The sequence below is a fragment of the Roseiflexus sp. genome (assembly GCF_057785375.1).
In genome coordinates this window covers 1-52,623 of record NZ_JBYNRX010000084.1, presented here as the reverse complement: position 1 = coordinate 52,623, position 52,623 = coordinate 1, and the positions used below count along the sequence as shown (strand labels likewise).

Below are 52,623 nucleotides of genomic sequence, written 5' to 3'. Positions count from 1 at the left end.
CACGTGGCCTGGGCCAGCGCCGGGGCGATGCAGACGCTGGCGGATATGCTGGTCGATAACGTCGAGGCCTGGGAAGCGGGACGGGCAATCAACGTCGTCGGCTGATCACTGCAGACGAATCGCCATGTCGAACACCCAGGTACGCCGGATTTCGACGACGTCGTACTGACGCGCCAGGGCCGGCGGGAAGCGGCCGTACGGCGCCTGGCTGTCCACCACCTTGCGGATCGCGTCGTCGATCGCCGGCACGCCGCTCGACACCACGAAGCTCACCTTCTCCACCGAGCCGTCGGCGCGCACCGCCACCGTCACCACCGGTTGCGCGTGCGGCTGCTTCACCGCCTCGCGCACCATGTCGAAGGTCATGTTCATCTCGATCTTGCGGCTCATGGCCTGCGCATACTCCACCAGATCGGCGTTGGCGTCGGCGCGGCCGAACAGCCAGCCACGGCGCAGGCTGCTGGTCGTGGGCCCGGCATCGCGCTGGGCGGCTTCCTGCTTCATCTGCTGGCCGATCGCACGCAGGCGCTCCTCGCGTTTCGCTTCCTGCTCGGCGCGCTCGCGCTGCGCCTGGTCCTGTTTTGCCTGCGCCTGCCGCGCCGCTTCCTGCCGCCCCGCTTCCTGATTCGCGGCGTCCTGGCGCGCGGCGGCTTGGCGGAGGGCGTCCTGGCGCGCGGCCTCCTGCCTGAGGGCGTCCTGGCGCGCGGTCTCTTGCCTGAGTGCGTCCTGACGTGCGGCTTCTTGCCTGGCTGCCTCCTGGCGCGCGGTCTCCTGCTGCGCTTGCGCCGTGCGCGCAGCCTCCAGCTGCGCCTGTTCCTTGCGCGCCGCTTCCTGCTGCGCCGTGGCCTCGGCTGCCTTGGCTGCTAACTGTTCCTGGCGCAGGGCCTCTTGCCGGGCAAGCTCCTGGCGTTCGGCAGCCAGGCGCGCCGCTTCGCGCTGCGCGCCCTGCTGCTGCTCGATCCGGGCCTGCTCGATCCGGGCCTGCTCGGCCGCGCGCGCCTTCGCCTCCTGGTCGGCCAGCTTTTGCGCCGTATCGTCCGCGACGGCAACCGGCGCCGGCGCCACGGTGTCGGCTGAGGCCCGGGTCGCAGGGGCATCGGGCGCCACCGGCAGGTTGACCTTGGGCCGTGCCGGCGCCGCCGTGACCGGCGCGGGCGGCGGCGCGGGCGGCGGCGCCGACGGCGGTGTGGGCGGCGGTGCGGGCGGCGGAACCGGTTCCACCGTGCGCACCGGCGGCGCAATCGTTGGCGTTGCCGTCGGCGGCGCAATCGTTGACGTTGCCATCGGTTGCAGCGTGGGCGACACTTCCCTGGTTAGTGTCGGCGACGCTGGCGCCGTGGGTGACGCCGTGACAGACGGCATTGGCGACACTGTCGGAACCAGTACAGTGGCAGGGGCAGTCACAGACGGATACGGAGGCGCGCCAGGCGGCGTTCTGTTGGCGCCACCCAACAGGGTGCTCAGGATCAGGAATAGACCGAACAGAATTGCCAATACCACGAGCGCAGCAACCACAAGCAGGAGTGCCGGATACCGATGGGGCAACGTCGGCGATACGGCTGCCTGACGCAGGACAGCGGCGCGCGCCAGAACCGACTGATTGATCGCATCGAGGTTCGGCGGCGGCGGCGCGGGCAGTGTGCGCAGCGATGTCGCAGCGCGCAACATCAGATCGAGTTCGCCACGCTCGGCTGGATAGTCGCGCAGGCAGGCATCGACCGATTCACCGCGCTCGATCCGATCCAGACAAGCATCCAGCGCTCTCAGGAGTTTCTCGTCATCATCGTCCATCACCGACCTCCGCCGCGCCCAACAGGCGTCCCAGGGCGCGTAACGCCCGAAGTTGAAGTTGTTTGACCGAACCTTCAGAACGCTGCAATTGCTGCGCCACTTCAGCAATCGACAGCCCGGCGACAAACCGCAACAGCACAACCTGTTGTTGTTCATCGGTCAGCATTTTCAACGACCGTCGAAGCGCTCCATGCAGCTCTTCGCGCTCGAAGGCTTCCGCCGGATTACCGGACACCGCCTCCGAATGAACAAGCGTCAGATCAACCGGAGCGGAACGGTCGCGCGTCACGACGTTGATCGCCAGGTTGTGAGCAATACGATAAAGCCAGGCGCGGAACGGCGCGCCGGTGATCTTGTAGTCGCCGATGCGCTCCAGCATACGCACATATGTTTCGGCGACAATATCTTCTGCCAGATGGGGACCGGCGACGATGGCTGTGACGTAGCGGTGCAACACTGTGCCATAGCGTTCCACGATCCAACTGACAGCCTGTGCGTCGAAGCGCCTTAACCGGGCGACTAACTCAGCATCGTCCATACACTGCCATGCACTGTTTTGTTTCCATCTGCATCCATAACACACTCATAAGGCAAACGTTACGCCCATCGCCAAAAATGGCGATTAATGATACGCTATAATGCATACTCGACCTGCACGCTGTGCGCCTCGTATAAAGCGATTACCCAAAACCCGGCAATCTAAGGATATGGAGCGGCTGACGTTGGCTTCGACCGGCTCAGCCAACGTCAGGTGCAAGACGGCGACACGAGCAATTTCGGGCAACATCTGGTTGATCGCTCTATTATGCGGCTTCTGGTATAATGACGTATGCGCACAAGGCATCACAATATGATTGGCGCAATGCCGCATACACCCGATGCTAAACAGCGGGGTTGCGCTCTGGAGACGCAAGGAAGAGGTACAAAGCGAAGATGTTGATCGGCATCGGCATGCCACCGCTCGATATGGCCGAATGCACCATCACGCTGATGCGTCTGGATGATGAACTGCTTCCGTTGCGGGACGCTTCAGTATACGCACCCGCCCTGCGCTGGGGTATGTGAGGCGGATGTGCTGATGCCATCAGCCAGCCGCTCTGACGCTCAATATAAGGAGATGCTTACCTGGAGGCTTCCCGGATGCAGATCACCGTCGACCATGTCATCCGCTTTCTCGAGCGCGCTGCCGCGCTTATCCGCGAACACGCGACTGAACTGACAGAACTCGATACCGTGATCGGCGATGCAGACCACGGGACGAATCTGAATCGCGGTTTCTCCGCCGTCGTTGTCAAACTCGACGCGCTGCAGGACGGCGATATCGGCACGATACTGGACGTAACCGGAAAAACGCTCCTGGCGACAGTCGGCGGTGCGGCTGGTCCGCTCTATGGCACGGCATTCCGGCGTGCTGGCGCATTGCTGGCAGGGCGCCACACCATTGAGGGCGCCGACGTTGCCGCCGCACTCGAGGTGGCGCTCGAAGGGATCGTTGAGCGCGGGCGCGTGCAGCGCGGCGAAAAAACGATGCTCGACGCGATTGCGCCAGGGGTCAAGACGTTTCGCAACGCGATCGCGCAGGGCCAATCCCTCGAAGAAGCGGCACGCTGTGCGCTCGCCGCTGTCGAGGAAGGGATGCGTGCAACGATTCCCATCCAGGCGACCAAAGGGCGCGCCGCATTTCTCGGACCGCGCAGCATCGGGCATCAGGACCCCGGTGCAACGTCAGCGTACTATATTGCCTGTGCCATGGTCGGTCTTGACGCCGACCCGACATCCGATCAGAACGCCGTATAGACAACACGATCCTGGAAAGAACCAGATATGCGCACTCTCATGACCGATGTTCTGGTAATCGGCGGCGGCGCAACCGGTACAGGCGCGCTGCGCGATCTTGCGCTGCGTGGCATCCGATGCGCGCTTGTCGAAAAGGGCGATCTGACGCACGGTACGACTGGTCGCTACCACGGGTTGCTGCACTCTGGCGGTCGCTACGTGGTGAAGGATCCGCAGTCGGCGGAGGAATGTGCGCGCGAAAATGAAATCCTGCGCAAGATTATGCCGCACTGCATCGAGGAAACTGGCGGATTGTTCGTAGTGACCCCGGCGGATGACGAGTCGTATGCCGAGCGGTTCGTCGCGGCATGCCATCGCACTGGCGTGTGGGTCGAGGAAATCCCGGTGCGTGAGGCGCTACGTCGCGAACCGTTGCTCAACCCGCGCATCAGGCGCGCGTTTGCCGTGCGCGATGGCGCAGCCGACTCGTTCCTCGCCACGCATGCCAATGCCGATGATGCACGACGCTACGGCGCTCAGGTGCTGACCTACCATCGCGTGATCGGGTTGGAACGTGTGGGCGACCGGATTGTCGGCGCGGTGTGCGAGGACCTGCGGAGCAGCGAAACGGTGCGGATTCATGCCAGTTTCATCATCAACGCAACCGGTGCGTGGGGCGGAAAGATCGTCGCAATGGCGGGGTTGCACATCAGTATTGTGCCTGGCAAGGGAACGATGATCGCCATGAACCACCGGATCGTCAATACGGTCGTCAATCGCTGCAAGATGCCTGCCGACGGCGATATCATCGTGCCCATCCATACCGTCGCAGTGCTCGGCACCACCGACATCGCTGTGCCTGATCCCGATGTGTACGATATTACCCCTGAAGAGGTTCGGCTGATCCTCGAAGAGGGCGAGTGTCTGGTTCCGGGGGTCAGTCGCATGCGCGCACTGCGGGCCTGGGCTGGCGTGCGACCGTTGTACAAGGAACAGGACGCGGGACACGACCGCGATATTCCCCGCACCTACAAACTGCTCGACCACGAAACGCGCGATGGCGTCGCCGGAATGGTCAGCATCGTCGGCGGGAAGTGGACGACGTACCGGCTGATGGCGGAGCATACGGTCGATCTGGTCGCGCAACGACTCGGCGTGACCACGCCATGCCGGACAGCGGATCTGAAGATCGAACCGTCGCACGAGGGCGCCGCCCCTGCGCCGTATTCTCCGGCGCGCTCACAGTTTGCCATTCTGGCGTCGCCCTTCTATCTGCTGGGACACCGGCTAGCGGAGGTCGAGGCGGACGATAGCTATGGCAATCTGATCTGCGAATGCGAACTGGTGACGCGGGCGCACCTCGAAGCGGCGATTCGCAGCGACGGAACCGCCAATCTCGATGATCTGCGCCGCGATACACGCCTGGGCATGGGTCCGTGTCAGGGAGGATTCTGCACCTATCGCGCTGCCGCGATCTGGCACGAACTCCGCGATGGAGCGAAGCTAGCGAATGGCGCTACCGGCGCATCGCCGGCAACAGCGCTGCTCAGGCACTTCCTGCAGGAGCGCTGGAAGGGGGTCACGCCAACGTTGTGGGGCGATCAACTTCGCCAGGAACGTCTCGACGAGCTGAACTACCTCGAAACGCTCGCTGTCGATCGCCTGCCGGAAACCGGCGATGACGCCATTGGGCGGAAACGTGATATTGTGGTCGAGGAAGTTGTGTGACCAGAGCAGAAGAGCCTGTCCGGAACAGATCGTCGGGGAGGGAAAGGCGGCGCCTTCGCTTGCACGGCGCGTAGCGATTTTCGGACAGGCGCCAGGCGCGTTGAGTCCGGTTATCGAGAGCCTGCTCGAAAACGTGGTGGTCAGATGTTATTCCAAGCGCAGTGAAGCCATCTCTCTGCTGGCGCACCGCGCAACGACGGCGGGGTATGGCTCTTCGAGACCATCCGGAAAAGCTCGTTGGATAGGCGAAGGCAATGCCTTCGCCTACCCGGTTGCACTTCAGTCAGCGATTATTCAGATAGACTCTTATGAGTTCACTGCGAAAAGGCTTAACCACCAAGGACACGAAGCGCACGAAGGTGAATACAAGTAAAGCGCATGTCCTTTGTGTCCCTTTGCGACCTTCGTGGTTGCTTTTTGCAGTGAAGTCCTCTTAATACTAATGCGTAGTCATTTGGACAACACTGCCGGGGCGTGCTGTGGGATGCCGGGGTGCTGCGGGCGAACGCCCGCGCTGAGGACGCAGTTCGACTTTGCTCACTGCAGGCGGTTCGACTGCGCTCACCGCAAGTGAAAGCCCCGCTGGGGCTGCTGATGCCAGGGCGCAGTCATGCGTCCACGACACGAACTGCTGGTGCGAGTTGACTGTTGCGCCTTGCGAACCGGGCGCTCGAATGTCTGACTGACCGCAAGTTAGTATGAGAGAGCGAACAACCAAAACCTGGACGATCAAGGACGTGAATCGGCTGACGTTGGCTTCGACTGACTCAGCCAACGTCAGCCGCAAGATGGTCAACACGGGCAATGATGGTGCAACATCTGGTTGATCGCTATCAGAGAGGTGCCGAGGACAATTGCGATGCGAACGACGATCGTCATTGGAGCGGGATTGAGTGGGTTGATGGGGGCGCTGGCGCTGGCGGAAGCGGGGTTGCGCCCGCTGTTGCTGGCGAAAGGGCAGGGAGCGACCCACTGGACCGCCGGCACGATTGATGTCTGGGGCGTTGATGAACATTCTCCACGCGAAGCGCTTCGCGCGATCCCCGAAGCCCACCCGCATCACCCGTATGCGCTGATTGGCGTGCACGCCGTGGAGGAAGCCATCGCACGTTTCCGCGCACTGACCGAGATGGCGCGGTATCCGTATGTTGGCGGGCTGGAATGCAACGTTCTTTTGCCGACGGCGGCGGGGGCCCTGCGACCTGCCACACTCCTGCCGGTCACGATGGCTGCCGGAGATGTGCGGCTCGGCGGGGAAGTGTTGGTCGCCGGGTTTCGTGAACTGCGCGATTTTTACCCGCCGTTCATCGCCGCCAACCTGGCTGCGCAGGGGATTGCAGCGCGCGGCGTGTACCTGACCATACCGCCAGCATTCCACCGGCGCGAATACACGACTGTGACCTTTGCGCGCATGTTCGATGACCCGGCGTTCCGCAGCGAGATTGGCAGGCAGTTGCGCGCACAGCGCGGCAGCGCAACACGGATCGGGCTGCCAGCCATACTCGGGTTGCGCGATCCGCTGGGCACGGTCGTCCACCTGCAGAACGAGAGCGGCGCGCAGGTATTCGAGATCCCGACATTGCCGCCGTCCGTTCCGGGCATGCGACTGTTTGCCCTCTTCCAGAACGCTATCGAACAGGCTGGCGGAAGGTTGCAGATCGGATCGGAAGTGCTCTACGGCGATGGGCGGGATCGACGGCTTACAACCCTCTGGAGCGAGGCGGCGGCGCGCAGGCAGGAACACCGCGTCGAGCGCGCGCTGCTGGCGACCGGCGGGATTGCCGGCGGCGGCATCCGGACCGACCACGCGGGCGTGGTGCGCGAAACTGCCCTCGATCTGCCGGTGTGTGCGCCAGCAAACCGCGCCGGCTGGTTCGCGCCACGTTTCCTGGACCCGCAGGGGCATGCCATTTACACAGCTGGCGTCGCAACCGACGCGCATCTTCGACCGCTCGGCGCAGACGGCGAGGTGGTTTATGAAAATGTCGCCGTCGCCGGCGCAACACTGGCTGGAACCGATACCGTCCGTGAACGCAGCCGGAGCGGCGTCTCCCTCGCCACCGGATGGGCGGCCGGACGCATACTGGCAGGATTGATATCATGACCATCATTCCAGAGGATCATATCGAGCAGTCGCTCGAGCAGTCGCTCGACCATTGCATCAAGTGCAACATCTGCACGGCGGCTTGTCCGGTCAGTGCGGTGACCGATCTCTTTCCCGGACCCAAGTACGTCGGTCCGCAGGCGCAGCGTTTTCGCCACGAGCGCCAGCCATCGCCCGATGAGTCGGTGGATTACTGTTCAGGATGCCGCGTGTGCAACGAAGTCTGCCCAACCGGCGTCAGGATCGCCGAGTTGAATGCGCGCGCGCGGGCGCGTATGGCGGCGGAGCGCGGCATCCCGCTCCGCAACCGCCTGATCAGCCGCTCTGGCCTGGTGGGTCGTCTGGGCGCGGGACCGCATGCGCCGCTGGCAAATGCGCTGCTCGGCTTCAAACCGCTGCGGACGGTCATCGAGCGCACGCTGGGTATTGCGCGCGAAGCGCCTTTGCCTTCGTTCAGCCGATATACGTTTCGGTCGTGGTTCCGGCGCCGGCGTGCTGCTCGAGCGATCAATGGAAAACCCAAACGCCAGGTGGTCTACTTTCACGGATGCTCGGCAAACTACTACGAGCCGTGGATCGGGAAGACGGTCGTGGCCGTGCTCGAACACAATGGCTTCGAGGTGCTGCTCCCGCGCCAGCGCTGCTGTGGCCTGCCGCTGCTCTCGAACGGCGACTTTACCGCTGCACGTCGCGCGCACGAGGACAATGTCGCGTCCCTGGCGCCGTATGCGCTGCGCAACATCCCGATTGTCGGCGCCAGCACCAGTTGCACGCTGACGCTCAAAGAAGAAGCGCCGGAACTGCTCGGCATGCAGAGCGACACGGTGCGCGCAGTCGCACACCAGACGTATGACATCTTCGAGTTTTTGCGCATGCTGCACGCGCGCGGCGAGTTGCGCACCGACTTTCGTCCAATCGAGCGCACTCTGCCCTATCATCCGCCATGCCAGTTGCGCGCACACCGGATTGGCCGTCCTGCACTCGACGTCCTGGAACTCGTTCCCGGACTGCGGTTGATCGAAACGCACGCCAGTTGCTGCGGCATCGCCGGAACGTATGGACTGAAGGTCGAGAAATATCAGATCAGCATGGATGTCGGCGCGCCGCTCTTCGAGACGATACGCCGTTCCGGCGCAGACGTGGCGCTCTGCGATTCCGAGACATGCCGGTGGCAGATCAGTCATGGCGCAAGGGTCACTGCGCGCCATCCGATCGAGATGCTTGCCGAAGCGTATGGACTTGTGACGTGATATGGTTGGCATTTTAATTGTTGCGCATAGTGAGCAGCTTGCCAGTGGCGTCAAGGAATTCGCCGATCAGGCGACGCACGGTCAGGTTCCGATTGTCGCAGTCGGCGGAGCGATTGATGGCTCGCTCGGGATCAGCGCGGAGGCTATTCGCGACGGACTGCACCGCATCGCCGGCGATGACGGTGTACTGGTGCTCGTCGATTTCACCAGTGCTGCGTTGAGTGTTGAAGCGGTGCTCGAAGATGAACCCGCCATGCGCGTTGTCATCAGCAATGCGCCGCTTGTGGAAGGCGCCTATCTCGCAGCGGTCGAAGCGTCGGTCGGCGCAACGCTGGAGGAAACCGCCGCTGCCGCGTTGCGTGCGCGCGATCTGATAAAAGTTCATCCCGCACATCGCCAGCGCCTCCGGTACGCGGGTCAACGTTTGCCAGAGACAGGTGAATAGCATACATGTGCTACGATCATGGAAGAGCGAGTGGTTAGAATCCGGCATCCTCTTGGGCTGCATGCGCGTCCGGCAGCCGATTTCTATCGCAAGACGCGCGAATTTCGCAGTCGTATCACTGTACGGAACATCACCCGGCGATCCTCGGTCGAATTGCCGGTCAGCCTGTTGAACCTGCTGCAACTTGGCGCATCGCAGGGGCATCAGGTGTTGATCCGCGCCGAGGGCGAAGACGAACGTGAGGCCGTAGCGGCGCTGGCCGCATTGCTCGACCAAGTCGCAGCCGAGGAATAAAAATGGCTATCTACCTTCGTGGCGCTGGCAGTTCACCAGGAGTGGCGCTCGGACGCGCAGTCCACTATCGGCCCAACAACCACGCCTGGCATACCGTCGATGCCGACATTGACGCCGCAATGGCGCGGTTCAAGGCAGCCCAGACGATGGCAGCCGGTCAGTTGCGCAAACTGGCCGAATTATTGCGTGAAGAAGGCCGCAGCGAAGAAGCGCGCATCTTCGACACTCATGCGCTCCTGGTCGAAGATGAAACCCTGACGCAGGACGTGGAACGGCGCATGCGCGAGGGGCGCATCAGCCTGGAACAGGCGCTCATCACAGCCATCGGCTCATTGCGTGACACCATCGCAGCGATTGACGACCCCTATCTCCGTGAACGTTCGAGTGACATCGACAGCGTGCGGCGCGCGATTCTGACGGCGCTGCACGGCGAAACCCGCCGCATCCACGATCTGCCGATCGGCGCCATTCTGGTGACGAATGACCTCACGCCTGCGGAAGCCGTCAGCCTGCGCGATGGACGGATCGCCGGATTTGCGACTGCCGAGGGGGGACCGACCAGCCACACAACGATCCTGGCGCGCGCCTTTGGCATCCCGGCGGTCGTCGGGTTGGGCGCGGCAACGCTGGCGGTTCCCGATGGCGCGCCGCTGGTGCTCGACGGATACACGGGCCTGCTGATCGTCGATCCCGACGCTTTCGAATGGTCGTCGTACGAACGCCGCGTATCAGGATCGATCGTCGCGCGGATCCGGCGCCAACCGCTACGGGATCAACCGGGTCGGATGGCGAGCGGCGAGCCGGTGACCATCTGGGCAAACATCAGCCATCCGCTCGAGGCGCGCGCCGCCCTCGAACAGGGGGCGGAAGGCATCGGGCTGTTCCGCACCGAGTTCCTCTTCCTGGGGCGCAGCGCTCCACCCGACGAGAACGAACAGTACGAAGCGTACCGCACGGTGGTCGAGACGATGGAAGGACGCCCGGTCATTATCCGCACCCTGGACATCGGCGGCGATAAGCGCGTGGATTACCTGGATCTGCCGCACGAACTCAATCCCTCGCTCGGCATCCGCGGGCTGCGCCTCTCGATGCGTCGCCCCGATCTGTTCCAGACCCAGATCCGCGCCATGCTCCGCGCTGCGGTGCACGGCGACCTGCGCATCCTGCTGCCAATGGTCACCACGCCGGACGAAGTGACATGGGCGCGTGAACAGATCCGCAGCGCCGCCGAGTCGCTGGCGCGGGAGAACATTCCCCACCGGGCGGACGTACCCGTCGGCGTCATGATCGAAACGCCCGCTGCAGCAATTACCGCCGATCTGCTGGCGCGGGAGGCGGCATTCTTCAGCATCGGCACGAACGACCTGGCGCAATACGCGCTTGCCGCCGACCGCACCAGCGCTGATGTGTCCGCGCGGTATGCGCAGAACTCTGCCGCAGTCCTGCGCCTGATTGCGCAGACCGTTGGCGCCGCCGCCCGCGCTCGTTTGCAGGTGTGCGTCTGCGGCGAGATCGCCAGTCTGCCGGATGTAGCGCCCCTCCTGATTGGATTGGGAGTGGTGCAGTTGAGCATGAACCCGGCGAGTATTTCCACCATCAAAGAGCGCCTGAGCGAGACAGTCATGACCCAAGCGCAGGCAGCGGCACGCTCGGTGTTGAATATTTACATATGAGCAACCTTCCTGAATGGATCGGCAATTATCGCCTGGAACGCCAGATTGGCAGAGGCGGTATGAGCCATGTGTGGCTGGCGCGCCATCGGACGTTGCGCACCCGTCAGGTGGCGATCAAGGTGCTCCTTTCGCAGGAAGCCGAATGGATCGAACGCTTCACCCGCGAAGCGGAGATTACCAGCCAGCTCCACCACGAGCACATCGTACCGATCTATGATCACGGATACCAGGCGCCGTTCTACTACACGGTTATGGAGTACGTCGAGGGCGGAGCGTTGTGCGATCGGCTCAGCGCGCATGGACGGTTGCCGCTCGACCAGGCGATGTACATCTTTCGTTGTGCGGCTGCTGCACTTGACTACGCCCATGCGCACGGTGTCATCCACCGCGATATTTCGACCGGGAATATCCTGGTTGACCAGGACGGCAAACGCGTGTTCCTGGCCGACTTCGGAATTGCCCGCGAGTCGGGGAAGAAATCGCTCACGACGGTCCACAAGGTCATGGGAACACACGGGTTCTTTTCACCGGAACACATCGCCTCGGCAACCACCGTGACTCATCTTTCCGACCTGTACAGCCTGGGGGTGGTGCTCTTCGTCATGCTCACAGGCGCATTGCCCTGGCCCCACATACCGGGACCTGGCGCAGATGGCGGACCGTTCGTGCCGCTGATGAGGCTGCGCGACCGCGGTGTGACAGGTATGCCGGCTGAATTCGATACTATTATCCACACCATGCTGGCGCCCGACCCGGCTAAACGGTATCCCAGCGCTCAGGCGGCGGTCGATGCCCTCGAACAGGCGCTACGCCGCCATGCCAGCACCACGCAGATTATTACCGGCGCGCCGGTTGGCGCGCCTCCGATTCCGGCAGCGCCGCCAGAAGAACCGCATCCGGTCGAACAGGCGCTGGCGCCCGATCTGATCAAAGCGCCGATGCAGGAAGCGCTGAAGCGCGCCCATGAACTCGACGACCCACGCGAAATTGCTCGATTACTGAACGCATGGAGCGATGCGCGACCGTGGCTGCGCCGTCCTGCGCTGGGGCGTATGGCGGCTATCAGGCAGATCCGGCACGACAACGTCTACTGGTATACCCTGCGCGTGTTGTACGAAACGCGCGAACCGGCGCAGACCGTAGAAGAGCCGGATCGCCAGAAGGCGAAGATCAAACTCGAGCGTGAACCCGGTCTATGGGAAGTGTCGCTGCCCGCGCCACAAGAGTTCGAGAGCGACGCAGGCGGCGCCGTGCGTATTCCCGGTTCGACGCGCGTGATCTCGTGTGATGATTGCAACGGGACGGGGCGCACGGTCTGCCCGCGCTGCAATGGCAATGGACGCATTCCGGCGCCAGCCGACCCTGTGCCGCGAAGCAATTCGCTGCCCGGTTCGCCTATCACTGCTGATTCGACCGCGCCAGCCCAGGTTGCCGCAGAACCGCGCATCATCCCGTGCCCCGATTGTGAAGGAAGAGGCGGATTGCAATGCAAACGCTGCGGTGGAGAGTCTCGCCTGATCACCCATAAGACCTTCCGCTGGCATCGCCGGGCGGAAAAGATGACCAGACACGATGATCTGCCGCATATCGATGAACGCTGGTTGCAGGAGCATTGCAAAAAGCACACAATCTACCGCGAGCGGGAGAGCAGTGGGTTTCGCCCTGAATGGCGCCTGGTGCCGGGTATTCAGGCGATGATCGAAGAAGCGGAAGAGCGCCTGAACCCCAATACGCGCATTGTGCTGAGCGAGGTGACGGTACGCTTTATCCCTGTCACCGAGATCGTGTTCGATCTTGGTGAATGGAAAACAGCAAAAACCGCCGGACATCAAGGTCAGTCGCTTGAACCGGTGCTCTATCGCTGGTATATCTATGGCTTCGAGAATATATTGCCCGATGATCGGCGTTTCCTGAACCGGGATCGGATTGTTGCGGCGACGGCGACCGGTGTCAGTTTTGTACTGATTGTTGCGCTGATCATCTTGCTGGCGTTCTGATGGGCGCCAGAAGACCCGATCGGTTTCATCCTCAATGACACCCCTCATTCAACATCCACTGCTTGAGACGCTGGCGCCGCTCTTCGATGCGCTTGCGCGCGCTGGCGGACGCCCGCTGCTCGTCGGTGGAGCGGTGCGCGATCTGCTGCTGCGTTTGCCGCCAACCGACATCGATGTGGAAGTCTACAGCATCGACGGGCAGACCCTTGCCGCCGCGCTTGCGCCGTTTGGCCGGGTCGATGCCGTTGGGCGCTCCTTCGGCGTGCTGAAATTGCGGCTCGACGGGTACGACGTGGACGTGACACTGCCGGTGCGCCGGCATCCGGCAGCCGATGACGAGCCTGGCACACTGCCCGAGTACGACCCGTCGTTGACGCCACGCGAGGCGCTGGCGCGCCGTGATTTTACGATCAACGCACTGGCGCTGACGCCATCTGGCGACCTGATCGACTACTTCGGCGGTCGTGCAGACCTGGAAGCACGGCTGTTGCGCCACACGTCCGAGGCGTTTGGCGATGATCCGCTGCGCGTGTTGCGCGCGATGCAGTTTGTTGCGCGCTTCGACATGCGCCTGGCGCCAGAGACGGCAGCCCTCTGTCGCACCCTGCTCCCCGCATCCGCCAGACTTCCGCTCGACCGCATCTGGCGCGAATGGCACAAATGGGCAACCCTTGGCGCCTCTCCTTCCGCCGGACTGCGCGCCCTCGACGAGTCGGGATGGCTGGCGCTCTACCCTGAACTTGCCGCATTGCAGGGCTGCCCGCAACACCCGCACTTTCATCCCGAAGGGGACGTGTGGGTTCATACGTTGTCTGTGTGCGACGCGGCAGCGCAGATCGCCGAACGTGATGCGCTGGATGCGCGTGATCGCGCGGTGCTGCTGTTTGCGGCGCTGTGCCACGATCTCGGCAAGCCGCCCACCACCGTGATCGAAGAGGATGGCATTCCACGCAGTCCCGGTCATGCAGCGGCAGGTGTGCCGTTGACGCAGGCGTTTCTGGCGCGCATTGGGGCGCCGCACTGGATCGAGCGTCTGGTGACGCCGCTGGTACGCGAGCACCTGGTGCACGTCCATACCCCGGCAACGTCGCGCGTCGTGCGTCGCCTGGCGAATCGTCTTGCGCCGGCAACCCTGGTGCAGTGGGAACGACTGGTCGAAGCCGACGCATGCGGGCGACCGCCGCTGCCGCCGGAGCGACCGGCGGCTGCATTTCTGGCAATTGCCGAGGCTGAGGGGGCTGCCAGAAATCGTCCGGCGCCGCTGGTTCGCGGGCGCGACCTGATCGCGGCGGGGGTTGCGCCCGGTCCGCGTCTGGGGAAGATGCTACGGCGCGCCTATGAAGCACAACTCGACGGCGTCTTCAGCACGGCGGAGGAAGGGATAGCGTGGGTGTTACAAACGCACGAGGATTGACGCGATATTAACGTTTCTCTGACGCTGTTCTAACACAAAAGGGCTAATATACATAACCGAAAACACCCGATGTCATAAGGAGGTGAGGACCAATGACAACTGCGTTGACCCGCTTCGAGCCATTTGCTGAGGCGCTGCGGCTGTCGGATGCAGTCGAGCAACTGCTGAACGAGAGCTGGGTGATGCCACGAAGCCTCTTCGGCGGGTGGGTTGGAACGTTGCGCATTCCATTGGACCTCTACGAAACCGATGAGGCATACATGGTGACCGCGCTGATGCCGGGCGTTCCGAGCGACAAGGTAGACATCCAGATCGAGCAGAACACGCTCACCATCCGTGGCGAGACGACTGTCGAGCAGCCCAAGGATGCGCACTACCTCATTCAGGAGCGGACCAGCGGCAAGATCGAGCGCTGCATCCGCCTGCCGGCAAGCGTGGATGCCGACAAGATCTCAGCATCGCTCAAGGATGGGGTGCTGACGATCCGGCTGCCGAAGGTCGAGCAGGCCCGACCGCACCGTATCACTATTCAGACGGCATGACCTCAGGCTGCTGAAGCGCGCTCACCCGCAGTCCCATCGTGCGAACAGGTCCATAACCTGCGAGCCGGGACAGGCTCTTGAGGTCTTTGGGTGAGCAAGCGCGTCGCCGCCGGGCAGTTTGAGTCGTTTCTGCCCGGCTTTGTTATATCCGGAAGCAATATGCACAGGGTTTGGCGATATGAGGACAACCATGACAGGGTTCACCAACACACTGAAAACAACGGCGCTGCTGGCGGCGCTGACGGTGCTGCTGGTTCTGGCGGGCCGGTGGTTCGGCGGCGCGCAGGGCATGGGTATTGCGTTCGCGCTTGCCGTCCTGCTGAACGGCGGCGCATACTGGTTCTCGGACAAACTGGCGTTGAGCATGGCTGGCGCACGTGAGGTTAGCCGATACGAAGCGCCACATCTCTACCAGATGGTGGCACGCCTGGCACAGCGCGCCGGTCTGCCGATGCCGCGCGTCTATCTGATCGACTCGGCGGCGCCGAATGCATTTGCAACCGGACGCGATCCGCAGCACGGCGCAGTGGCAGTGACAACCGGGCTGCTGCACGTGCTGAATGACGACGAGGTAGCCGCAGTTATCGCCCATGAGCTGGGGCATATCAAGAACCGCGATACGCTCATCAGCACCATCGCGGCGACGTTCGCCGGCGCGATTGCGATCCTGGCGGACATGGCGCAATGGGCATTGCTGCTTGGCGGCTTCGGACACTCCGATGACGATGCGGAGGACAACGGTCTGGCAGGGGTGTTGAGCGGGTTGCTGCTGATCCTGGTCGCGCCAATTGCTGCGACTCTCATCCAACTCGCAATTTCACGCACGCGAGAATTCGAGGCGGATGCCGCAGGCGCGACGATCAGCGGATCGCCGCTGGCGCTGGCGTCGGCGCTGCGCAAGATCGAGGCGTGGAAGCAGCGTCTGCCGCTTGCGGTCAACCCGGCAATGGCGAACCTGTATATCATTAATCCACTCGACGGCAGCGCCATTGTAAAACTCTTCAGCACACATCCGCCCACAGAGGAGCGCATTGCACGTCTGGAGCACATGGCATTCCGGCAGCGCGCATTGGTGTGGTGAAGGGGCAGTGAGCGTCCGCCCGGCGCTTGTTCCGCTCTCCCCTAACCCCCCTCCCCCACAAGGGGGAGGGGAGAATGTCTTCCCGGCGTCTGCCCGGCGCTTGTTCCGCTCTCCCCTACCCCCCCTCCCCCACAAGGGGGAGGGAAGAATGTCTTCCCAGCGTCCGCCCGGCGCTTGTTCCGCTCTCCCCTACCCCCCCTCCCCTAACCCCTCCCCCACAAGGGGGGAGGGGAAGAGAGGGAGCCTCACGAGGGGGGAGGGGAAGAGAGGGGGCCTCACGAGGGGGGAGGGGAGCGTGACTCTCACCGTTCCGCTTCGCTTGCGCCGATGACCAGCGCCCCGGCACGCAACGCGGCGGCGTACCGTCCTGGCGCCAGTCGGTCGAGCGGCGTGCCGTCGGGAACGATGCACCCCGGCAGCCCGACGCCAGTTTCGACGCGGAGACCGCTTTCGCCTTTGGACTCGACGATCCAGATTTCTGAACCGACACGCTGAATGACGATCCGTTGCGGACTGCCAAGGTCGAACCAGATCTGTTTGCCGAAGAGGAGGCGAATACGTCGCATGCCGGTGCGTGGGTCAGCTTCATGACGGATGCGGATGTACATTCCAGCAGTGCGTTCTGTGCGTCGCCCGGTTATATCGGAGGTGTGGCGAGTCTCGGCGCGTTCTGCCATGCGCTCCTGTTGTTCCGCCAGAGCGCGCAGTTCCGCCGCGATCTGACGGCGGCGTTCGGATGTGGGGCGCGCGCCGAGCGCCTCGACGACTGCGCGCCGCAGAATGTCGTAACTGTCGCTGTTCATCGTCGCGCGTCCAGTGGAATGCCACGGTGCAATCCGAGTAAGCGGGCATAGGCGACGACCTCGGCGTATTCGCCGGTCGTGATCCGCCGCGCCAGTTCGGGGTAATCGTATGCCCGGTATGCCGGGTGGTACTGGTCCATCAGATTGATCCACGAGTCGCGCGAAATGTCTTCGGCGATGAAGCGCAGCACTTCCTGGGAACCAGCGAGGCGTCCCGGCAGCGCCAGATGACGGATGAGCAATCCGCGCACCGCCAGGCCGCGCTCGATGTGCAGGTCGCCGACCTGCCGGTGCATTTCGCGCAGCGCCGGTCGCACGACTTCCCAGTAGTGTGGAATGCCCGAGTAGCGCTCTCCAATCGCCGAGTCGCTGTACTTGACATCCGGCATGTAGATGTCTACCACCCCATCGAGGAGCCGCAGCGCGGCAACCGAGTCATACCCGGAGGTGTTGTACACAATCGGCAGGCGCAGCCCGCGCGGGACGGCGATCGCCAGCGCCTCGAGGATCTGCGCGACAACGTGGGATGGGGTGACCAGATTGAGGTTGTGGCACCCTTCCCGTTGTACCTCAAGGAAAATCTCCGCCAGGTGCGCAGCATCGACGGCATGCCCGCTCACAAACTGGCTGATGTCGTAGTTCTGGCAGTAGACACAGCGCAGGTTACAGCCGCTGAAAAAGACCGTTCCTGAGCCGCGCCATCCGCGCAGCACGTCCTCTTCGCCCAAATGCGGTCCGTAGGACGCCACAATCGCCTCCCGCCCGACGCGGCACTCGCCCGCCTCGTCGTGCAGGCGATCAGCACGGCACGCCAGCGGGCAGAGGGTGCAGGACGCCAGCCGCTCGCGCGCGATAGCTGCGCGTTCCTGCAATACGCCCTGTTCGTAGAGTTCGAGATATGCCGGGTAGGACATATGCCATTTCTCCGGTTCGATCACGTAGCGTTTCGGGCGAGGGTGGTGCAGATATATTGTACGTCAACTGCAACCGAGGCTTTTGACTTCGACGTTCGTTCGGCTTTACTTTTGTCGCAGCAGCCGTGCTGAATTGGCGAGGATGCCCAAATCCGGCAGCGACTATGCTGCGGCAGCAAGCGTGGGCGGTAAGATGCCCATAGCAGCCAGCGTCAGTCCAGCCAGGTTGTAGAGTGCGGTAAAAGCAATATTCATCTTGACGACGCCCATCGTGCGGCGTGCCATTCGTAACGCTTCCGGCATCAGTGTCCAGTCTTCACGCATGAGGGCAATGTGGGCGGCTTCGATGGCGATGTCGGCGCCCGCCGCCCCCATGGCAATACCGATATTCGCCTGCGCCAACGCCGGCGCGTCATTCACACCATCCCCGATCATGACAACCGTATGTCCTTTGGCTTGATAGTCCTTTACCGCTTCAATCTTGTGTTCAGGCAGGAGATTGGCGCGATACTGAACGCCAAGTTTTTCGGCAAGCGCGGCGGCGGTGCGTTCATTATCACCCGTGAGCAGTTCCACATGTCTGACGCCGAGGTCGCGCAGTCTGGCGAGAGCGGCGGGCGCTTCGGGGCGGAGCGTATCAGCGGCGGCGAGGAGGGCGGCAGGTTTTTCATCCAGGGCGACCAACAGGAGCGTTTTGCCCTGCGCTTCCAATTGTTGGGCAATTGGCAAGGGTTCTGGCGCTGAAACCAGACGGCGGTTGCCAACGGCAACAAGGCGACCGTTCACTCTTGCCCGAATGCCCATGCCAGGGATGGCTTCAAAATGCTCTGGCTCAAAGAACGACACGTTTTGAACGCGAGCGATGGCGCGCACGGCTTCGGCTAATGGGTGTTCCGAGTAGCGTTCTGCGGAAGCGACAAGGGTAAGAATTTCAGAGGAAGACATGCCATTGAGTGAAACCACATCGGTGATCTGTGGTCGACCGAGGGTGAGCGTGCCGGTTTTATCCACCAGCACGACATCCGCGCGCACTAACGCTTCAAGATACTTGCCGCCTTTGATCAGCACGCCGCGTCTGGCGCTTGCGCCAATCGACGCCAGCATCGCAACAGGCGTGGCTAAAGCGAAGGAACAGGAACACGCCACGACCAGGACGGCGGCTGTGGCCAAGGGGTTGCGACTGACGAGAAACGTGAGCGCCGCGATTCCGGTGACGACTGGCAGGTAGTACGCGCTGAACCTGTCGGCGAGGCGTTGGATATCGCTGCGATGGGCTTCGGCTTCTTCCACCATTTTGATCACGCGCCCGAATGTTGTGTCCGCCCCGATGCGGAGAGCTTTTATGTGCAGACTGCCCAGCCTGGCGATGGCGGCAGCAAATACGTGCGAGCCGTTCGCCACTTCAACCGGCATAGACTCACCGGTGATGGCTGCCTGGTCAATCGTGGCATGTCCAGCGATCACTTCGCCATCCACCGGAATCTTCTCACCGGGACGAACGATCACGATGTCGCCAACGCTCACTTCTGCAACCGGCACTTCCACTTCTCTACCGTCTCGTTCCACGCGTGCGGTTTGCGGCGCCATCGCGGTCAGTTCTTTCACAGCACGGCGGGCGCTTTCGGTGGTGAAGCGTTCGACGTAATCACCAATGCGCATGAACGCCACCACGATAGCCGCTGCTACCCATTCGCCGACGAGGAGCGCCGCAATTGCGCCAACCGTCATCAGCGTATGCGAGGTGATTTGCCGCTTGAACGTGGCCCGCGCGACGTTGCGCAAGACCGGAAAGCCGCCCGCAACAACGAGGGCAACGCCAAAAGGGAAGGGGACAAGTTCATTCAGTTCGTCGAACAGACCGAGCCATTCCCCGGCAACTACAATGCTCAGAACAACGCCGAACACAACAGCAAGCAATATCGTCATCCGGCGATTGAATCGGTCCATGCCAGCAGCCACTGGCGTGGCTGAGTCAGGGACAGAATAGCCCGCGTTCTCTACCGCTTTCCGAATCGCAGGCAAATCTACGCGGGCAGGGTCCAGTCGAATGACGGCTTTCTCGGCGGCAAGGAGAACATTGACTGACTCCACGCCGGGTAATCTGGCGATGGCTTGCTGAATGTGCAGGGTGCATTCGGTGCAGTCCATGCCTTTGACGGGAACTTCGAGGAGTTGCGTTTTAGCCATGTTTGGACTCCGCTGCGTTGTAGCGCGTACATTCGTAAACGCCTTTCGCAACATCGGCGAGTAGTTCATCGGCGAGGCGGAGCAACTGCCCGACGCGCTTATCGCTCAATTCATAGTAGACGAACCGTCCCTGCTGTGTGGCCGTCACAAGTCCACAATCGCGCAGACAGCCGAGATGATTCGAGACATTAGATTGGGTCAGTCCGGTAGCCTGGACGATTTCGCTCACGGTGAGCGCCCCGTCTCGTAGTGCTTCCAGGATGGCAAGGCGCGACGGATCGGCGAAGCCGCGAAAGAGTCTGGCTTGTAACTCAATGGTTTGGGGTTTGGCAGCGATAAACACAACGCACTCCACAAATCATCATATCAGGATGTGATGATATGATAATATGCAAAAGGTAACGCTGTCAAGTTTCTTGCATAGCGCAACAGGGCGAGCAGATCGCAATCTCATAGAGCGATCAACCAAAACGCTGTCATCCGTAACAGAATGTTCACCGCCGATGGATCGGATCTTCCGTCCATGCGCATAAAAACGGCATATACTGGCAGTAGTTCGGCGGTTCGATGGGGCGCCGCTCCGAATGCTGCGTGTTTCCCGCGCGAATCCACAAGCCATCCAGATGCATCCTCACGACCGCAGAACGCTGGAAGCCTTGACTCAAGGAGGAGTTCTATGGCAACGACACATCTCCAGAGCACATGGGTGCATGGGCACAGCATGCAGGTCGAGGACAATGATGCGCTTGCAGCGATCTGGCGCTCTGGTTTTTGCCTCTATGTCGAAGGCAAGCCCGACAGCCTGAACTGGCTGCATGCCTCGATCCCCACCCCAGCGTGCGTCGGGGATCACCGGGCGCGCGTCGGTGCGGTCGTGATCGTCTGCCGCACAATGTCGAATGATGCGATTGTGCGCGACATTCACGTCTATGATGGCGATGTCAAAATCGGCGACATCAACGACGTCAACCTGAGCGGCGATATCGGGCTGGTGCGTTTCTCCCTGCTGGATCACCCGGAAGTGCAGACGGCGGTCGGGGTTTCACTCGGTCTCAGTTTTGGCTCAGCGGCGCAGCCGCATGGAATCAGCGTGATTGCGGTTGGCGTAGAGTTTGTATAATGGAGAGCACCGGATTGGCGCACAGGAAGTGGAACTGCAATGATGGAGTTATTTCACCAGCCGCCCCCGACGCTGGGGAATCAGTACACCAATGATCGGGTGCTCCGGTCATTCCTGCGGCGCGCACTGCCGCGCGACGTACTGACGCAGGTCGAACCCGATCTGGCGACGATGGGTGACCTGGCAGGCGGCGAACTCTACCGCCTGTATCTTGCCGATCGCCTCAACGAACCGGTGTTGACGCAGTGGGACGCCTGGGGCGAACGCATCGACCACATTGAAGTTTCGCCGCTCTGGAAGCGCGCCGCGCGCCTCGCCGCCGAATACGGGTTGGTCGCACTCCCCTACGAACGGACCTACGGCGCCCTGTCGCGGATCGTTCAGTTTGCGCTGGTCTATCTGTTCCATCCCTCGACTGATGTGTACACCTGCCCGCTGGCGATGAGCGACGGCGCAGCGCGCACGCTGGTGCAGGCAGGCGACGCAGCCCTGATCGACCGCGCTCTGCCGCTCCTGACGAGCCGTGACCCGGATCGTTGCTGGACGAGCGGGCAGTGGATGACCGAATTGCCCGGCGGTTCGGACGTCAGCCGCACGGAAACTATTGCCCGCCCTGGTTTCGATGGCGTCTGGTGCTTATTCGGCAGAAAATGGTTCACCTCGGCGACGACCGGGCAGATGGCGCTGGCGCTTGCCCGGCCCGAAGGGAACCCGCCGGGCAGCCGCGGGCTGGCGCTCTTCTACATCGAACTGCGCGACGAGGAAGGACGCTTGCAGGGCATCCGCGTCAACCGCCTGAAAGACAAACTCGGTACGCGCAAGGTGCCAACCGCCGAACTCAGCCTGGAAGGAACCCCGGCGCGTCTGGTTGGCGCACTGAACGGCGGAGTGCGTGCGATTGTGCCGATGCTCCAGGTCACCCGCATCTGGAACAGCGTCTCGGCAGTCTCGTTCATGCGGCGGGGCATCGCCCTGGCGCGCGATTATGCCCGTCGGCGCGTCGCCTTCGATGCTCCGCTCAACTGCCAACCCCTCCACACCGAAACCCTGGCGACGTTGCAGGCGGAATTCGAGGGCGCCTTCCACCTGAGTTTTCTGACCGCCGGGTTGCTTGGCGCCGAAGAGACAGGGACCGCCGACGAGCGCCAGCAGCATCTGTTGCGCGTTCTGACCTCGATCACCAAACTGACGACAGGACGGCAGGCGGTCGATGTGATGAGTGAAGTCATCGAGGCGTTTGGCGGCGCCGGCTATGTGGAAGACACCGGTCTGCCGACGTTGCTGCGCGATGCGCACGTGCTCCCGATCTGGGAAGGAACCACCAATGTCCTTGCGCTCGACACGCTGCGCGCACTGGCGCAACTGGGGACCTGGGAGGCAATCACGAGCCTGGCGGAAGAACTGACGGCAAGCATTGATGACAGCCGGCTCGCTGCTGCCGGCGCTGGCGCGCGCGCTGCGCTCGACCATGCCCGGCGCTGGTTCACTGAAACGCGCGACCGTGGACGCCTGGAACGCGGGACGCGACGCCTGGCGCTCACCATTGGGCGCAGCCTGGAACTGGCGCTGCTGGTCTCCCATGCTGCCTGGTCGCTGGCGGAGGAGCACGAGGGACGGGCGCGCGCCGCGGCGCTGCGTTTCGCCCGCTCGCCCATTGACCTGATCGATGACGAGGACGCCGACGATACCGCATTAGCGGACGATGCGCCGTTGCCGGTCGAGGCGCGGTGGCGGATATGACGGTCACCGCTGGATGGCTGGCATACTCCTGCTCTTTGCCCTGCGCGACGTGTCCATAGGGTCAGGCGCGCAGCGTGGGTGGCAGTCATTATGGGAAGCCTGGCTCGTGGTTCTCATAGAGCGATCACCCAAAGCCTGGACAATCAAGGACGTGGAGCGGCCACCGTTGGCTTCGACAGGCTCAGCCAACGTCAGCCGCAAGATGGTCAACATAGCCAAGTATTGTGCAACATCTGGTTGATCGCTCTATCAGTTCTCATACCAATGTGCGGTCATTTGGACCATACTGCTGGTACGTGCGGCAGGATGCCGAGCCGCTGCGGGCTAAAGTCCTCGCTGGGGCTGCTGATGCCAATGCGCAGTCATGCGCCCACGACCGCCAACGCGCGTTGTGAATCATTACGCCTTGCGAACCGGGCGCGCGAACATCTTGTCTGACTGACCGCACGTTCGTATCAGTTCTCAGTTCCCGGCTCAAGGAAACACATGCCTCCAATCTACGGCTTCTACTGGTCTCCATCAGCGACATCTCTCGACGCGGAATGGAGCGCATTCGTCCAGAGCGGCGCTAACAGCGTCGTGATCCAGACGCATGCGCTCACGGATGCGCTCCTTGATCGTCTCCAACGGCAGGGTACGATGGTCTCCGTCGATCTGCCACTGTTTGCCGGCGCCGATCTGCGCGTGAGTTTCCCCGACAGCGTTCCGATCGATGCGTATGGCAGCGCAATGGGCACAGACGAGTGGTACGTTCCGCTCTGCCCGAACAACGTGCATGTCCGTGCTCATCGTCTTGCCAGCCTGCGCAGCGTGCTGGAACAGCACGGAGACGCGCTGCACGGCGTCTGGCTCGATTTCGTGCGCTACCCGCTGCGCTGGGAAGTTCCGCAGCCGAACCTGGTGCAGACCTGCTTCTGCGACCAATGCCTTGCCCTCTTCTTTGCCCACCCGCCGCGCGAGTACACCATCGATGAGCGCGTAGCGGCAATCCACGACATCCTGACCGAACATCTCGCAGCCTGGGTCGAGTGGAAATGCCAGCGAGTCGCCGGGTTCGTCCAGGACATCCGCAACTTCCTGCGAGCGCAGCGTCCTGATCTACGCCTGGGTCTGTTTGCGCTTCCCTGGCGGCTGACTGACCACAACGCCGCCGTTCGCACGATTGTCGGGCAGGACGTGGCGCTGCTCGGCAGGCGCGTCGATGTCATCAGCCCGATGGTCTACCACCGTCTCTGCGGCCAATCTCCCGAATGGATCGCCGACGTTGTCGAAGAGATTCGCATGCGAAGTTGCACGGATATTCTGCCGGTCATCCAGACCATCGACGCACCCGGACCGCTTCCGACGGAAGAATTCCGTCGCGCGCTGGAGATCGCGCGCGCCGTGTCGGATCAGGGGGTGCTGCTGTTCGACCTGAGCGCCATCGTCCGCGACCCGGACAAACTGGCGGTAGTGCGTGAGGCGTTTGAAGGCGGGAAGGGTGCAGGTTGCAGGCGGGAACAGTAGAGGCGCGGCAGCGCCTCGCCCAGGGGCGCACTGCCGCCGCGCCCGCAGCCGCGTTCCATGTTGTGCGCGAGAAGGGGGAAACGTCCCGGACGCTTGAGGTCTGCACCACTCCCCACTCCCCACACATCCCTTGCTCCCTTTACCACGTACCACGACATACCATCCTGCAATCAGTCGATGTACTGATGCACAATAGGATGTTTCACCTATAGACGGCAGGCTGGCGCACTGCTATACTGCCTGTCAGAAGAACTGCGGCACGGCGCTCTACCGATGCTCATTCTGAAGGAGGAACCTGACCATGACGGCACTTCTCATCGCTTCCGCAATCGCCCTGATGATCTTCGCATCTCGCCGCGCCGCGCTGCGCCTTCAGGAACGCCCTGTTCCTGTGCGGGTCACCACGCGCACCCGACGCTGAGTCGCTGTTGCGGGGCTGTTGAGTCACGAGGGCAGGGTTTATAACCCTGCCCATTTTTATTAGCGTCGATCCGTCGATCTGTTGCTTTGAGGCGCCGGGTTTTGGGGAGGCAGCGGCGCTATGTTTGCCAGGGGCAGGCAAAGGCAATGACCTGGCTTGCTTATCCTCAAATGTGGCGTGTTACTCACGCTCACATGGCTTCATTGTGCCCCTTGCGCTGCACGCCGCGCTCGAAGATCGCCACCAGGCTGTCGGCGGCGCGTTGCGGATCGATCGGGCTTGGCGCCGCGATATGCCACTTGTGCAACGCGCTTGCCAGACCAAAAAAGGCGCGCACGACCGCCTCCGGATCGAGCGCGGGATCGATCTCGCCCTGCGCGATGCCGCGCTGCACCAGTGCGACGATATCGTCACTGACGCGCCGGATGCATCCAAAGGCCTCGTCGTTGGCGCAGAGCAGACGGAAGATTTCGGGCCAGGGACCGATGCCAAGGGTGTGCATCTGTACCTGACGTTGGAGGATCTGACGCATGATAAAGCGTAACTGCTCCATAGGCGAACGGTCCGCCTGCGACTCGATCAACGCGATCATCTGTTTCATTTCGCGCGTCGCCGCTTCGATGACCAGTTCTTCTTTCGTTGCGAAATGGGCGTAGAGCGTCGGTTTGGAGATGCCGACACGGGCTGCCAGTTCGTCCATCGACATGGCGCTGTAGCCCTTCTCTGCCACCATTTCCTGCGCAGCGCTCATAATCTCTTCGCGGAGCGCTTGCTTCTGCCGCTCACGAAGTGTCAGAGTCATCAGGTTTTCCTCTCACGGGTGTCACATCATCTTCGCCGGCAGCGCCCAGCCATCCGCCTGCCCGCCCGGCGGCTGAAGCCGTGGGCTCCTGCTGCGAAGCCCGCCTTCGTGGGCTAGACCGGGCGGTACCGGATTATTTTCTCAAACTCCATCAGCTGCGGGCTATAGTTGTGAAGCCTACCTTCGCGGGACATACGAGTCTAATTTCTTAACCTCATACCGCGTTCCCAGAGACGATCATCACTTATTACTCATCACCCTCAGCCGCCGCGACCTTTGCACCTTCCACCTTCTACCTTCGCACCTGCTCTGTTGAACCACAAAGCCACAGAGGACACAGAGAGATCCAAAAGACTTGTCTTTTCCTGGACCTTCTCGCCTCTCGCCTCTCGCCCCTCGCCCTTCTACCTTCGCACCTGCTCTGTTGAACCACAAAGCCACAGAGGACACAGAGAGATCCAAAAAGACTTGTCTTTTCCTGGACCTTCTCGCCTCTCACCTCTCACCTCTCACCTCTCACCTCTCACCTCTCACCTCTCACCTCTCACCTCTCGCCTCTCGCCTCTCACCTCTCACCTCTCACCTCTCGCCTCTCACCTCTCACCTCTCACCTCTCGCCTCTCACCTCTCACCTCTCGCCACGACATCCAGACTGCACGTACTTCCGTACAACCACGTTAGAACATCAAAACCTACCAACCAGTCAAAATTTCTACTTGCGCGTAAACATATTTTACTGTATAGTAGTCATATTGTAAAGTGCGCTTTGGAACCCGTCGTTCCACAGTGCAACGCACAGTGCGGTGCGGGCAGTCGGGCAAGGCTTTTCGCCACGTTTTGATTTCGAGGTTCAATACCCTCCCGCCTGTGGCGGGCACACACGGAGGCAGGCTGTATGGCAATCCAACGACGTGAAGAGCAACTCAACGGTATGCCCATTTCGGACACCTCGATCCGTCAGCCGGTGTTTGTGACGATGCTTATGCTGCTGACGGTCGTGTTTGGCATTCTGGCATTCCGCTCGCTGCCAGTCAATCTCCTTCCCGATTTTGAAGTGCCGATCATCGCCATCAGTGTACCGTACCCCGGCGCCGGTCCCGAAAGCGTCGCCGATCAGGTCGCCAAACCGATCGAGGACGCGGTCAACACCATCGAGGGCATCGAAAATATCACCACTAACGCCAGCGAGGGTCTGGCAGTCATCATTCTCGAGTTTGCCCAGGGTACCGACATCAACCGTGCCGACCAAGATGTGCGCGAAAAGGTGAATGCCATTCGCCCGACGTTGCCGCGTGATGTCCGCGAGCCGATCTTCCAGAAGTTCGACCCGAACGCCGCGCCGATCATCTCTTTCGCCATTGCCGGAACGCAGAACCAATCGCCCCTCGAGGTGCGCCGGATTGTCGATAACGAGGTCTCGCCGCTGATCCAGCGCGCGCCAGGCGTCGGCTCGGTGCAGATCGCCGGCGGTCTCCAGCGCCAGATCAATGTCCAGATGGACCTGGAGAAACTGCGCGCCTATGGCATTTTGCCAGTGCAGATAACCCGTTCGCTGCAGCAGGCGAATACCAATCTCGGTCTTGGTTCGATTACTGCCGGTTCGCAGGAGATCAACCTGCGCGCGCCGTCGCTCCTGCAAACTCCCGAAGATATTGCAAAAATCCAGATCACTGGCACGCCGTACCGCATTGGCGATGTCGCAACCATCGAAGACGGCGTCGCCGAAAAGCGCAGTTATACCCGGCTCAACGGCGTTGAAGCGATTATCATCGACATTCGCAAGCAAAGCGGCGCCAACACCGTTACGGTCGCTGATAATGCAAAGGCTGCCATTGAACGCGCGCTTGCCAACCGCAGCGACCTGACGTATATCACACCGCGCGACTCGTCGGAAGCGGTGCGCCAGTCGACGATCAGTTCGCTCGAAGAACTGATCTACGCATCGGTGGCGGCGCTGCTGGTGGTCATGCTCTTCTTCAGCGGCATGCGCAACATGCTCGTCACCGCCGCCGCGCCTGCCGCCATCGCCCTGGTCGGTCTCGTCATCCTCCCCGCCATTGGCGTGCCGGTCGACAAAGTGATCGTGCTGGCGATTGCGATCGGCTTGCTGGTGGTGCTCACGTTCATCCGTGATCGCAATACCCTCGTGACGATGGCTGGTCTGCCGATCATTTTGATGGGCACCTTTGCGCTGATGCCGGTGTTCGGGTTGACGATCAACCTGATTACGCTGCTGGCGCTGGCGCTGTGTGTCGGTCTGGTGATCGACGACGCCATTGTGGTGCGCGAGAATATCTTCCGCCATACGCAGCGCGGTGAGACGCCGCGTGTTGCTGCCAGCAAGGGCACGGCGGAAGTGGCGCTCTCGGTGGTGGCGATGACCCTGACGGTCGTTGCAGTCTTCGTGCCGGTAACGTTTACGACTGGCACGACTGGCATTATCTTCAAGTCGTTCGGCATTACGATTGCCGTCGCCATTCTCCTTTCGCTGGTGGAAGCGTTCATGTTCGCGCCGATGCTCTCCGCCAATCTCTTCCGCCGCCAGAAGGTGCAACCGCATCCGCACGATGAGGCGCATTCGCACACCGGCGATGTCGGGCGTGCGGCGCGGCGTCTGCGCAATATCGATCCCAATCAGGCGGACGCCAGCCTGCTCCACGAAGCCGAAGAAGATCCGGGTCCGCTTGGCCGGTTCTATGAGCGCGTCCTCTCCTGGAGCCTGAGCAGCCTGCGCAATCGCCTGATTGTCGTGTTCACTGCGATTATGGTGCTGGTGCTGAGTTTTGCCGTCGCCCGCGGCTTGAAGTTCAGCTTCTTCCCGCAGCAGGACTCTGGCGAGTTCCTGGTCGGGTTCGAGTTGCCGCCCGGCATCGCCCTTGTGGAGACCGACCGGCTCGCGCGGCAGGCGGAGCAGATTATGCTGGCTGATCCGGATGTCGAGTCGGTGATCAGCACGGTTGGCTTCACCGGGGCGCCGGAGCGCGCTGAGTTCTTCGTGCGCCTGAAGGACGATGTGCCGACCCGTTCGGTTGAGGATCGTCTGCGTCCGCAACTGGCGTTCCTGCCGAATCTGACGTTCGGTCTGCCGTCGGTCGGCGTGCCGACATCAACCGGCGTCACCGGTCGCCAGTTGCAGTTGAGCCTGCAAACCACCGAGCCGGTGCAAAATCTGGCGCCGGTGATCGAGCAGATCAAAGCGGAAATGGCAGCCATCCCCGGTGTGGTTGATATTGACACCAACTATCGCCCCGGCAAGCCGGAACTGCGTTTCATCGCCGACCCGGAGCGCATCGGCGACCTCGGGATCACCAATGACGAGATCGCGTCGTCGGTGCGCGCCCTCGTGAATGGCGATCGGGCGACGGTGTTGCGGAAGGAAGGGCAGGATATTGAAATTATCGTGCGCCTGCGCCCCGAAGATCGCGCCACGCCGGAAGCGTTGCAGAATATCGCCATTCCAACCCGCAGCGGCACGGTTCCGCTGAGTGCGCTCGGGCGGATTGAACTTGCGTCGACGCCACAGACGATCCGGCGCTACGACAAACTCAACCAGGTGATCATCGGCGCCAACCTCCAGGGTCGCAACCTGAGCGAGGTGCAGAACGAACTGCAACAGCGTCTGGATGCGAAGGAGATCATCCCGCCGACCGTCATCGCCAGTTTCACCGGTCTGGTTCAGCAGCAAACCGAAGGGTTCGGGTCGCTGTATCTGGCAATGCTCCTGTCGGTGATCTTCGTCTACATGGTGCTGGCATCGCAGTTCGGCTCGTTCACGCAACCGCTGGTGATTATGATGGCGATGCCATTCAGTTTCATCGGCGCGTTCCTGGCGTTGCGCCTGATCAATGTCGATCTCGACATCACCGGCATGATCGGGTTGATTATGCTTCTCGGTCTGGTGGTAAAGAACTCGATCCTGCTGGTGGACTTCACCAACCGCCTGCGGCGCGCCGGGCTCGACAAGCATGCCGCGCTCGAACTCGCCGGCGCCATCCGTCTCCGTCCGATCCTGATGACCACCCTCTCGCTGGTGGCTGGCGCTTTGCCGGTGGCAGTGGGCATTCACCTGATCGGCACCGGCGAAGGCGGCGAGTTCCGCAAGGGGCTGGCAACTGTGCTGATCGGCGGCTTGATGACCTCGATGCTGCTGACGCTGCTCGTCGTGCCGACGGCCTACAGCCTGATGGAATCGTTCACCGAGCGCGCGTCGAACTGGTTCCGCCGTCGCTTCGACCCGGAAGGGTGGGCGGAAGAGCAAGAGGCAAAAGAGGTGGAACTGGCGCCGGTCAACGGCAGCGTCCCGGCAGTCGCCCTGACCCTTGTAAATGGCGGGACGGTGAGCGTGCCGTTCAATCAGGTGCACGAGAAAGACGCCAACGGACATGCATCGGTCGATGCGCCGAAGAAGGCGGCAGAGTGAGAAAGGTGCGAGGTGCGAGGTGCGAGGTGTGAGGTGTGAGGTGTGAGGCGCATCACCATATCGGACAATTCACAGACATCCAAACCAAGGAGAAACAAGCCGTGAAACGTGGTCGCTTGATCACAGGAGTGCTTATCGGATTGACGGCCGCAGCGCTGGCGGCGTGCGGCGCACAACCAGCCGCTCCTGCGCCCACCGCCAGTGCGCCGGCGGCATCTCAGCCCACCGTCGTTGTGCCGACGCCGGTGCCGCTGCCGACCAGCCAGCCGATCCAGTTTGGCATCACCGGGATCGGCGAGGTCAAGAGCGCCCAGGACGCCAACCTGTCGTTCCAGGTGCAGGGCACGGTAGCGGAGGTGTATGTCAAGGAAGGCGATGTCGTCAAGAAGGGCGATCTGCTTGCCATTCTCGACACTCGCGCCTTCGACCAGCAACTCGAACAGGCGAAAGCGGCGCTGGCGAATGCGCTGGCGCAGGAAGCGGCGCTGACCGAAGATCCGCGCCAGGTGGACCTCAACGCGGCGCGTGCGGCGGTGGCGCAAGCGCAGGCGGCGCTCGAAGCGCTCCAGCGTGGACCAAAGGAGCAGGACATTCGCATGGCGGAAGCGGCGCTGGCGGCTGCCGAAGCCAACCTGCAAGCCACCCGTGATCGCCTGTCGTTCGCCAAGACCCAGGCGGAGATCCAGATGGAACAGGCAGCGGCTGCGCTCACGCAGGCGCAGGCGCGCTATGCGCAGGCAAAGTACAACTGGGAATATGCGCGCGACACCGGCAACGACCCGATTGTGCCCGAAGTGACGGCGCCGAACGGTCAGCGCGTGCCCAACAAATTGAGTGATGGGCAGCGCGAAAACTACTACGCGCAGTTCGTTCAGGCGGAAGCCGGATTGCGCCAGGCGGAAAAGGCGCTCGAATTGGCGCTCAAAGGCGCCGAGAGCGCGCGTCAGGCAGAAGTGACCGGTATTCAAGCGGCGGAAGCGCAGGTTGAACAGGCACGCCTGACGCTCGAAAAACTACGGTTGCCGCCCGACCCGGATCGCCTTGCGGCAGCCCGGGCAGCCCTGGCGCAGGCGCGCGCCCAGGAAGCGCGCGTCATCCCCGACCCGCGCAATTCGCAAAAGGCGGCGGCGCGTGCTGGCGTCGAACAGGCGCAGGCCGCGCTGACGCTGGCGCAGATCAACCGCGAACGCGCCGAACTGCGCGCGCCGTTCGATGGCATCGTCTCGATCGTCTCGATCGATCCGGGCGATCCGAGCATCACCCAGGGGCTGCCGGCGATCCAGATCGTGGATATGAGCAAACTGCACGTCGATGTTCAGATCAGTGATGTGGACATCAGCCGGGTTCGGGAAGGTCAATCCGCGAAGATTTCGATCAGCAGCATCCCCGACCGTGAATATACCGGCAAGGTCGAGTTCATTGCGCCAACCGCCACAGTGCAGGGTCTCTCGCGCAGTTACCGGGTGCGCATTGCACTCGACGACATCACCGGGCTGCGGGCAGGCATGAGTGCACGGGTTGATATTCTAGAGTAACCATATCTCTGGCGAGGCGACATGAGGGCGGGTCTGAGACCCGCCCTGACCAGGAGACGGCACGGCGAGGCGGAGCACGCAGGGGCGGGTCGGAGACCCGCCCTACTGCACCCCAGCATTCTTCCTGCGAGAGTTCTAACAAAACATTAGCGCGCACATGCTAACCTTCGCGCTATTATAGAAAGAAAGGAACTACTCAATGTGTCACTCGTCACTCTCTTGAGAATACCGGAGTAAACGCTATGACCGCGGAAACTGAAGCCACCATGCACGAACCCACGGCGGTGCCGTTTCGTGCCGAAGTGCGTCAGTTGCTCAACATCCTGGCACATTCACTCTACACCGATCGCGAAATCTTCCTGCGTGAATTGATCTCGAATGCGTCCGATGCGCTGCACCGTGTTCAGTTCGAGATGTTGACCAATCAACATGTGCGCGATCCAGACGCCCCTTTCGAGATTCGTATCAGCGTCGATAAGGACGCGAAAACGATCACAATCAGCGACACCGGTATCGGCATGACCCGCGAGGAACTGATCGAAAACCTGGGGACGATTGCGCACTCGGGTACGCGCATGTTGATCGAAAACCTGGAAGCTGCGCAACGCGCGAATATCATCGGTCAGTTCGGCGTCGGTTTTTACTCCGCATTCGTGGTTGCCGATGAAGTGACGGTCATTTCGCGTTCATACCGTCCCGACGCCGAAGCAGCGCTCTGGCGCTCGCAGGGAGGCGAAAGTTTTGTCGTCGATGCAGCGGAACGTGAGCAGCGCGGCACAACAATCATTCTCAAATTGAAAGAAGAGGCGCACGAATTCGCCGATGAATGGCGGTTGCGGCAGATCGTGCGCCGCCACTCGAATTATGTCGCTTTCCCGATCTACATTGGTGACGAGCGCGTCAATGAGTCGACGGCGCTCTGGCATCAGCCGCCGCGAAATGTCGAAGCAGCGCAGTACCACGAGTTCTACCGCCAGATGACGTTCGACTACGACGATCCGCTGTTGTATGTGCACTTCTCGTCTGAAGCGCCGCTCGACTTGCATGCCATCCTGTTCGTTCCTGCGAAGCGTGAGCGCGGCTTTATCGAACGGCGGATGGAGGGGAAGATCCGTCTCTACTCGCGCAAGGTGCTCATTCAGGAAGACGCAAAGGACGTTCTGCCGCCATACTTCCGCTTCGTCGAAGGCGTGGTCGACAGCGAAGACCTGCCGCTCAACGTCTCGCGCGAAGGTGTGCAGCGCGACGCCAGTCCGAACCGCGATCCTATCGTGCAGCGCATCAAGAAGTCGCTGACCAACCGCCTGACGAAAGAACTGGTCGATCTGGCGGAGAAAGACCCGGCGAAATACGCCGCCTTCTGGCGCGAGTTCAGCCCGTTTATCAAGGAAGGCATTGCAACCGACCCGCTGGCGCGCGATGATCTGTTGCCGCTGCTGCGCTTCCATACAACGAAATCAGGTGATCAACTGGCGTCGCTCGCCGACTACAAGGGGCGCATGATCGAAGGGCAAAACGAGATTTACTACGTCATCGCCGCCGACCTGGAGAGCGCGCGGCGCAGCCCGCACCTCGATGCGCTGAACGACCGCGGCATCGAGGCGCTCTTGCTCTACGACGTGATGGACAGTTTTATGCTCAACGGGTTGCGCGAGTACCAGGGGTTGAAATTGCGCAATATAGACGACCCGAACCTCTCATTGCCGGGTGAAGCGCAGGCGCCGGAGGCTTCAATCAGCGACGAACAGTTCACCAGGCTGGTGAACGCCTTCAAAGAAACGCTGGGGGAGCGCGTGACGACTGTGCGCGCCTCGAGTGTGCTGCGCCATAACCCGCTGCGCCTGGTATCGCCCGAGGATCAGCAGTACAACCGCGAGATGGCGCGCGTTCAGCGCATCCTCGACCGCGACTTCAAAGTGCCGCCGAAGATCGTCGAGCTGAACCGCAGTCACCCGCTGATCGTCGATCTGGCGCGCCTGGCGGAATCTGGCGGCGATGCGATGCTGATGCGCAACCTGATCGAGCAGTTGTACGAGAATGCACTGCTGCTCGAAGGGTTGCACCCCAATCCTGCCGACATGGTCGGGCGCATTCAGGCGCTGATGGAGGCGGCAGCGCGCAGGTAGACGCTGCTTTTCTCCCTGACGCTACGGCAAAACCGCTCCGATGTACGCCTCGAATGGCGCCAGTGTTAGATGCGCCGGGTCTTCTTCGCCCGCCGGTCGCGGATGACTGGAGAAGATGGTACGCAAGCACGTTGCGTCACCCGGCGCGACACTCGTTGTCACCGGTTCAGCCGTAAAGTTCAGCGCCACAAGGCAGCATTGTTCCGGCATCGTGCGCAGAAACGCCAGGTAGCGTTCCTCTCCCGGATGAAGCGGCGTATAATCGCCAGCCAACAACGCCGGGGTCGCCTGGCGCACAGCAATCAGGCGGCGATAGTAGGTAAGCAGGGAGTTCGGTTTGCCATCCTGTTCGGCGACATTCACGCCCTGGGCGTAGTTTGGATTGACCGGCAGCCAGGTTATCACGCCAGGCGGGCTGAAACCGGCATTTGGCGCATTCGCCCACTGGATCGGCGTCCGACAGCGGTCTCGACTGATCTTCGCCGCCAGGTTCATCGCTTCGTCAGGGGGAACGCCATCGCCGACTGCTGCGTGATACAGATTGACCGCCTGATTGTCGCGCAACTGCTCGAACCGTTCGAGCAGCAGATCGGTCATGCCGATCTCCTCGCCGTTGTAGAGCACCGGCGCGCCTTTCAGCGTCAGCAGCATCGCCACGTGCAGGCGGGCAAGCGCCGCGTCGTTGACCCCGTCCCCATACGCCGTCCACATGCGGCCGACGTCGTGGTTCCCCAGGGTGTTGCAGGGCCACGCACCCGGCGGCAACGCCGCCAGACGTGCTGCCTGATTGGCGCGGATCCAGGCAGGCGTCAACCGATTGGTGCGCATCAACGGAAAGTTGAACACCAGGTGCAACTCGTCGTCGCCGCTACCGTAGTACGCAATATCGTCACCCTCGCCGATCAGCACGCGATCGCCCGGATATTCGTCTACCAATGCCCGCAATTCCTTCATCAACTCATGCAACCCTGGTTGCTGCACCTGGTAGCGGAACATCAAGGCAAACTGCTCCCAGAGTTCCCTGGTCTCCTCCGGCGAGCGATTCTCGCGCCACATGCGCAGCATCTCGATCTGCGACAATTTCGACTGTTGCGGCGTCAGATTCGGGTCTTCGAAGATCGTGTCGATAGCATCGAGGCGAAATCCATCGACGCCCATATCGAGCCAGAACCGCACTGCCTGCCACATCGCCTGTTTGACGGCCGGGTTGCGCCAGTTCAGATCGGGCTGTTCCTTGAAGAAAAAGTGGTAGTAATACTGCCCGGTCGTTTCATCGAAGGTCCAGGCGGAGCCGCCAAACGCCGAATACCAGTTGTTCGGCGGACCGCCATCGGGCGCCGGATCGCGCCAGATGTACCAGTCGCGCTTGGGGTTGGCGCGGCTAGAGCGTGACTCCTTGAACCAGGGATGCTCTTCGGACGTGTGGTTGAGGACGAGATCGAGCAGGACGCGCATACCACGCGCATGCACACCTTCCAGGAAGTGTCGAAAATCGTCCAGGGTTCCGTACTCTGGCGCCACGCCGGTGTAATCGGAGATGTCGTAACCGCAGTCGGCGTTGGGCGAGGGATAGTGCGGCGAGAGCCAGAGTGCACCGACCCCCAGATCGCGCAGGTAATCAAGCCGGTCGATCATCCCGGCGAAATCGCCGATGCCGTCTCCGTTGCCATCGGCGAAACTGCGTGGATAGATCTGATAGAACACCGTTGTCTGCCACCATTTGAGCGATTGCATGGAAGGATTCTCCGTCTATGGCACGTTCGACATCGAACGTTCCTCAACTCATATCGGGCGTTGCGCTGCGAGCCAGGCCACGAACGCCGCCAGATGGGGAAACTCTGTCAGTCCCTCGCTCGCATTCATCCAGAACTCGTCCAATGAGCGGTTGCCAGCCCGCTCATACGCCAACGCCTGCACCAGCGTCTCGACGCGGTCGAGCGCTTTGACAAACCGCGCCTCGCGCGTTGCGCCGGCGGCGTACTCTTCCCACAGCAGAATCAGGTGGTCACCGCCGGGGAGGGCAGCGCAGAGTTCCGCCATGGCACGGCGCTCTGCGTCGCGCTTGGCGGATTCGCCGATCAGGCGGCGCGCCGAGAGCGGCAGATCGCCCAGCAACGCCTCGGCGAGATCGTGAACCACTGCCATCGCCAGCACTCGTTCGCGGTTGAATGAGGCGTCTGCCGCCGTCAATACGAGCGCCAGCGCAGCAATCCCAAAACTATGCTCCGCCACGCTTTCGGCAGCGGGTATGCCACGCTGCAGCCAGCCAGTGCGCGGCAGCATCTTGAGCGATACAATGCGCTCAGCCAATCGGGCGTATGTCGCAGCGGTTTGATCGTCCATCGGGCGCCTTCGATACACGTGCGTCTATTATAGCGGCTTCTGGCAGCCCGCCTTCCAGACAACAGGACTTGCGCGGTCGACTCACAGGCGAGCCGTGTGACGGCGCTTTTTGCCTTCGGCAGAGCAGTACTTAACCACGTTGATCAGGAGCGCCATGCTGCCACAGGCTCTGGCGAAGCCAGAAAACGCGCCATCGCGTAAGATAACAGCGCCGGCGGCCATACGCGCGGACGCGAACGCCCGCGCTAAACGAACAAAGCCCCGCTGTCGCGGGGCTTTCCGAACAATTATCAAGCCGCCATCACGCGCCTCTGGTTAGCTGCGTGTGATCGTGATCTGCACCGATCCGTCCGACGCAGTCGAGAACTGAACCATCACCTCGTCCGCATCTTTCTTGAACTCGAGGATGTAGCCGTTCTGAGCATCACCATACTCATATGTCAACTGGTATCCAAGTTTGGGATACTCAGTCTTGAAGAAGGTCAGGACCGAGTCGATGCTGGCGTTCACCTTGCCCATCGTGGTGTTGGGCATTGCCATATCGACCTGTGTGCCTGACGGCAACGGCAGATCGACGCCGACCGTTTGCCCGCTGCAAGCAGCCGGGAGGGTGATCGTCGTTTTGTTGATGTCTTCGAGCGACCAGTTGTAGACAATCGTGCCTTCCGAAACCTGCACGCCACCGACAAGCATCTCAGACCAACCGGCGGTGTTGGACGTTACTTTGATCGTCAGGTCGTACTTGACCAGATAGCCGCCATCGCGGGCCACCCAGAGATCGGCCTTTTCCACTGTGGCGCCGAACTGATTGATCGTCTCCTGATCGAGCGTGTAACGATCCGTCAGTATGCCGTTGACCGTTTCGCCACGATTGACGAGTTGCGCCGATCCGGTCTGAACCGGGGCGGTCATTGAGTCGGCAATGCCGCGCAGCATGTCGCCCATGCCAGCCATCATACCTGGTTGACAGAGTTCTTTCCCATCCTGACGCTGATAGATATACAGCGTATCACCGACGCTGTAGAGTTCCGATTGTGTCGATGGCGCACCCTGTCTGTTCTCAACGATCAGGGTATAGCCGGTATTGCTTGGTCGATGCACCGCTTGCGTGTAGGTTGTCTGCGACTCGACAGTCTTACCATCTGTCGTTTTGCCATTCATCTTCGACACAACGGTCATCCGGTAGCTCTCGAGTTGGGACAGGTTCGCCTGGCTTTGCGGCAGCGGGATCGTTTCGCCGCCGCCTGTGGCGGGCGCCGCAGGAGTGCCGCCGGTTGGCGGGGGGGCGACGGGTACTGTCTGTGCCGGGGGATTCGCCGGCGCCTGTGTTGGTTGTTCAGCGGCGCGGGTTGGTTGCGCGGCAGGCGTTGAAGCATTGCCGGAAGCAGCCGCTGGAGAAGCGGTTGGTTGCGCATTTCCCTGCGAAAGGAAAGGCAGATTGCCGCATCCGCCGATGGCGAGCGCGCCAATCAGCAGTGTTATGACGAGAAACGCTTGGGATTTCAATGATTCCTCCTTGTCAGTTGTTGTGATATGACGAATCAGATATCGCGCGATACCGGGTGCTTCCCCATAATGAGACACCCAAATAAATGAACGGAAGAAGTGGCGGTTTTAGGCAATCCCGATCATCGAATTCCGGCGCGCCGCATATATTCCAGCACGCCGGCGGGACCGATCTGTGCTTCGAGCGTCAGCATGCGTTCGAGGAGCGGGCGATAGGGGTGGTTCGATTCGCGCATTGCGGCAGCGGCTTTGTGGCAGCCGAGGTAACTGAGGTGACGGTACGCCACCCATTCGGCGAACCCCTCGATCAGGTCGTGGTCGTCGAGGAGCGGACAGTTCTCACCCTGCCAGGCATGGGCGTATTCGTGCGCAACGACCGTGCGGAAAAGCAATTTCGGCAGCCCGTAGAGCATGTAAATGACACGCAACCGGCCGTGGCGCTGATACAATCCCAGCGCCGGCGCCTCCCCCGACAGCGGTGGTTTGTCCTGTGACCGCACTGCTGCCAGCGTCGGCGCATCCACCAGCCGAAACTCGACCCCGACCCGCAACGCCATGCCGAGTTGGGCAATAATTGCGGCGACGGTTTCATCGAACAACGTCCGCGCAACATGTGGATCGTAAATGGCCGTTGCATGGCATGCTTCGCACAGACGCCGGCCGTCGTGCAGCGTCCAGTAGCGGTTGCCGAGCGGCGCCGAGCAGACATCGCAACGATCGCGTTCGCGGATGCAGCGCGCGCAGTAGCGTTCGCGCCGCCCATGGATGAAGTAATACCCGTCAATCAGCGGTGCACCGCACGCTGCACAACGGAGCGTGTCGGGAATATCGGGAGCGCGACCGGACATGGAACACCTGAAACCAGTCCCTGAGTGACTCACACAAAGGCACAGGGGCACAAAGGCGGTGCGGTACGGCGATCATCTCGCGTCATCAATCCTGCTTCCTCCCGCACTTTGCGCCTGTGTGTCTTTGCGTTCATCGCACTCAAAACAGCGACGCATCTGAACATCATTATACGCTCTTTCGGATGTTGCGAACATGTGGTATCATATACATGAAACGATTGCACATCTCCACGCCGCTGCGTCGGGCAACATTGGCGCAACATTGTCATCAGACCGACCCATATCGCCGGGGATGGCTGGCGTGTCCAACATCGAATGTTCGATGTTGAACTATCTGTGGTGTAAACAGGTATGGATTGGGCAGAGATCAAGCACGCTGCCGACCTGCTCCGGGGCGCGCGCAGCGTTGTTGCGCTCACCGGCGCAGGCATCAGTACGCCATCCGGCATCCCGGACTTCCGTGGTCCCAAAGGGGCGTGGCAGCAGGTTGATCCCGCCGAAGTCGCATCGTTGCAACAATTTTTGCGCAATCCGCGCGCATTCTACGACTGGTTCCGTCCCCTGCTCGACAGAGTATTGTCGGCGGCGCCGAATGCGGCGCACTATGCGCTCGCAGCGCTCGAGCAGCAGAAGGTGCTCAACGCGATTATTACCCAGAACTTCGATGGATTGCATCAGCGCGCCGGATCGTGCGAAGTCTACGAACTGCATGGGCACCTGCGCACCGCTACCTGTCCGGAGTGCGAGCGTCAGATCCCCACCCACGTATTGCTGCCCAAAATCCGTCGTGGTGAGGCGCCGCGGTGCAGTTGCGGTCACCCGCTCAAACCGGATGTGGTACTGTTCGACGAGATGTTGCCGCGCGGGTTGTACTGGCTGGCGCGGCGCGCAGTCGAGCACGCCGATGTCATTATTGTCGCCGGAACTTCGCTGGAAGTCTTCCCCGTCAGCGAGTTGCCCGCCATTGGCTTGCGCCACGGTGCGAAATTGATTATCATCAATACCGGCCCGACCCATATGGACGGGTGCGCCGAGGCGGTTATCCGCGCTGATGTTGCGTTGGTGTTGCCGCAGCTTGTCGAGCAGGCAACCGGCGTGCCCCTCCTCGAACGAACACGATAGCAAGGAGTTGGTTGTGACAACCATGGACCTGGAGGTCCTGCGGACGCGCTTCGAGAGCGTTCGCGGGCGTCTTTGACTTACCGGCGAAATATCAGGAGATCGCGGTGCTCGAAGAACGCGCCGCCAACCCGAATCTGTGGCATGATCCCCGCGAGGCGCAGGGGATCATGCAACGCCTGACGCGCCTGAAGGAAGAAGTCGAGCGGATTGAGGCGCTCGACCGCCAGTTGACGGCGCTTGCCGATCTGATCGAACTTGCCGCCGCCGAGGAGGACGACTCGCTCCAGGCGGACATCGCCGCCGAACTTGAGCGTACCAGCAGGGAGATCGAGGCGCTGGAGATCGAGGTGCTGCTCGGCGGTCCTTACGATGACCGCGACGCCTTCCTGTCGATCAAAGCCGGGATGGGCGGAACGGATGCCCAGGATTGGGCGGAGATGCTGCTGCGCATGTATATGCGCTGGGGTGAACGGCGCGGCTTCCAGGTCGCGCTGATCGATCAGAGCGATGGCGAAGAAGCCGGGATCAAGAGCGCTACCATCGAACTGCGCGGACCCTACGCCTATGGCAATGCCAAAGCCGAAGCCGGCGTCCACCGCCTGATCCGCCTCTCGCCGTTCAATGCCGGCAACATACGCCAGACATCCTTTGCAATGGTCGAGGTGCTACCCGAAGTGGACGATGCGCCCGAGGTCGTCATTCGACCGGAGGATATTCGCGTCGATGTCTTCCGCGCGTCTGGACATGGCGGGCAGGGGGTGAATACGACCGACTCGGCAGTGCGCATCACCTACAAGCCGGGCACGCCGGAGCAGATCGTGGTGACCTGTCAGAACGAGCGTTCGCAGTTGCAAAACCGCGAAACCGCCATGCGCGTGTTGCGCGGGCGCCTGCTCGAACGCGAACTCCAGCGCAAACGCGAAGAACGCGCCCGTCTGCGCGGCGAGTACCGCCAGGCGGACTTCGGCAGCCAGATGCGCACCTACTACCTGCACCCTTACACGCTGGTGAAAGACCATCGCACTGATTATGAAACCAGCGATGTGCAGGCAGTGCTCGCCGGCGACATCGATCCGTTCATTGAGGCGTATTTGAGGTCGAATATCGGGCGAGAGGCGTAATTTATATGAGTGGATAATCTGCCAGCCCTGCGACAGCAGGGCTTTGGGCGTTCAGCGCGGGCATTCATGTCCGCGCGTGGCGGATGGCGCACAACTCCCATCTGCGCAGGCAGACGGTCGGCCGCAGGTTCTTCAGGGGCGATTTATGAACATTAAGCTGGCGAATGAATTCGCGCCTGCGGGCCTCCGGCCGGACACCCGCCTGGGCGCGCCCCAAGGCGCGGTTTCAACCGCCAGCCAGGGTATGCCGATCTTAGTAGTTGATCTTCATTAGCCCGCAGCTATTCCCGCACCAGATTAACCACGCACACCTCGCAGGGATCGCCTTGCTCGAGGTTGTTGTTACTGCCCATCAACCCGCCGTTTGTCAGGTAGCGCGGGAGATAATCGACCGTGATTGTGCCATTGGCATAGTCGATGCTGCGCAGGCGGAGCGCCATATAGTATTCGATCGTGTACACAGGATTCGCTCCTGACCACTGATCCGAGTCAGACGCTTCCATCAGCACCGGCACGATGATGATCTGATTGAGGCGCGAGTCGAGAAAGCCCCCGCTCAACATCGCTGCATTCAAGGAACTGTCGGGTGGCGCGACGCCAATCAGGTCCATTGCCACCGCCATCTGGTCGCCATCACCGGCAATGCGAGTGTTCACCTGCCGGTGCGCTCCAAAACACCACCACGATTTCAGCGTATCCGCTGGCGTCGAAGGGCAGCTCGCGCCTGGTCCAGGAGATGGCGACGCGCTCGAACCCATGCGTAGCGCCACCGCGCGCACCTGCCAGCGTTTTACGAAGGTGTCAGGATCAACCCAGTTCGGATGATCCTGGTACCGCGTCAGGTATGGGGACAACCCGTTGTCGAAATTGGTGATGATCTGGTTGTTCCGTTCCTCGATCTGACCGCTCAGATCGACCAGGGCGCCGGATGGGTTGTCGCGGAAGAACCGCGCCGCTCTCGGTAGCAACCCCATCGGTGCGAGTTGATCGCCGATCAGCATGCCACCGTTGCCGAAGCGCGCCGATGATACGGCGCGCACGGTCAGGGTTGGCTGCCCGAGAATCCCCATCAGATAGGTGTCGAACGTGTGCCGCACGACAACGGTGATGCCGCGCGCGTTCGCCGGCGCCGGACCGCTGCCGACCACTCCCATCGATTGACCGGCGCCGTTGATGTAGGTCAGTTCAAAATCTGGATCGCTCACACCCAGCTCCGCCTGCAGGTAGGTGCGTACCGCATTGGCAAGGGCAAGGCCACTCACACTCCCGCGATCGACGATCAGGGCGCGGGTGGCGATAAGCGCAGCGCCATCGGCGCTGTTCATGACGTTGCGTCGCCAGGCGAACGCCAGGGCGCCATCGATCGCCAGACCCGCAAAGGCGAGTAGCAAGAGCAGGGTGAGCGCCAGCACCGGGATCGCCTGCCCTGGCTGGCGGTCTGTCCATCGTAATCGTCTCACGAGCAACTCCCAAACTGCGGTACGGTCGTTCCGCTGCGCAGGGTTACCTGTGCAGCAGGCAGCACTGATGAGAACCAGAACTCGTGACGGTAGGTCGCTTCCACCTTGGTATCCTGGCGTCCCGAAATGCATGATGATGTTGTAAACGTTATTATCAGGCGTCCCGGTTCGGCGGCGCCGGGCAACTCCTCAAGGCGCTCGCGGACGCGCTGCTCTGCGATGGCTTCTCTGCTAGGATGCTGGGCAATGAAATACCCCCCTTCGGCAACGGCGCTGCGGAGCGCCATCTGGTTGCTGAACGCCAGCGCAAAATCGACCGTGCCGAGCAGCATGATGATCAGGAGAGGTGCAATCACTGCAAACTCGATGATTGATTGCCCGGATGTGCGTTTCATGGTGATTGTGTTTCTCCCTGTCGGTCGTCTTTTCTCATGGGCGCCCACAGGGGGGCGCTCCTACCCTGGCGGCGTGCGTGGGCGCCCACAAGGGGGCGCCCCTACCCTGGCGGCGCTCATGGGCGCCCACAAGGGGGCGCTCCTACCCTGGCGGCGCTCGTGGGCGCCCACAGGGGGGCGCCCCTACATTCCGCTCGTCAACGTCTCTACCTTCGCACCTTCAACCTGCAACATTCGCACCTTCAACCTGCAACCCCTCTCGCCTCTCGCCTCTTACCTCATTTCATGGATTGCACGTCACCGGTCCGTTCTGAACCGTGACTCTTCGACCGTCAAGGCCCGGATCGGGATATTCAGGACTGGTGACGTCGGTCGTCACGTCCAGGTTGTCGCGTGCGCGGTAGGTTTGCGGAATACAAATAACGATCTGGCCATTGCTGTCGCTGACGCTGGTCCACGATGTGACTAGCGATGCGCCCGATACGACGATGTTGAAACTCACCCCTGGCACTGGCTGATCCAGATGATTGCGCACGATGATCCGAATGCGCAGGTCAGCCAGTTCACCGACGGGCGCGTCCGTATCGATTCGCTTGGATCCCACCACCGTATACGTGAGCGGCTGTGGTGTTGGCGTCCTGGTTGGCGTATTGGTGCGCGTCGGCGTATGCGACGGCGTGGGTGTATTGGTGCGCGTCGGCGTGTTGGATGGCGTCAGCGTGTTCGACGGCGTCGGCATATTGGTGCGCGTCGGCGTGTTCGACGGCGTCAACGTCGGTGTGCGCGTATTGGTCGGCGTGCGCGTGTTCGTCGGCGTCCATGTCGGCGTTGCCGTACAGAGCGTCAGCGGACAGGCTGTTGACGTCGGCGTGCGCGTATTCGTTGGCGTGCGCGTGTTCGTGCTCGTTGGCGTGCTTGTCGGCGTATGGGTGCGCGTCGGTGTATTCGTATTCGTCGGCGTATGGGTGCGCGTTGGCGTGTTCGACGCCGTCGGTGTGCTTGTGTTTGTTGGCGTGTTCGACGCGGTGGGTGTGATCGATGGTGTCGGCGTCTCGCTGGGCGTGGGCGTGATCGATGGTGTTGGCGTCTCCGTTGGCGTGTTTGTGGGCGTCGGGGTCGCACGCACCACGGAAGCGATGTCGCAGTCGGTGGTGATCGATCGTGACGCAACGGCATCGATCTCGATCTGCGGAATGAATGCCCCAACAATCGGGTCGAGCGGCTCCAGCGTGTAGTTGAGCGACACGGTCACCGGGTCGGTGTAACGCCAGCGCAGGTTGCCGTTTTCGTCGGCGCTCCAGGTGATGCTGGGCGTGATGGCATCAGTGTCGACAAACGCCACAATGCGCCCACGTGTGTCGGCAATGATGCGATCAATGTCTTGCTGGGTTGGACAGGGACGAACCGCAGCGCTGCGAGCGCCTTCACGCGCGGCGTTCTGCAACTGAACGTAGACGAACAGCATGTAGCCGAGTTCGATCACGCCCAGAATGAGCAGCAGCAGCAGCGGCAGAATGATCGAAAACTCCACCACGCTCTGCGCGCGCCGCCGGCGGGTTGTCTCGGTTGCTGGCATATCGTCCTCGTTGATGGTATTTCGTCCTTCCCTGCGGATACCGCTCGTGTGCAGCTCTCGGTCACGCACCACTGTCTGTCGTAAATGGCATCAAGTGACAGGAGTTACGCGGTCGCCTCACGGACGAGCCGCGTGACGGCTCTTTTGCCTTCGGCAGAGCGGTGCTTGTCTTCTTTTGTGGTGCGGTGCGGCGGTGGGTGGAGGCGATGAAGGATGCTGGCTTGCGCCTGTGCCTGGTCTCCAATACCCGTCGTCGGAGAAGGCTGGAGATTCTGGCAAAGGAGCTGGGCATCGCTTATGTGCCGAAAGCTTTCAAGCCGCGCCGTTACGGGCTGCGCCAGGCACTGGAGCAACTGGAGGCCACTCCACAGCAGGCGGTGATTATAGGCGACCAGATTCTCACCGATGTATGGGGCGGCAACCGGATGGGGATGCGCACGATACTGGTGTTGCCGATGGCCCGGCGTGAGTTTATCGGCACGAAGGTAAGTCGCCTCGTAGAGCGAATATTACTGTGGGCGTATCGGCGGGCAGGTGTACTGAAGCAGAGCACGGGAACCCACCGAACCATTTTAACGTCGAAGGAATAAAGGGGGAGTCGGTTCGTGAGAGTGATTACCGGGCGGACACAGGTGGTGGGCGTGATGGGCTATCCGGTAGAGCACAGCCTCTCACCGGCGATGCACAACGCGGCGTTCGCCGCGTTGAATATGGACTGGATTTACGTTCCTCTGCTTACCCCACCCGAGAGCGTTCAGGAAGCGGTAGCAGGATTACGCGCCATGAGCTTCCGGGGGGCGAATATTACCGTGCCCCTGAAGGAGCTGATTCCGCCATTGATGGACGAGCTGAGCGAGATAGCCAAGCAGATAGGCGCGGTGAATACCGTATGCCTGCTAGAAGACGGCGTGTTATACGGCACCAGCACCGACGGTATCGGCTATCTGCGCTCGCTGGAATCAGAACGGGTACCGCTCAGTGAGGATTTGGAGGCCGTGGTGCTGGGTACAGGAGGCTCGGCGCGAGCGGTAGCGAACGCACTGATACAGGTGGGCGCAAAGGTCACAGTGGTCAGCCGTCACCGCGACAGGGCAGCGCAGATGCTGTGGGAGCTGGGAGCGGTGGCACACGCCCTGCAGTACACCGATCCGGCGGTGGTACAGGTGATGCAGCACTCTCAGGTGCTGGTGAACACGACCCCGCTTGGGCTGTATCCTCACGTCGAAGAGATGCCCCCCATCCCGCTAGAAGGGCTACACCCGGATATGCTGGTGTATGACCTGATTTACAACCCGCCGGTGAGTCGGCTACTGCGCGAGGCGCAAAAGAGAGGATGTGCCACGATGAACGGCGTAAAAATGCTCGTGTATCAGGGGGCAGAATCGTTCCGACTGTGGACCGGACAGTATCCACCGGTAGATGTGATGGAGCAGGTGGTGCGAAAAGCGTTGGGCATGGAGTTTGCGGGACAGGTTGTGTAGAGGTTGCGCATCTTGTAACGACGTGCTATAATCGCTTGTCTGAGAAGTGTGGAATCATTGTCTGGTCTCCAACAGGGTGCACCTGCCCCTGAGGGGGGAAGGACTGAACAAACGGGGTGAGAGAGTGATGGCAACCGTAAGAAAGAGCCTCGGCGAGTACCTGGTCGAGCGGGGATACGTCACGCGCGAGCAGCTGGAGCAGGCGCAGAAAATCCAGCGCAGCTCGGGCGGTGACCTGGGCAGAATACTGGTGGATAACCAGTGGGCGACGCCTGCTCAGGCGGCGGAAGCACGCGCGCAGGAACTGGGGGTACCTTTTGTCGATCTCAATACCTACACCATTGACCCCAGTGCGGTGAACGTCGTGCCTGAGCGCATTGCCCGCCAGCATAAGGTGGTACCTATCCTCAAGGATGGCAACGTATTGACCGTTGCCATGTCGGACATAAACAACGTGCTGGCGTTCGACGACCTGCGACTGGTCTCTCGCTGCACCATTCGCCCCGCGCTGGCGGCGGCGGATGCTATCGACGACGCCATTAACCGCGCCTACCAGTCGGTGGTGGGCAAAGCGCCAGAAGCGGAAGCCCAGACGGCAGCCGCGCCTGTTGGCGGGGGGATGATAGCGCAGATCAAAGCGGACATCGCCCAGGTCGGGGTGGGTATGGATATAGATGAAGAGGATGTGGAAAGCGCCGCCCGCGTGGCAGAAGAAGCGCCTATTGTGCGCATCGCCAACACCATCATCCAGCAGGCGGTCAAAGAGCGTGCATCCGATATCCATGTAGAGCCCCAGGAGCGCGGTGTGCGCATCCGCTACCGCATTGACGGCGTGCTGCACGAAATAATGACCCTGCCCAAGTACATCCAGGCTCCGCTGATTTCCCGTTACAAGATTATGGCGGAGATGAACATCGCGGAGCGACGCCTCCCACAAGACGGTCGTATCCCCATTCGCGTAGAGGGCAAGGATTACGACCTGCGCGTCTCGTGTATCCCCGTGCACCTCAGCTCCGGCATGGGCGAGAAAATCGTTATGCGTATCCTGGACAAGACCAGCATCCTCATCGGGCTGGAGAGGCTGGGGTTCACGGCGGAAGTGCAGGCGCAGCTCGAGGAACTGGTCGTGCAACCGAACGGTATGGTGCTCTCCACTGGGCCGACAGGTTCCGGAAAGACCACCACCCAGTACTCCGTGCTCCATAAGCTCAACTCCATCGAGAAGAACATCATCACCATCGAGGACCCGGTGGAGTACCAGCTGCCGGGCATCAGCCAGGTGCAGGTCAACCGTAAAGCGGGGTTGGCGTTCGCCAACGCTCTACGCTCCTTCCTGCGCCAGGACCCGGATATCATCATGGTCGGTGAAATGCGCGACCTGGAGACCGCCGAAATCGCGATTGAAGCCTCGCTGACCGGACACCTCGTGTTGACAACCCTGCACACCAACGACGCACCCTCCGCGGTTATCCGTATGGTGGATATGGGCGTGGAACCTTACTTGATTTCCGCAACCGTTATCGGCGTTCTCGCACAGCGTCTGGCACGTCGCCTCTGCCCGCACTGCAAGGAGCCCTATGAGGTGCCTGCCGCCGACCTGCGCCGGTTCGGCTTCCGCCCCGAGCATCCCGACCAGATGGTTACCCTGTGGCGCGGACGAGGATGCGAGGCGTGTCGGTATACCGGCTTCCGCGGACGTATCGGCATCTTTGAGTTCATGCGCGTGAACGACGAAATCGCCGAGCTGATCGTCCGGCGCGCGCCGCTGGCAGACATCCGCGACGCCTCGAAGGCGAACGGGATGCACGAGCTGCGCGAAGACGGCTTGCTGAAGGTACTGGAAGGCGTTACCACACCGGACGAAGTGATGCGCGTGGTCTTCACCGCAGGGCACTAACTAACACAAAGGGAGGCAGAACTTTTTGTGGAGCAGACAACGCAGTTCGATATAGAACCCACAATCGGGGCGCAGCCAAACGCATCCTCCGCGGCAACGGCGGTGCGCCCGCGCAGCTTGGAAGACGCGCACATCGACGACCTGTTGCGCATTGTCGTCGAAAAGGGAGCGTCCGACCTGCATCTGTGCGCAGGCGTCCCGCCTGTCATCCGCGTGGACGGCAGGTTGATACCCACCAATTATGAAAGAGGCACGCCGCAGGACACCCAGCGGCTGATGTACGATATCCTGACCGACGAGCAAATCCAGCGATTCGAGAGCACCCTCGAGCTGGACTTCTCGTACTCGCTGGGCAAGATGGCTCGCTTCCGCGTGAACGTATATCGCGACCGGGGCGCGGTGGCGGCAGCGTTCCGTCTGATCCCGACCCGTATCCCCACCATCCGCGAGCTCAACCTGCCACCCGTGCTGGAAGAGCTGACCCGCCTGCCTCGTGGGCTGATTATCGTCACCGGACCAACCGGTTCGGGAAAATCCACCACGCAGGCGGCGATGATTAACCAGGTTAATATGGAGCGGAGAGTGCACATCGTCACTATCGAATACCCGATCGAATACCTGCACTCGCACCGCTTCAGCATCATCAACCAGCGTGAGCTGGGACAGGATACCAAATCGTTCCACAATGCGCTGCGGGCGGTTCTGCGCGAAGACCCCGACGTGATTCTCGTCGGCGAGATGCGTGACCCGGAGACCATCGCGCTGGCAATCACCGCAGCTGAAACCGGACACCTGGTGCTGGCGACGTTGCACACCAACAGCGCAGCCACCACCATCGACCGTATCGTGGATGTCTTCCCGCCCGGGCAGCAAGAGCAAATCCGCATCCAGCTGTCCAACAGCCTTCAGGCGGTTATCTGTCAGCAGCTGCTTCCGCGTGCGGGACAGCCGGGGCGCGTACCGGCGGTAGAGGTGATGATTGCCACCCCGGCGGTTCGCAACCTGATTCGCGAAAACAAGGCGCACCAGATTACCTCGGTCATACAGACCAGCGCGAACGTGGGAATGCAGACCATGGACCAGTCCCTGCGCGACCTGTACATGAAGGGCTGGATTACGCTGGAAGAGGCGCTGTCGCGGGCGATGAACCCAGAAGAGCTGAAAAAGATGATTACGCCCACGACCGTGACCGAGGGAACAGTGGTTGCACGTGGACGATAGGTTCGGACGGCATTGTAGCCGCAGGCTTTAGCCTGCGTTGCCACGGAGGAGGGATAAACGATGCCAACTTTTGCGTACACCTTCCGCGACTCGGTGGGCACGGTGCGCTCGGGCACCTCGGAGGCGGAAAGCGCGGAAATCCTGCGCAAGCGACTGCAGGAGCAGGGCTTTACCGTTACAGAAGTGCGCCAGGTCCGTGCGCAATGCCCCGGTGGCGGTTGGGGACGTGTGAAGCTCGGCGACCTGGCGATCTTCTGCCGCCAGTTCTCCACCATGCAGGATGCGGGCGTTTCTATCGTGCGCAGTCTGGACGTGCTGGCGCAACAAACCCAGAGCGCCAAACTGCGCCGCATCATCATGGACATCCAGGCAGAGGTGGAGGCGGGGCAGACACTCTCCAAGGCGATGAGCAAATACCCCAACGCGTTCTCCAACCTGTTCATCGGCTTGATACGCGCCGGCGAGGTGGGTGGTGTTCTGGAGGAGAGCCTGCAACGTCTGGCGGCGTTCCTCGAGGCGGACGTTGCACTGCGCCGTAAGGTGCGCGCTGCGTTGACCTACCCCGCCTTCGTGCTGATTGTCGCGCTGGCAATCGTCATCGGGCTGGTGACCTTCATCCTGCCCAAGTTCTTTGACGTGTTCAAAGACCTGGGCATCAAGGAGTTCCCGGTGATGACACAGATGCTGATGGATTTCAGCACCTTTCTCACCAGCCGATGGTACGTGATGATTGCCATCGTGGTGCTGGTGGTCATCGCCTTCCGCATGTTCGTGCGCACGCGCATCGGACGAAGGCTCTACGACCGCCTGAAGCTGAAGCTGCCCGTTTTTGGTGCGCTCAACCACAAAATCGCTCTGGCGCGGTTCTCGCGCACGCTCAGCACCCTGCTCAGCTCCGGCGTACCCATCCTGCAGGCGCTGGAGACGGTCGCCGGAACGGTAGCCAACGAGATTATCGCCGAAGCGGTGATGGAAGCTCGTGCCCGTATCCGCGAAGGCGACCGCATCGGACCGCCTCTGGAGAAAAGCGGCATGTTCCCGCCGATGGTGGTGCACATGATTACCATCGGTGAGGAATCGGGTGCGCTGGACCAGATGCTGTCCAAAGTGGCGGACTTCTACGAGTCCGAGGTGGAGTCCACCCTGCAATCGCTCACGTCGGTGATTGAGCCGGTGCTCATCGTGCTGCTGGGTGTCATGGTGGGCTTCATCGTTATCTCGTTACTGCTGCCGCTGATTACGGCGGTGGCGAACCTCGCCGGTGGACAGCAAGAGGGCGGAGGAGGATAAATGCCTGGGGGCGAGCACTCGCCCCCCTTCAGCGAACGGGAGGACGTAAGCCGACGCATTATGCCGGAGTGGTACATCGGGCTGGTGGTGTTTATCTATGGGGCGGTGGTAGGTAGCTTCCTGAACGTGCTGATCTACCGCCTCCCGCGTCGTTTATCCATTGTCAAACCACGCTCCCACTGCCCGAACTGCAAGACGGAACTGCGCGCGCGTGACCTGGTGCCCTTGCTGAGCTTCCTGTGGCAGAGGGGAAAATGCCGATACTGCGGCGCACGTATCTCATGGCGTTATTTCTGGGTAGAACTGGCAACCGGCTCGCTGTTCTGGGGCATCTACTGGCGTTATGGCTGGAGTTGGGATACGCTGCTCTATGTGCTGTTCGCAGCGGCGCTGATAGCTGCCTTTTTCATCGACCTGGAGCATTTTCTGATACCGGACGGCTTAAACGTTTTTATGCTGGTGCTGGGCGTTGTCCGCAACATCGTGCTTATCGCCGAGGACAACCCGCAGGCATGGGTTATGATTGGCGGGTGGAAACTGCCCTATGCGCTGGTTGGCGCAATTGTATGCACTGCAATTTTTGCAACCATCGCGGTGATGGGGCGAGTGATGTTTCGAAAGGACGCTATGGGATTTGGAGATGTGAAACTGGCGCGGGCTATCGGCACAATGATGCCGTTGAACCTCGCGCTGCTGGCTTTTGCGAGTGCGGTGGCACTGGGGGCTGTTGTGGGGGGGGCGTTGGTTCTCTTCACGTTGAAACAGCAACCTTCCGCCTCGTCGCCGCCTGCAGGCGGTTCCGCCCCAACGGTATCCCCTGAACCTCTGGCGCAAATGCTCCTCTATAGTCTGGCACTACTGGTTGCGCTGGACGTGCTGGTGTTTCTTTATGACGGTATGCGTTCCCCGCTCTCATCTGGCAAATCCTCTGCTGTGCCTGTGGAAGAAGAAGAGTTTGTGCCCGGCTTGACGACTATTCCCTTCGGTCCCTACATCGTGGCTGCTACTCTGATCGCGCTGATAAGCAAGCCCTACGTGCTCTCGTTGTGGGGCGCCTACTGGCGCTGGGCGACCGGGGGAGGGTAAGGAGGAGCGGTGATGACGGTGCAAGCGTTACCTCAAAAGATTACCTATGAAGAATGGTTGCAGATGCCGGAGACCAACCAACCCTGTGAAATCATAGACGGAGAGATAAGAATGTCACCTGCACCGAACGTAATGCACCAGCGACTGGTGCGTCGTCTGCTCTTGCTTTTGGAAAGGTTCATCCCCGAAGACAAGGGAGAATTATTACCCTCACCCGTTGACGTCATCGTTTCTCGCTCGCCGTTCAAGACCCGCCAGCCGGACATCATGGTGGTTCTCTTCCGCGAAGGTGGTTGGCAAAACCTGCAGGCGGTGCTGGAGGCTCCCTCTGGAGAGGTCGTGCCGGATTTGGTGGTGGAAGTGCTCTCGCCAAGTGAAAGGAGACAGTCCGTCGAGGAGAAGATAGAGGACTACCGACGCATCGGCGTACGGGAGTTCTGGCTGGTCAGCCCCGAAGCGGAAACGGTTGAGATACTGCGTCTCGGCGAAGCCGGCATCGAGCGTATCGGATTGTACGGGCGAGGTGATGTTGTGCGTTCGGAACTGTTACCGGAATGTCAAATAGACACCAACCGCCTCTTCGCGTGAGGGAACAATACGCCCGGAGGCGTCGTCAAAACCGACAGGAAAGGAACGAGGTGACCGACTATGCGAGACCGGAACAACGCCAGAGCCTTTACGATGGTGGAGATGCTCACGGTGATAGCGATTATCGCCGTGCTTGCCGCCATCATCTTCCCGGTAGCGGCGACGGTGCGCGAGCAGGCACGTCGCACCACCACCATGTCGAACCTGCACCAGATACAGGTGGCACTGAAGATGTACAGACAGGATAACCGCGTGTATCCTGAGGTGCTGTTAGGCTACGTGGAGTTTGACAGCAACAGCAACCCGGTGCCCGCAGACCGAATTCGGGGAAGCTTCCTGTATCAGGCGTACATTCGGGACATCAATATCTTCCGCAGTCCGAACAATCCAGTGACTGACAAGGTGAGCTGGCGGGCGGTGGAAGTGATGCTACCCGACCCGAACAACCCCAGCCAGCGCGTGAACGAAATCAACGGTCTTCTGGTCACGCGCCCGTATTACGCCTTCGACAGCATGGACGTGGGGCAAACTTGCCCGGGCAGCGGGGTGTTCGAGCAGCACTATAGCCTGTATCGCCCCTACGTGCCGACAAACAACACCGCCGGCCCGCTGGACGACATGTGCCAGCTGCAATACGGCCAGCCGCCGGAGAACACCATCGTCACGTGGGTAACCGACCATCGCAGCTGCGACAGATCAGGGTTGCCGACGGCAGGAAGCAAGGACATCGTGCTGCTGTTGAACGGCACGGCGAAGGCGATAGACTCGCGCATCATTAAGCAGAAGATGACGGGTAACGACCCGAACTTCAGCAACGCCGGGCAGAATAAACTCTGGTGCCTGGACTAAGATGTGCCTGTGCTCGGCAGATGAAGTTGCCTTGATACGAAGTGCGTCACTGTATCATCATGCTGACCGTAGTCGGCGTCATTCTGAGCGAGGCGAAGAATCTGGGAGTAACGAGAGGCGGAGATGCTTCGCTGACGCTCAGCGTGACGGCAAGCGATTGTCATTCTGAGC

At 61.4% G+C, this 52,623-nt stretch carries 42 protein-coding genes; 28 read left to right on the top strand and 14 right to left on the bottom strand.

What is annotated here, in order from left to right; translation table 11 throughout:
• Positions 1 to 105: 105 nt before the first annotated feature.
• Positions 106 to 1,791, bottom strand: coding sequence for a TonB C-terminal domain-containing protein (locus AC3EA7_RS15805; protein ID WP_488615032.1), 1,686 nt, complete (start codon positions 1,789 to 1,791; stop codon positions 106 to 108).
• The gene (locus AC3EA7_RS15800; RefSeq protein ID WP_488615031.1) at positions 1,781 to 2,329 is read right to left on the bottom strand and encodes an RNA polymerase sigma factor; all 549 of its coding nucleotides are present in this window, start codon (positions 2,327 to 2,329) and stop codon (positions 1,781 to 1,783) included. The genes AC3EA7_RS15805 and AC3EA7_RS15800 overlap by 11 nt, the downstream gene beginning before the upstream one ends.
• A gap of 395 nt (positions 2,330 to 2,724) precedes the next feature.
• Here AC3EA7_RS15800 and AC3EA7_RS15795 point away from each other — a divergent pair, with 395 nt between their 5' ends.
• From AC3EA7_RS15795 to AC3EA7_RS15740, 12 genes are all read left to right on the top strand, one after another.
• A complete protein-coding gene (locus AC3EA7_RS15795; protein ID WP_488615030.1) occupies positions 2,725 to 2,856 on the top strand; it encodes a hypothetical protein in 132 nt (43 codons plus the stop codon).
• A gap of 75 nt (positions 2,857 to 2,931) precedes the next feature.
• Positions 2,932 to 3,588, top strand: coding sequence for a dihydroxyacetone kinase subunit DhaL (gene dhaL / locus AC3EA7_RS15790; protein WP_488615029.1), 657 nt, complete (start codon positions 2,932 to 2,934; stop codon positions 3,586 to 3,588).
• Between the two features lie 27 nt (positions 3,589 to 3,615).
• Entirely contained in the window at positions 3,616 to 5,295 is a 1,680-nt protein-coding gene (gene glpA, locus AC3EA7_RS15785) for an anaerobic glycerol-3-phosphate dehydrogenase subunit GlpA (RefSeq protein ID WP_488615028.1), read from the top strand.
• A gap of 859 nt (positions 5,296 to 6,154) precedes the next feature.
• Positions 6,155 to 7,399, top strand: a complete 1,245-nt coding sequence (gene glpB, locus AC3EA7_RS15780) for a glycerol-3-phosphate dehydrogenase subunit GlpB (protein WP_488615027.1) — start codon at positions 6,155 to 6,157, stop codon at positions 7,397 to 7,399.
• Entirely contained in the window at positions 7,396 to 8,649 is a 1,254-nt protein-coding gene (locus AC3EA7_RS15775) for an anaerobic glycerol-3-phosphate dehydrogenase subunit C (RefSeq protein ID WP_488615026.1), read from the top strand. The genes glpB and AC3EA7_RS15775 overlap by 4 nt, the downstream gene beginning before the upstream one ends.
• A gap of 1 nt (position 8,650) precedes the next feature.
• Positions 8,651 to 9,094, top strand: a complete 444-nt coding sequence (locus AC3EA7_RS15770; RefSeq protein WP_488615025.1) for a PTS-dependent dihydroxyacetone kinase phosphotransferase subunit DhaM — start codon at positions 8,651 to 8,653, stop codon at positions 9,092 to 9,094.
• 30 nt (positions 9,095 to 9,124) lie between these two features.
• Positions 9,125 to 9,388: an HPr family phosphocarrier protein gene (locus AC3EA7_RS15765; protein WP_488615024.1), complete on the top strand. Its 264-nt coding sequence runs from the start codon at positions 9,125 to 9,127 to the stop codon at positions 9,386 to 9,388.
• A 2-nt stretch (positions 9,389 to 9,390) separates the two neighbouring features.
• A complete protein-coding gene (gene ptsP / locus AC3EA7_RS15760; protein ID WP_488615023.1) occupies positions 9,391 to 11,061 on the top strand; it encodes a phosphoenolpyruvate--protein phosphotransferase in 1,671 nt (556 codons plus the stop codon).
• Positions 11,058 to 13,058 (top strand): serine/threonine protein kinase, encoded by a 2,001-nt coding sequence (locus tag AC3EA7_RS15755; RefSeq protein ID WP_488615022.1) that lies wholly within the window; start codon positions 11,058 to 11,060, stop codon positions 13,056 to 13,058. Before ptsP ends, AC3EA7_RS15755 begins: the two co-directional genes overlap by 4 nt.
• Before the next feature lie 34 nt (positions 13,059 to 13,092).
• A complete protein-coding gene (locus AC3EA7_RS15750; RefSeq protein ID WP_488615021.1) occupies positions 13,093 to 14,472 on the top strand; it encodes a CCA tRNA nucleotidyltransferase in 1,380 nt (459 codons plus the stop codon).
• 92 nt (positions 14,473 to 14,564) lie between these two features.
• Entirely contained in the window at positions 14,565 to 15,014 is a 450-nt protein-coding gene (locus AC3EA7_RS15745; protein WP_488615020.1) for an Hsp20/alpha crystallin family protein, read from the top strand.
• 190 nt (positions 15,015 to 15,204) lie between these two features.
• Positions 15,205 to 16,095 carry a zinc metalloprotease HtpX gene (locus AC3EA7_RS15740; RefSeq protein ID WP_488615019.1) on the top strand — a complete coding sequence of 297 codons (891 nt, stop codon included), beginning with the start codon at positions 15,205 to 15,207 and terminating at the stop codon, positions 16,093 to 16,095.
• 302 nt (positions 16,096 to 16,397) lie between these two features.
• Here AC3EA7_RS15740 and AC3EA7_RS15735 read toward each other — a convergent pair whose 3' ends face one another.
• The 4 genes from AC3EA7_RS15735 to AC3EA7_RS15720 form a co-directional block, all read right to left on the bottom strand.
• Entirely contained in the window at positions 16,398 to 16,898 is a 501-nt protein-coding gene (locus AC3EA7_RS15735; protein ID WP_488615018.1) for a hypothetical protein, read from the bottom strand.
• Entirely contained in the window at positions 16,895 to 17,812 is a 918-nt protein-coding gene (locus AC3EA7_RS15730; protein WP_488615017.1) for a radical SAM protein, read from the bottom strand. The genes AC3EA7_RS15735 and AC3EA7_RS15730 overlap by 4 nt, the downstream gene beginning before the upstream one ends.
• Before the next feature lie 162 nt (positions 17,813 to 17,974).
• Positions 17,975 to 19,999 carry a heavy metal translocating P-type ATPase gene (locus AC3EA7_RS15725; protein WP_488615016.1) on the bottom strand — a complete coding sequence of 675 codons (2,025 nt, stop codon included), beginning with the start codon at positions 19,997 to 19,999 and terminating at the stop codon, positions 17,975 to 17,977.
• Positions 19,992 to 20,342, bottom strand: coding sequence for an ArsR/SmtB family transcription factor (locus AC3EA7_RS15720; protein WP_488615015.1), 351 nt, complete (start codon positions 20,340 to 20,342; stop codon positions 19,992 to 19,994). The genes AC3EA7_RS15725 and AC3EA7_RS15720 overlap by 8 nt, the downstream gene beginning before the upstream one ends.
• 333 nt (positions 20,343 to 20,675) lie before the next feature.
• On the opposite strand from AC3EA7_RS15720, the gene AC3EA7_RS15715 reads away from it, so the two are divergent.
• From AC3EA7_RS15715 to AC3EA7_RS15705, 3 genes are all read left to right on the top strand, one after another.
• Positions 20,676 to 21,119, top strand: coding sequence for a DUF6623 family protein (locus AC3EA7_RS15715; protein WP_488615014.1), 444 nt, complete (start codon positions 20,676 to 20,678; stop codon positions 21,117 to 21,119).
• Between the two features lie 39 nt (positions 21,120 to 21,158).
• Positions 21,159 to 22,859 carry an acyl-CoA dehydrogenase family protein gene (locus tag AC3EA7_RS15710; RefSeq protein ID WP_488615013.1) on the top strand — a complete coding sequence of 567 codons (1,701 nt, stop codon included), beginning with the start codon at positions 21,159 to 21,161 and terminating at the stop codon, positions 22,857 to 22,859.
• Between the two features lie 486 nt (positions 22,860 to 23,345).
• Complete coding sequence (locus tag AC3EA7_RS15705; protein WP_488615012.1) at positions 23,346 to 24,365, top strand: glycoside hydrolase family protein; 1,020 nt, start codon at positions 23,346 to 23,348, stop codon at positions 24,363 to 24,365.
• Positions 24,366 to 24,976: 611 nt separating this feature from the next.
• Here the strand turns inward: AC3EA7_RS15705 and AC3EA7_RS15700 are convergent.
• Complete coding sequence (locus AC3EA7_RS15700) at positions 24,977 to 25,588, bottom strand: TetR/AcrR family transcriptional regulator (RefSeq protein ID WP_488615011.1); 612 nt, start codon at positions 25,586 to 25,588, stop codon at positions 24,977 to 24,979.
• Positions 25,589 to 26,483: 895 nt separating this feature from the next.
• Between AC3EA7_RS15700 and AC3EA7_RS15695 the strand changes: the two genes are divergently transcribed.
• The 3 genes from AC3EA7_RS15695 (at position 26,484) to htpG (ending at position 33,669) form a co-directional block, all read left to right on the top strand.
• The gene (locus AC3EA7_RS15695) at positions 26,484 to 30,008 is read left to right on the top strand and encodes an efflux RND transporter permease subunit (protein ID WP_488615010.1); all 3,525 of its coding nucleotides are present in this window, start codon (positions 26,484 to 26,486) and stop codon (positions 30,006 to 30,008) included.
• A 101-nt stretch (positions 30,009 to 30,109) separates the two neighbouring features.
• Positions 30,110 to 31,543 (top strand): HlyD family secretion protein, encoded by a 1,434-nt coding sequence (locus tag AC3EA7_RS15690; protein ID WP_488615009.1) that lies wholly within the window; start codon positions 30,110 to 30,112, stop codon positions 31,541 to 31,543.
• 242 nt (positions 31,544 to 31,785) lie between these two features.
• On the top strand, positions 31,786 to 33,669 hold the full coding sequence (htpG, locus tag AC3EA7_RS15685) for a molecular chaperone HtpG (protein ID WP_488615008.1): 1,884 nt from the start codon (positions 31,786 to 31,788) through the stop codon (positions 33,667 to 33,669).
• A gap of 21 nt (positions 33,670 to 33,690) precedes the next feature.
• On the opposite strand, the gene AC3EA7_RS15680 is transcribed toward htpG, so the two are convergent.
• The 4 genes from AC3EA7_RS15680 to AC3EA7_RS15665 all read right to left on the bottom strand — a co-directional run bounded on the left by AC3EA7_RS15680 (position 33,691) and on the right by AC3EA7_RS15665 (position 38,366).
• Entirely contained in the window at positions 33,691 to 35,403 is a 1,713-nt protein-coding gene (locus tag AC3EA7_RS15680) for a glycoside hydrolase family 13 protein (RefSeq protein ID WP_488615007.1), read from the bottom strand.
• Positions 35,404 to 35,451: 48 nt separating this feature from the next.
• Positions 35,452 to 36,012 (bottom strand): HD domain-containing protein, encoded by a 561-nt coding sequence (locus AC3EA7_RS15675; RefSeq protein WP_488615006.1) that lies wholly within the window; start codon positions 36,010 to 36,012, stop codon positions 35,452 to 35,454.
• Between the two features lie 315 nt (positions 36,013 to 36,327).
• Entirely contained in the window at positions 36,328 to 37,518 is a 1,191-nt protein-coding gene (locus AC3EA7_RS15670) for a hypothetical protein (protein ID WP_488615005.1), read from the bottom strand.
• 122 nt (positions 37,519 to 37,640) lie between these two features.
• Positions 37,641 to 38,366, bottom strand: a complete 726-nt coding sequence (locus AC3EA7_RS15665; RefSeq protein WP_488615004.1) for a protein DA1 — start codon at positions 38,364 to 38,366, stop codon at positions 37,641 to 37,643.
• A 351-nt stretch (positions 38,367 to 38,717) separates the two neighbouring features.
• Here AC3EA7_RS15665 and AC3EA7_RS15660 point away from each other — a divergent pair, with 351 nt between their 5' ends.
• Positions 38,718 to 39,488: an SIR2 family NAD-dependent protein deacylase gene (locus AC3EA7_RS15660; RefSeq protein ID WP_488615003.1), complete on the top strand. Its 771-nt coding sequence runs from the start codon at positions 38,718 to 38,720 to the stop codon at positions 39,486 to 39,488.
• A gap of 22 nt (positions 39,489 to 39,510) precedes the next feature.
• A protein-coding gene (gene prfB / locus AC3EA7_RS15655; protein ID WP_488615033.1) for a peptide chain release factor 2 occupies positions 39,511 to 40,609 on the top strand; the annotation gives its coding sequence in 2 pieces (ribosomal slippage) (positions 39,511 to 39,561 and positions 39,563 to 40,609; 1,098 coding nt in all).
• 281 nt (positions 40,610 to 40,890) lie between these two features.
• On the opposite strand, the gene AC3EA7_RS15650 is transcribed toward prfB, so the two are convergent.
• From AC3EA7_RS15650 to AC3EA7_RS15640, 3 genes are all read right to left on the bottom strand, one after another.
• Positions 40,891 to 42,069, bottom strand: coding sequence for a pilus assembly protein TadG-related protein (locus AC3EA7_RS15650; RefSeq protein ID WP_488615002.1), 1,179 nt, complete (start codon positions 42,067 to 42,069; stop codon positions 40,891 to 40,893).
• A complete protein-coding gene (locus tag AC3EA7_RS15645) occupies positions 42,066 to 42,464 on the bottom strand; it encodes a TadE family protein (RefSeq protein WP_488615001.1) in 399 nt (132 codons plus the stop codon). Before AC3EA7_RS15645 ends, AC3EA7_RS15650 begins: the two co-directional genes overlap by 4 nt.
• A gap of 283 nt (positions 42,465 to 42,747) precedes the next feature.
• The gene (locus AC3EA7_RS15640) at positions 42,748 to 44,040 is read right to left on the bottom strand and encodes a TadE/TadG family type IV pilus assembly protein (protein ID WP_488615000.1); all 1,293 of its coding nucleotides are present in this window, start codon (positions 44,038 to 44,040) and stop codon (positions 42,748 to 42,750) included.
• Between the two features lie 161 nt (positions 44,041 to 44,201).
• Here AC3EA7_RS15640 and AC3EA7_RS15635 point away from each other — a divergent pair, with 161 nt between their 5' ends.
• From AC3EA7_RS15635 to AC3EA7_RS15600, 8 genes are all read left to right on the top strand, one after another.
• A complete protein-coding gene (locus AC3EA7_RS15635; protein ID WP_488614999.1) occupies positions 44,202 to 44,630 on the top strand; it encodes a YqeG family HAD IIIA-type phosphatase in 429 nt (142 codons plus the stop codon).
• 15 nt (positions 44,631 to 44,645) lie between these two features.
• On the top strand, positions 44,646 to 45,521 hold the full coding sequence (locus tag AC3EA7_RS15630) for a shikimate dehydrogenase (protein ID WP_488614998.1): 876 nt from the start codon (positions 44,646 to 44,648) through the stop codon (positions 45,519 to 45,521).
• 127 nt (positions 45,522 to 45,648) lie between these two features.
• Positions 45,649 to 47,418 (top strand): GspE/PulE family protein, encoded by a 1,770-nt coding sequence (locus AC3EA7_RS15625; protein WP_488614997.1) that lies wholly within the window; start codon positions 45,649 to 45,651, stop codon positions 47,416 to 47,418.
• Positions 47,419 to 47,445: 27 nt separating this feature from the next.
• Positions 47,446 to 48,639, top strand: a complete 1,194-nt coding sequence (locus tag AC3EA7_RS15620; protein ID WP_488614996.1) for a type IV pilus twitching motility protein PilT — start codon at positions 47,446 to 47,448, stop codon at positions 48,637 to 48,639.
• Between the two features lie 60 nt (positions 48,640 to 48,699).
• Positions 48,700 to 49,929, top strand: coding sequence for a type II secretion system F family protein (locus AC3EA7_RS15615; protein ID WP_488614995.1), 1,230 nt, complete (start codon positions 48,700 to 48,702; stop codon positions 49,927 to 49,929).
• A 60-nt stretch (positions 49,930 to 49,989) separates the two neighbouring features.
• Entirely contained in the window at positions 49,990 to 51,015 is a 1,026-nt protein-coding gene (locus tag AC3EA7_RS15610; protein ID WP_488614994.1) for a prepilin peptidase, read from the top strand.
• 12 nt (positions 51,016 to 51,027) lie between these two features.
• On the top strand, positions 51,028 to 51,603 hold the full coding sequence (locus AC3EA7_RS15605) for a Uma2 family endonuclease (RefSeq protein ID WP_488614993.1): 576 nt from the start codon (positions 51,028 to 51,030) through the stop codon (positions 51,601 to 51,603).
• A gap of 60 nt (positions 51,604 to 51,663) precedes the next feature.
• Positions 51,664 to 52,452 (top strand): type II secretion system protein, encoded by a 789-nt coding sequence (locus AC3EA7_RS15600; protein WP_488614992.1) that lies wholly within the window; start codon positions 51,664 to 51,666, stop codon positions 52,450 to 52,452.
• Positions 52,453 to 52,623: the final 171 nt, after the last annotated feature.

Coding starts and splice junctions, on each gene's coding strand:
- AC3EA7_RS15805 (WP_488615032.1), bottom strand. CDS start 1,791: ATGGACGATGATGACGAGAAACTCCTGAGAGCGCTGGATGCTTGTCTG.
- AC3EA7_RS15800 (WP_488615031.1), bottom strand. CDS start 2,329: ATGGACGATGCTGAGTTAGTCGCCCGGTTAAGGCGCTTCGACGCACAG.
- AC3EA7_RS15795 (WP_488615030.1), top strand. CDS start 2,725: ATGTTGATCGGCATCGGCATGCCACCGCTCGATATGGCCGAATGCACC.
- dhaL (WP_488615029.1), top strand. CDS start 2,932: ATGCAGATCACCGTCGACCATGTCATCCGCTTTCTCGAGCGCGCTGCC.
- glpA (WP_488615028.1), top strand. CDS start 3,616: ATGCGCACTCTCATGACCGATGTTCTGGTAATCGGCGGCGGCGCAACC.
- glpB (WP_488615027.1), top strand. CDS start 6,155: ATGCGAACGACGATCGTCATTGGAGCGGGATTGAGTGGGTTGATGGGG.
- AC3EA7_RS15775 (WP_488615026.1), top strand. CDS start 7,396: ATGACCATCATTCCAGAGGATCATATCGAGCAGTCGCTCGAGCAGTCG.
- AC3EA7_RS15770 (WP_488615025.1), top strand. CDS start 8,651: ATGGTTGGCATTTTAATTGTTGCGCATAGTGAGCAGCTTGCCAGTGGC.
- ptsP (WP_488615023.1), top strand. CDS start 9,391: ATGGCTATCTACCTTCGTGGCGCTGGCAGTTCACCAGGAGTGGCGCTC.
- AC3EA7_RS15755 (WP_488615022.1), top strand. CDS start 11,058: ATGAGCAACCTTCCTGAATGGATCGGCAATTATCGCCTGGAACGCCAG.
- AC3EA7_RS15750 (WP_488615021.1), top strand. CDS start 13,093: ATGACACCCCTCATTCAACATCCACTGCTTGAGACGCTGGCGCCGCTC.
- AC3EA7_RS15745 (WP_488615020.1), top strand. CDS start 14,565: ATGACAACTGCGTTGACCCGCTTCGAGCCATTTGCTGAGGCGCTGCGG.
- AC3EA7_RS15740 (WP_488615019.1), top strand. CDS start 15,205: ATGACAGGGTTCACCAACACACTGAAAACAACGGCGCTGCTGGCGGCG.
- AC3EA7_RS15735 (WP_488615018.1), bottom strand. CDS start 16,898: ATGAACAGCGACAGTTACGACATTCTGCGGCGCGCAGTCGTCGAGGCG.
- AC3EA7_RS15730 (WP_488615017.1), bottom strand. CDS start 17,812: ATGTCCTACCCGGCATATCTCGAACTCTACGAACAGGGCGTATTGCAG.
- AC3EA7_RS15725 (WP_488615016.1), bottom strand. CDS start 19,999: ATGGCTAAAACGCAACTCCTCGAAGTTCCCGTCAAAGGCATGGACTGC.
- AC3EA7_RS15715 (WP_488615014.1), top strand. CDS start 20,676: ATGGCAACGACACATCTCCAGAGCACATGGGTGCATGGGCACAGCATG.
- AC3EA7_RS15710 (WP_488615013.1), top strand. CDS start 21,159: ATGATGGAGTTATTTCACCAGCCGCCCCCGACGCTGGGGAATCAGTAC.
- AC3EA7_RS15705 (WP_488615012.1), top strand. CDS start 23,346: ATGCCTCCAATCTACGGCTTCTACTGGTCTCCATCAGCGACATCTCTC.
- AC3EA7_RS15700 (WP_488615011.1), bottom strand. CDS start 25,588: ATGACTCTGACACTTCGTGAGCGGCAGAAGCAAGCGCTCCGCGAAGAG.
- AC3EA7_RS15695 (WP_488615010.1), top strand. CDS start 26,484: ATGGCAATCCAACGACGTGAAGAGCAACTCAACGGTATGCCCATTTCG.
- htpG (WP_488615008.1), top strand. CDS start 31,786: ATGACCGCGGAAACTGAAGCCACCATGCACGAACCCACGGCGGTGCCG.
- AC3EA7_RS15680 (WP_488615007.1), bottom strand. CDS start 35,403: ATGCAATCGCTCAAATGGTGGCAGACAACGGTGTTCTATCAGATCTAT.
- AC3EA7_RS15675 (WP_488615006.1), bottom strand. CDS start 36,012: ATGGACGATCAAACCGCTGCGACATACGCCCGATTGGCTGAGCGCATT.
- AC3EA7_RS15665 (WP_488615004.1), bottom strand. CDS start 38,366: ATGTCCGGTCGCGCTCCCGATATTCCCGACACGCTCCGTTGTGCAGCG.
- AC3EA7_RS15660 (WP_488615003.1), top strand. CDS start 38,718: ATGGATTGGGCAGAGATCAAGCACGCTGCCGACCTGCTCCGGGGCGCG.
- AC3EA7_RS15645 (WP_488615001.1), bottom strand. CDS start 42,464: ATGAAACGCACATCCGGGCAATCAATCATCGAGTTTGCAGTGATTGCA.
- AC3EA7_RS15640 (WP_488615000.1), bottom strand. CDS start 44,040: ATGCCAGCAACCGAGACAACCCGCCGGCGGCGCGCGCAGAGCGTGGTG.
- AC3EA7_RS15625 (WP_488614997.1), top strand. CDS start 45,649: ATGGCAACCGTAAGAAAGAGCCTCGGCGAGTACCTGGTCGAGCGGGGA.
- AC3EA7_RS15615 (WP_488614995.1), top strand. CDS start 48,700: ATGCCAACTTTTGCGTACACCTTCCGCGACTCGGTGGGCACGGTGCGC.
- AC3EA7_RS15610 (WP_488614994.1), top strand. CDS start 49,990: ATGCCGGAGTGGTACATCGGGCTGGTGGTGTTTATCTATGGGGCGGTG.
- AC3EA7_RS15605 (WP_488614993.1), top strand. CDS start 51,028: ATGACGGTGCAAGCGTTACCTCAAAAGATTACCTATGAAGAATGGTTG.
- AC3EA7_RS15600 (WP_488614992.1), top strand. CDS start 51,664: ATGCGAGACCGGAACAACGCCAGAGCCTTTACGATGGTGGAGATGCTC.